The organism is Paenibacillus sp. 01T442, from assembly GCF_056398345.1.
The window spans coordinates 1-49,622 of the sequence record NZ_JBFTPF010000048.1 but is presented as its reverse complement, the minus strand read 5'-3'; the positions used below and the strand labels follow the sequence as shown (position 1 = coordinate 49,622).

General features: G+C 45.2%; 42 protein-coding genes and 1 pseudogene. 13 read left to right on the top strand and 30 right to left on the bottom strand.

Translation table 11 applies throughout. From position 1 onward, the window contains the following. Positions 1-186 precede the first annotated feature (186 nt). Together AC1DLM_RS25785 and AC1DLM_RS25780 are read left to right on the top strand one after the other, a co-directional pair. Complete coding sequence (locus tag AC1DLM_RS25785) at positions 187-1,080, top strand: LysR family transcriptional regulator (protein ID WP_477571573.1); 894 nt, start codon at positions 187-189, stop codon at positions 1,078-1,080. A 32-nt stretch (positions 1,081-1,112) separates the two neighbouring features. After that, positions 1,113-1,424, top strand: coding sequence for a DUF5658 family protein (locus tag AC1DLM_RS25780; protein WP_171628754.1), 312 nt, complete (start codon positions 1,113-1,115; stop codon positions 1,422-1,424). On the opposite strand, the gene AC1DLM_RS25775 is transcribed toward AC1DLM_RS25780, so the two are convergent. The 17 genes and pseudogenes from AC1DLM_RS25775 to AC1DLM_RS25695 all read right to left on the bottom strand — a co-directional run bounded on the left by AC1DLM_RS25775 (position 1,406) and on the right by AC1DLM_RS25695 (position 21,487). Beyond that, on the bottom strand, positions 1,406-2,665 hold the full coding sequence (locus AC1DLM_RS25775; RefSeq protein WP_441986706.1) for a methyl-accepting chemotaxis protein: 1,260 nt from the start codon (positions 2,663-2,665) through the stop codon (positions 1,406-1,408). The genes AC1DLM_RS25780 and AC1DLM_RS25775 overlap by 19 nt on opposite strands. Positions 2,666-2,698: 33 nt before the next feature. Then, a complete protein-coding gene (locus AC1DLM_RS25770; protein WP_477571572.1) occupies positions 2,699-3,478 on the bottom strand; it encodes a prepilin peptidase in 780 nt (259 codons plus the stop codon). 1,283 nt (positions 3,479-4,761) lie between these two features. Continuing rightward, positions 4,762-5,112: pseudogene (locus tag AC1DLM_RS25765) on the bottom strand (response regulator); the annotation flags it as partial. 35 nt (positions 5,113-5,147) lie between these two features. Further along, entirely contained in the window at positions 5,148-7,037 is a 1,890-nt protein-coding gene (locus AC1DLM_RS25760) for a hypothetical protein (RefSeq protein ID WP_477571571.1), read from the bottom strand. A 26-nt stretch (positions 7,038-7,063) separates the two neighbouring features. Next, complete coding sequence (locus AC1DLM_RS25755) at positions 7,064-7,603, bottom strand: prepilin-type N-terminal cleavage/methylation domain-containing protein (RefSeq protein WP_477571570.1); 540 nt, start codon at positions 7,601-7,603, stop codon at positions 7,064-7,066. Between the two features lie 6 nt (positions 7,604-7,609). Next, positions 7,610-8,140: a type IV pilus modification PilV family protein gene (locus tag AC1DLM_RS25750; RefSeq protein ID WP_477571569.1), complete on the bottom strand. Its 531-nt coding sequence runs from the start codon at positions 8,138-8,140 to the stop codon at positions 7,610-7,612. A 36-nt stretch (positions 8,141-8,176) separates the two neighbouring features. Continuing rightward, positions 8,177-10,567 carry a vWA domain-containing protein gene (locus AC1DLM_RS25745; protein WP_477571568.1) on the bottom strand — a complete coding sequence of 797 codons (2,391 nt, stop codon included), beginning with the start codon at positions 10,565-10,567 and terminating at the stop codon, positions 8,177-8,179. Between the two features lie 16 nt (positions 10,568-10,583). Then, positions 10,584-11,783: an S-layer homology domain-containing protein gene (locus AC1DLM_RS25740; RefSeq protein WP_477571567.1), complete on the bottom strand. Its 1,200-nt coding sequence runs from the start codon at positions 11,781-11,783 to the stop codon at positions 10,584-10,586. After that, entirely contained in the window at positions 11,784-12,854 is a 1,071-nt protein-coding gene (locus tag AC1DLM_RS25735; RefSeq protein WP_477571566.1) for a type IV pilus twitching motility protein PilT, read from the bottom strand. A gap of 28 nt (positions 12,855-12,882) precedes the next feature. Next, on the bottom strand, positions 12,883-13,590 hold the full coding sequence (locus AC1DLM_RS25730) for a hypothetical protein (protein ID WP_441986714.1): 708 nt from the start codon (positions 13,588-13,590) through the stop codon (positions 12,883-12,885). An 8-nt stretch (positions 13,591-13,598) separates the two neighbouring features. Continuing rightward, a complete protein-coding gene (locus tag AC1DLM_RS25725) occupies positions 13,599-14,210 on the bottom strand; it encodes a PilN domain-containing protein (protein WP_477571565.1) in 612 nt (203 codons plus the stop codon). Positions 14,211-14,215: 5 nt separating this feature from the next. Next, complete coding sequence (gene pilM / locus AC1DLM_RS25720) at positions 14,216-15,214, bottom strand: type IV pilus biogenesis protein PilM (protein WP_477571564.1); 999 nt, start codon at positions 15,212-15,214, stop codon at positions 14,216-14,218. 72 nt (positions 15,215-15,286) lie between these two features. Further along, on the bottom strand, positions 15,287-15,925 hold the full coding sequence (locus tag AC1DLM_RS25715; RefSeq protein WP_477571563.1) for a prepilin-type N-terminal cleavage/methylation domain-containing protein: 639 nt from the start codon (positions 15,923-15,925) through the stop codon (positions 15,287-15,289). A gap of 35 nt (positions 15,926-15,960) precedes the next feature. Then, the gene (locus tag AC1DLM_RS25710) at positions 15,961-17,172 is read right to left on the bottom strand and encodes a type II secretion system F family protein (protein ID WP_477571562.1); all 1,212 of its coding nucleotides are present in this window, start codon (positions 17,170-17,172) and stop codon (positions 15,961-15,963) included. Between the two features lie 40 nt (positions 17,173-17,212). After that, a complete protein-coding gene (locus AC1DLM_RS25705) occupies positions 17,213-18,943 on the bottom strand; it encodes a GspE/PulE family protein (RefSeq protein ID WP_477571561.1) in 1,731 nt (576 codons plus the stop codon). 61 nt (positions 18,944-19,004) lie between these two features. Next, on the bottom strand, positions 19,005-19,994 hold the full coding sequence (locus AC1DLM_RS25700) for a VanW family protein (protein ID WP_477571560.1): 990 nt from the start codon (positions 19,992-19,994) through the stop codon (positions 19,005-19,007). A gap of 647 nt (positions 19,995-20,641) precedes the next feature. Further along, on the bottom strand, positions 20,642-21,487 hold the full coding sequence (locus tag AC1DLM_RS25695; protein ID WP_477571559.1) for a helix-turn-helix transcriptional regulator: 846 nt from the start codon (positions 21,485-21,487) through the stop codon (positions 20,642-20,644). A gap of 566 nt (positions 21,488-22,053) precedes the next feature. Here AC1DLM_RS25695 and AC1DLM_RS25690 point away from each other — a divergent pair. Next, a complete protein-coding gene (locus AC1DLM_RS25690) occupies positions 22,054-22,545 on the top strand; it encodes a cysteine dioxygenase (RefSeq protein WP_441986722.1) in 492 nt (163 codons plus the stop codon). 69 nt (positions 22,546-22,614) lie between these two features. Here the strand turns inward: AC1DLM_RS25690 and AC1DLM_RS25685 are convergent, their stop codons facing one another. From AC1DLM_RS25685 to AC1DLM_RS25675, 3 genes are all read right to left on the bottom strand, one after another. Continuing rightward, a complete protein-coding gene (locus AC1DLM_RS25685; protein WP_477571558.1) occupies positions 22,615-23,997 on the bottom strand; it encodes a glycine--tRNA ligase in 1,383 nt (460 codons plus the stop codon). Between the two features lie 533 nt (positions 23,998-24,530). Beyond that, on the bottom strand, positions 24,531-25,328 hold the full coding sequence (locus AC1DLM_RS25680; RefSeq protein ID WP_477571557.1) for a carbon-nitrogen family hydrolase: 798 nt from the start codon (positions 25,326-25,328) through the stop codon (positions 24,531-24,533). 102 nt (positions 25,329-25,430) lie between these two features. After that, the gene (locus AC1DLM_RS25675; RefSeq protein WP_477571556.1) at positions 25,431-25,961 is read right to left on the bottom strand and encodes a DUF1572 family protein; all 531 of its coding nucleotides are present in this window, start codon (positions 25,959-25,961) and stop codon (positions 25,431-25,433) included. Positions 25,962-26,116: 155 nt separating this feature from the next. Here AC1DLM_RS25675 and AC1DLM_RS25670 point away from each other — a divergent pair, with 155 nt between their 5' ends. From AC1DLM_RS25670 to mtnB, 8 genes are all read left to right on the top strand, one after another. Continuing rightward, the gene (locus AC1DLM_RS25670; RefSeq protein ID WP_477571555.1) at positions 26,117-27,316 is read left to right on the top strand and encodes an aminotransferase class I/II-fold pyridoxal phosphate-dependent enzyme; all 1,200 of its coding nucleotides are present in this window, start codon (positions 26,117-26,119) and stop codon (positions 27,314-27,316) included. 385 nt (positions 27,317-27,701) lie between these two features. Then, a complete protein-coding gene (proB, locus tag AC1DLM_RS25665) occupies positions 27,702-28,802 on the top strand; it encodes a glutamate 5-kinase (RefSeq protein WP_477571554.1) in 1,101 nt (366 codons plus the stop codon). Beyond that, complete coding sequence (locus AC1DLM_RS25660; RefSeq protein ID WP_477571553.1) at positions 28,799-30,502, top strand: proline--tRNA ligase; 1,704 nt, start codon at positions 28,799-28,801, stop codon at positions 30,500-30,502. Before proB ends, AC1DLM_RS25660 begins: the two co-directional genes overlap by 4 nt. 11 nt (positions 30,503-30,513) lie before the next feature. After that, positions 30,514-31,761 (top strand): glutamate-5-semialdehyde dehydrogenase, encoded by a 1,248-nt coding sequence (locus AC1DLM_RS25655; protein ID WP_477571552.1) that lies wholly within the window; start codon positions 30,514-30,516, stop codon positions 31,759-31,761. Positions 31,762-31,783: 22 nt separating this feature from the next. After that, on the top strand, positions 31,784-32,653 hold the full coding sequence (gene proC / locus AC1DLM_RS25650; protein WP_477571551.1) for a pyrroline-5-carboxylate reductase: 870 nt from the start codon (positions 31,784-31,786) through the stop codon (positions 32,651-32,653). 65 nt (positions 32,654-32,718) lie between these two features. After that, positions 32,719-33,987, top strand: a complete 1,269-nt coding sequence (locus AC1DLM_RS25645; protein WP_477571550.1) for a 2,3-diketo-5-methylthiopentyl-1-phosphate enolase — start codon at positions 32,719-32,721, stop codon at positions 33,985-33,987. Further along, the gene (locus AC1DLM_RS25640) at positions 33,984-34,646 is read left to right on the top strand and encodes a 2-hydroxy-3-keto-5-methylthiopentenyl-1-phosphate phosphatase (RefSeq protein WP_477571549.1); all 663 of its coding nucleotides are present in this window, start codon (positions 33,984-33,986) and stop codon (positions 34,644-34,646) included. Before AC1DLM_RS25645 ends, AC1DLM_RS25640 begins: the two co-directional genes overlap by 4 nt. Next, positions 34,643-35,278, top strand: a complete 636-nt coding sequence (mtnB, locus tag AC1DLM_RS25635; protein ID WP_477571548.1) for a methylthioribulose 1-phosphate dehydratase — start codon at positions 34,643-34,645, stop codon at positions 35,276-35,278. Before AC1DLM_RS25640 ends, mtnB begins: the two co-directional genes overlap by 4 nt. Before the next feature lie 1,072 nt (positions 35,279-36,350). On the opposite strand, the gene AC1DLM_RS25630 is transcribed toward mtnB, so the two are convergent. From AC1DLM_RS25630 to AC1DLM_RS25595, 8 genes are all read right to left on the bottom strand, one after another. Further along, the gene (locus tag AC1DLM_RS25630; protein WP_477571547.1) at positions 36,351-37,037 is read right to left on the bottom strand and encodes a DnaD domain-containing protein; all 687 of its coding nucleotides are present in this window, start codon (positions 37,035-37,037) and stop codon (positions 36,351-36,353) included. A gap of 38 nt (positions 37,038-37,075) precedes the next feature. Then, the gene (asnS, locus tag AC1DLM_RS25625) at positions 37,076-38,365 is read right to left on the bottom strand and encodes an asparagine--tRNA ligase (RefSeq protein ID WP_477571546.1); all 1,290 of its coding nucleotides are present in this window, start codon (positions 38,363-38,365) and stop codon (positions 37,076-37,078) included. Between the two features lie 72 nt (positions 38,366-38,437). Continuing rightward, entirely contained in the window at positions 38,438-39,646 is a 1,209-nt protein-coding gene (locus AC1DLM_RS25620; RefSeq protein WP_477571545.1) for an acetate kinase, read from the bottom strand. Further along, positions 39,643-40,515 carry a 3-hydroxyacyl-CoA dehydrogenase family protein gene (locus AC1DLM_RS25615; protein WP_441986737.1) on the bottom strand — a complete coding sequence of 291 codons (873 nt, stop codon included), beginning with the start codon at positions 40,513-40,515 and terminating at the stop codon, positions 39,643-39,645. Before AC1DLM_RS25615 ends, AC1DLM_RS25620 begins: the two co-directional genes overlap by 4 nt. 108 nt (positions 40,516-40,623) lie before the next feature. After that, on the bottom strand, positions 40,624-42,129 hold the full coding sequence (locus tag AC1DLM_RS25610) for an AAA family ATPase (RefSeq protein WP_441986738.1): 1,506 nt from the start codon (positions 42,127-42,129) through the stop codon (positions 40,624-40,626). Further along, the gene (locus AC1DLM_RS25605) at positions 42,122-42,658 is read right to left on the bottom strand and encodes a hypothetical protein (protein WP_441986739.1); all 537 of its coding nucleotides are present in this window, start codon (positions 42,656-42,658) and stop codon (positions 42,122-42,124) included. Before AC1DLM_RS25605 ends, AC1DLM_RS25610 begins: the two co-directional genes overlap by 8 nt. A 158-nt stretch (positions 42,659-42,816) precedes the next feature. Continuing rightward, positions 42,817-43,305 carry a cell wall elongation regulator TseB-like domain-containing protein gene (locus AC1DLM_RS25600; RefSeq protein WP_477571544.1) on the bottom strand — a complete coding sequence of 163 codons (489 nt, stop codon included), beginning with the start codon at positions 43,303-43,305 and terminating at the stop codon, positions 42,817-42,819. Between the two features lie 43 nt (positions 43,306-43,348). Beyond that, positions 43,349-44,644 (bottom strand): amidohydrolase, encoded by a 1,296-nt coding sequence (locus AC1DLM_RS25595; protein ID WP_477571543.1) that lies wholly within the window; start codon positions 44,642-44,644, stop codon positions 43,349-43,351. 258 nt (positions 44,645-44,902) lie between these two features. On the opposite strand from AC1DLM_RS25595, the gene AC1DLM_RS25590 reads away from it, so the two are divergent. Next, positions 44,903-45,529 (top strand): DUF47 domain-containing protein, encoded by a 627-nt coding sequence (locus tag AC1DLM_RS25590; protein WP_441986742.1) that lies wholly within the window; start codon positions 44,903-44,905, stop codon positions 45,527-45,529. 61 nt (positions 45,530-45,590) lie between these two features. Continuing rightward, entirely contained in the window at positions 45,591-46,592 is a 1,002-nt protein-coding gene (locus AC1DLM_RS25585; RefSeq protein WP_441986743.1) for an inorganic phosphate transporter, read from the top strand. 53 nt (positions 46,593-46,645) lie between these two features. Here the strand turns inward: AC1DLM_RS25585 and AC1DLM_RS25580 are convergent, their stop codons facing one another. Together AC1DLM_RS25580 and AC1DLM_RS25575 are read right to left on the bottom strand one after the other, a co-directional pair. Further along, the gene (locus tag AC1DLM_RS25580) at positions 46,646-47,266 is read right to left on the bottom strand and encodes a redox-sensing transcriptional repressor Rex (RefSeq protein WP_477571542.1); all 621 of its coding nucleotides are present in this window, start codon (positions 47,264-47,266) and stop codon (positions 46,646-46,648) included. Positions 47,267-47,270: 4 nt separating this feature from the next. Beyond that, the coding region (locus tag AC1DLM_RS25575) for a helicase C-terminal domain-containing protein (RefSeq protein ID WP_477571541.1) at positions 47,271-49,622 on the bottom strand (2,352 nt) is incomplete at its 5' end.

The following is a 49,622-nucleotide window of genomic DNA, read 5'->3' as shown; positions in this document are numbered from 1 at the left end:
CATGTATAGAAGTACTGTTCGCAAATAGTGTTGTGTAACCAAAATTAACCATAAAGGGTAATGAAACTGGATGAAACCAGTCGTCATTGCCCTTTATGGTTATTTATTCCTATGTCCAGCTTGTTTCGCCCCACAAAGCTTGATATGATAACCTTCAAGACATCTATAAAGGAGACACTTCTTCGCATGGAATTACGTCAATTACAGTATGCCATCCAGATCGCCATAGAACGGAATTTCTCACGTGCAGCGGAGAAGTTGCATATAGCCCAACCTTCACTCAGCCAACAATTGTCAAAACTAGAGAAGGAACTCGGCGTCCTTTTATTTCAACGTAGCACGAATTCAGTTGAGTTGACCCACGCAGGTTCTCTGTTTGTGGAGAAGTCACAGAAGATTCTCGATATGATCGAAGGGCTCAAAAAAGAAATGGAAGACATTTCTCAAATGAAGAAAGGCCGCCTAGTCATCGGCAGTATGCCAATTACAGGATCAACGATTTTACCATACGTGGTACCTGTCTTTCAGGCAGCTTATCCGGATATTGAGATTTCACTCGTCGAGGAGACTTCTTCCAACCTAGAGACCTTAACCGTAAATGGTCAAACCGATATTTCTCTTCTATCCTTGCCATTACGTGAAGAATCTCTCGTCTACGAGACGTTACTAGATGAAGAAATCATCCTAGCCGTTCCGCCGCTGCATCCATTAGCATCCAGCAAAGAGCCAATTCGAATTTCGCAATTGGAAAAGGAAGCATTCATCGCCTTGAAAAAAGGACAAGGCTTCCGAAAGCTGACCCTCGATCTATGCCAGGAAGCTGGCTTCACTCCAAATATTGTTTTTGAATCGAGTAATATGGAAACCGTGCAATCGCTTGTTGCTGCTGGCATGGGGATCGCTTTCGTACCCTACTTGATTTCCAAAAGAAGCTCTCATGAGCTTTCTCCCGTAAACGTCATCTTAGAGGGTAGACCCACACGCAAGCTTGTTATTGCTTATCGCAAAGGTCGCTATATATCCAAAGCTGCTGAAGCATTTATCTCCACAATGAAAGAGGTTATGCAAACGATTCGTTAGCATAACCTCCAATGTCAAAAGGAGTGGTCCCTTTGAGTCGTAATTTAATTATTTTCCTGTGTATTGCTAGTTTAATGGATGCGGGATTAACAGATATGGGTCTCCGGTTACAATTGATTGGCGAAGCCAATCCGATTATGGCTTTCCTGTATGAACATAGCTACATTGCCTTCTATGGCATTAAAATCATACTCCCCCTTTCTCTCTTCTTTATTGCAGCAAAAGTAGGTAAACGACTGCTCATCAACAATCTGTTCCGCCTCTCTACCGTTATTTATTTAGGTATTCTCCTCTTGCATGCTTACTGGATCTCAACTTCATTCTCTCAAAGCTTGAATATCTGAATCGTGCGCTGCAATTGGGTTACCATACGAAGCATTTGTTCGGACTGAATAACAACAGCTTTAACGGAACGCGTTTGTTGTACCATCGAAGTAGATACCTGCTCTGTACCTGCTGCCGATTGCTGGGTAATCGCTGAGATATTTTCCATGGTGCCCGTAATGAACTGGGCTGCATTCAACATCTTCTGACTTTCTCCCGTAAACTCACTCATACGCTGCGTAATGAATTGAATACTTTCAACCATCTCACCGAATATTTTTTCCGTAGCTTCAATGGACTCTGTCTGCCTGCGAGCAATCTCCTCATTGATCTGAATATTTTTCTGGGCCATTTTAATACTATTCTCAATGTTATGTACCATATGGAATACGCTCTTGGCCGATTTGGATGACTCTTCAGCTAATTTACGAACTTCTTGAGCAACAACAGAGAACCCTCTCCCGTGCTCGCCTGCACGCGCTGCTTCAATGGAAGCATTCAAGGACAGCAAATTCGTTTGTTCAGCAATTTCGGAAATTGTGCGTGTAATGGAAGAAATTCCAGCCGCTTCTTTTACTAGATCATCAATCGTCCCCGATACATTACTTGTCGCAAGTACGATATGAGAAACACTCTCGGATTGACTTTCTACCGCTCTCATTCCTTTTTTCACAAGATCAAGCGTTTGCCCGCAACGATTATTCATTTCATGTGTAGAATCCACATAATCCGTGATTTTGGTTTCGATTTCTTTTACGACGGAAAAGCTCTTGAACACACCAGATGAAATCTCATTTGCTCCCTCCGCAAGTGAAGTGACCGAGCCTGTTGCTTCCACGATCATCGTGTTAATACCTTCGTTTTTATGGTAAATATCACGACTTGAGTCTGCGACATGCTTCGAAATCGAAGCCGTTTCATTCAGCAGTTCCTTCAATTTCACGATCATGGCATTAAAGGAGCGCCCCATATCGCCTAGCGCATCCTTGGAGGAAGCATCCACGGTTTGTGTGAAGTCTCCTTTGGCAATATTCATCGCGACACGAGTAACGTTATCAATTGGCTCTGTTAACGCCTTTTCCAAGAAACGCACATAAGGAAAGCTGAACACCATGAGAATGAGTGACGAAGATAGTGCAAAAATGATGGATACATCTGACGTTAACATAAGAATGAGGATAATAATTGTGTAGAAGGCAACAACAGTGTAATAACCGAGCTGAAGCTTAGCACGAAACGATTGAGCTAGAAACCAGTTCATAGGAGTCCGACCTCTCTTTTACAAAATGTAGTTTTACTGCCATACGATGAGGTCCAAGTACCATGTCATCAATGGGTMTCCGAAACAAAAACAGATGAAACCAGAGGCAGCGATGAAAGGACCATAGGGAATTGGTGAACGCCGATCCAGTTTACCTGAGGCGATGAGAGCCACACCGATGACGCTGCCGAGCAGCGCCGACAGAAAAATGCATAACAGCACGAGCTTGATTCCCATGACGAGTCCTACTAAAGCCATCAATCGAATATCTCCAAAGCCCATAGCCGGCTTCCCCATCCAAGTTGCAGCAAGAGACACCGCGAGCAGCGTGCCCCCTCCAATTACGAATCCCAACGCATAGTGCCAAATTGGCAGTGGATGAACGAACAATCGCAATCCCGTAAATAGCAGCATGGCTGGATAAATGATTTTGTTGGGCAAGAGCATGTAGGCTAGATCACTCACTGTCAGGATGAGAAGCACAGATACTAGTGGATAAGCAACCCACAGTTCATTTATGCTGACTAGGAAGGGAAGAGAGGCAAATAAAACACCTCCTGCTAACTCTCCAACGATATACACAGGGGATATTGATGATCCACATGTGTGACATTTCCCTCTTCGGATAAACCATCCMAAGATCGGAATTAAATCAATCGCGTTAAGCTGGCGCCCACAACTTCCACAGCTAGATCGAGGGGCAACGACGGATATACCTTTCGGTACCCGAAGCCCAACGACATTAAAGAATGAACCGAACAATGCACCYACTATGAACAATAGAATTGTGTAACTCCATGATTCCCACCCCATTGCCTTACCCCCTCTAGATGTCTCACCTTAGCAATATTTATTTAGAAATCTGCTTTTTTTGCATATTCACGATTGCTCACGGGTGCAGTCCCTAATTGAACCTGTAGCCAAGCAGCTAATTGATTAAAACTCTCAATGGTTACAGTTATGGATTGCTTTTGCCCGCTTGCCGTTGTCATATCAATCTCAATCTTATTCTCTGCTTCTGTACATACAACCAAGTATTGTGACATCTCGCCATTCAAATCCTCGCTCCAGTTACACATAACACTGCTTGTGAAATTTTTCATTGGTCCATTCCCCCTGAATAAATTAATGATCTTTCCGCCACTCACAGCTTTAAAGCCAACTTTATTCACGTCAACCGCTTCTTGCGACTTAGAAGACATGCTTACKGGAACTTCTTCTTTGAATACTGGAACTTCTTTGGCTGGATCTTTCACTTCATAGGTGGATTCTAAAGATTCCATCTCCAGAGTGAGCTCATTGAGGTCATCAATGCTAAGTTCAATTGAGCTCGAATCTGTAATTTCATCAATCGCATCGACTGATTCCTCAGTGTTCGAGTAGTTCTGCGTTGTTGAAGAGTCCTCGTACGCAATAACGCTTACTTCATCCTGTTGCATTTGCTGTTGCATTTGCTGTTGCATTTGCTCCAGTTGCCATTCCTGCTCCAAGTCACCTTGCATCACTGCAGCCAGTCTCTCCATTTCCAGGAGACGATCCTCTTCCTCCGTTGACTGTGAATGCTCAGACGTCTCATCCATGTGAATGTGATCCGAGGTTTCCATAGCAACCTTAGACTCCTCCACCTCGGCAAATGCGAGCAGAACTTCCAGCGCATTGACAACCTGAGCAGGTTTGGCTGCAACTTTCTTTTCCTCCGTGACGTAATTCTTCTGAGATTCTGGTTCCGGTTCCGATACAGGCTCTGGTTCACCATTACTTTGTTGGAGTTCAACGACTTCAGGAATCTGCTCTTCCTCATGAATCAGCTTACTTACGATCTCTTGGTTGGATTGGTTGGACTCGCTAATCGACGAGATTTCACTCAAGATCTCCTCATCTTGCTTCGTAAGATGCAGCTCCTTCGGCTCTGCATATCCTCGATCAACGGCATGTAAACTTTCTGCTGGGGCGGTAGCACCTTCGGCTAACTTAGCCTGTAATTCCATTTCCTCAATGACAACCGTCGCCTCTACTACATCGATTTCTACGGCGGCAGCTTCCGTGCGCTGCATGTCTTGCGGTATGAGATGGCCTATTACACGGGGAACACCATATTTTCGAACAATTTCATTCACGCGATTTGGTTTAAAAGGTTTCATCACATAGCCGTTTGCCCCAGCTTTCAATGCATCTGAGATGAGATCCTGCTGACTCATAGCCGAACAAATGAGAACGACAGCAGATGGATTGAGTTTACGAATTTCCTTCATCGCTTCAATTCCGTCCATTTCGGGCATCGTAATGTCCATCAGAACAATATCAGGCTGAAGTTCCTCATACTTTTGTACAGCCTGTCTGCCATTCTCTGCTTCTCCGATCACCTCATGACCGTATTGCTTCAAAATATCAGTCAACATTTTCCGCATAAATTTCGTATCGTCAACGACTAGGATTTGGAATGACATTGAAGGTACCTCCTTCCAGAATGGTTAATCTGTAGTTACTTGGTGTATTTGACGTTTTTCACAAACACGTTAAAATTGTCTGTCGTTGGGATGCCGTCTGGCGGTTTATCATAGAGATTATCATCATAGAAAATCTGTAGCCTTGATGGTTTGGAATTGTCCAATTGCACTTCAGGTACTTCTCTAGTCCATGGTGGACTCCCTTGATACTTGGAAACGGAGCTGCCAGCTGTAGTCAGTTCACCTCTCACTGCATTGAGTTCTACACCTCCTGCGCCACCATGTATACCGCCAGTCAGCCTCATTTTCGAAATAACCCCATATAAACGAATTCCTTGCTTCGTGTAGAAGAAGGCGCGAACATTCTCATCATCGGTGTTTGTGCTATTACCCAGCACGATCTCCCCTGAGGCGACAACAATAAGCGGTGTTAATGAAGGGTCTGGGTTTTCCTCCCTGTTTTTATTAATAGAGGTCATCTGCTTTAACTCTACGTTACCCTGTACATACACGGTACCTTGCAGCCATACATTCCCAATGATCTTCAGATCACCTTTGATATACATCGTGCCATTTGGAAAACGAAATCCATTATTCAGTGTCACGTTGCCATCAATGGCTAAGAATTTTCCTGGTTCCACAGAAAGTTCGCCTCGGAGATCTGCCGCTACTAAATTAGGATCCGGTGACTTCACATAAAGGGAACCATTCTTCAGTTTGAGTTTCGATGCGTCGTTCGCCATGGTAAGCACACCATTATTAATGAACAGGTCAGCCTCGTTAGTGGCTGATGCTTCATTAAAAACATTCACCTCACCATCAACAGTTACCCATTGATCGTTGTACAGCTTACTACTCGTCAAATTTTGAAACAATGGCGGCAATTCAATTATTGCTGGATCCGGGGCTGAATACCCGCCTAAAGCAGCTAACTTGGCTGTTAAATCGGTCTGTATTTTACTAGTGACATACCCCTCTACATCTACTTCAACGTCCGCATCCAGCGTTGGATCTTCTAATGGAAAATATTGCGGTCTAAAATAATCGGGTTGCACAAATTCACTTGTTTGCGTGAGCGGCGGGAATTCAGTCAATCCATCCGACCGGGTAAAATTAAATTTCCCTGGCGCTATTGTATCGCTGTCTCCGTCGACTCGAATGAAACCGCGAATCTCAGGTCGTCCTGTTTGAATCCCATATTTGCTTCGATTCGCACCGCTAGTCGTACCTRTGAATAAAGCCTCATCCCGTACATACAAATGGTCGGCTACAAAAATGTCTCCTTTGATCGAAGGTGTTCCATTTAGTACCAAATCACCGCTTGATGAGACCGGATATCGAAACACAGGGTTAATCGTACTCACATAAACGGTCATCTCTTTCGTTACAATAGTAGCGGGAGTGCCCCCCATCATACCTCGAGAAGTTATCGTGAATTTGCGAACGTATGGAGCATCAGGGATTGCCAAAGGCTTTTTCGTCGGTGATTCTGGATTCGTGGGCTCTGCAAGAACAATATCGACTTGATATGTCCCTTTCTTCGCTTCAACGATAACCCCATTCTTGTCATTTGAATTCTGAGAATCTCCTACATGCTTATCAATAAATGGAAGCATCAACAAGAGTTGATTCTCTACATTGCGAACTCGATTCCGATAGTTCGTTCCGCCAATCGTTTCACCATTCGCGACGGCTCTTCGAATTTGGGCAAGTGTATCGTCCAGCCCTTTCTGTGCAATCGCCTCCGCTTGAACACTTGACTCTGTCGTGGCTGCTTGAATTGCACCTCCACGAAGTACGCTCATAAGGATAAGACCCATCATTGTCATTAAAACAACGGCAAGTAAAGCGATGACTAGTGCTGATCCATCCTCATTATGCATCCTCTGTTGGAGGCCGTTGCTGTCTTTATTCATAGCGTTCAATACATGCCTCCTCCAACCCGTTACTTTTAATCATTACGGAATAGTGGGATTTGCGAATCAATGACCAGTTTCGGGTTGTCTGCTAACTTAAACTGATCCGCATTAATTCTGGCATACTCAAGCGTAACTTGAACACGGTCATGATTTTGACTCGCTTCACTTAAGCTGCCCTCTCGAATTGTAAAATTGCTTCCTAATTGGAAAACACGTTTAACAATATTCGTTCCAGCTTCCCTAATTTCGATTTTCCCACCGCCGGCTGGATTCGGTAAGACTTCCATTTCATAGAGATCAATATAAATGTTCGGGTCATCATTCTTTTTCGCATAACGAATGATCTTCTTATCCGTCCCTTCGTCTTGAACGTAGATCGCTTCTTTCAGCTCCGAAATAATCTGGCTGTATAACCCGTCTCCTTGATTACGCATCTGGGTTTCCATCGTGACTCGTTTATACATCGACACGCCCATTAGCATAAAAGAGTACAGGATGGAGGCTACCATGCCGAAGATCAGCAAGGCAGCCAGAAGCTCAATTAAGGTCATCCCTTTCTCATTGCGCTGCATGAGGCGCTACCACCTTTTGATAAGATACGTATCGAGTGTCGTTGATGATTTCGCTGAAGGTGCATCGAGAGAATCTTCGTTTGACCAATATACAGTAACGAGCATTTGAGCCAAATACTCATCTGAATCATTACGAAACGGATCCGCAGCCTCCCAGCGAGCGTAGCTCTTCTCAAGTTCAACCAAGTACCGATACGTTGTACCATTGATCTCCGTTGAGGCCAATCTGCCTTTCATTAACTCCGATCCATTACTCGATAAGTCACCAGAAAATTTGGGACTGCTTGTCAGCTGCGACACAATGGCGTCTTTATAGCCATTTTTGAAGTAATCGCGCAGCTCAGCTGCTTTTAATCGAGCTAAATTGGCTCCGATTATTTTGCGGCTTTCTTGCGCGGATTTATCAACAGCTGAGGTGAAATACCCCATCAACGTGACGCTGATAATCGACATAATCGTCACAGCAATCAAGATTTCCACGAGTGACATACCGTCTTCATTAGGCCCCACTTGCTTCAAGCGTTCATTGCGGCGCACCGTAAGTCCTCCTCACTACCTCACCGATTTGCCAGTCTAGTTGTTGTTTTGCTCGGTATCGAATTTAACGATCAGTGGCTGCTGAACCATTTCGACATTCGAACTGTCGACTAGTTTTAAGAAGACATAATATGTTCCGGATGTCGTGTTCGTTTTGGTTGTCACCGTTAATCGCTTCGATGCCAATGGTTTCCATTCATTTGCTTCCGGCGTCGCTGATGACTGTTTAATCACGTAATACATATTTTTCAACGTGAAGCCATGCTCGATATGACTACCGAATGTACGATCAGATACAGGATACTTCTCGTCCACCACAGCAACACTTACTGGTTTATCTGAAATATCACCAGCATTATAATTCATGCCTTTAAGCGTAGCCGCCAAACCTGGATTAACCACAAAATATTCAGGTGCTTCAACTGTTGTAGTTGTGCCTCCCATTGAAGTGGCTTCAAAGTAAATTTGATGCCAGCCTTGCCGTTTCTCAGCCGTATCGAAACCTGCCACATCGCTCAATCGAAACGCATAGGTATTGCCATTCTTCGTCATTTTCGATGAGCTAGAAGAAATAGAAAGTGATTTGTTGTCGAACCATACTCTTACGTTCGTTACAGGACTTAAATTATCGGTTGCCGTAATATAAATGATGCCATCGGCAGCGACATCTGTCGGATTTTTGATATCTTTACTCCAGCTAATCATTGGCCCAGTGCTATCTAAGGAAACATTTCCGGTTGCGACTGCTCCACCAATGGGAATTGAAGCGTTGCCGCTAATTGCATTCGTAAAGGCACGCGTCTGAAAATTCACGCCATTGCCATCAGGAATGACTACACCGCTCGATGTTTGTGATTGCCAATTGCCGTTATCAATGGCAATCTGATAACCTGCAATATAGGCACCTTGGAAGTCATCGTTAGCAAACACAGTTGAGCTTGGCAGCAGTGTGCTTGAACCAGACACAGCACGAAGCGCTCCTGGACCCATATGCCAACCATTTTCAGTAATCGCCTTCCCTTTCCCATCAATGAGTTCATAAGTCGCTGGTGCAGTTGGCTTCAAATCAAATTGGTCAGTTGTTCCATCTTTGTAACTAATTCGAACAATCGAATGATCAGGATCTATGAAGCGAATATCCGTAATTGCTAGATTTTTATTCTTAATCGTCCATTGTTTTTGTTTATCACTAGCACGTAAACGTTGTAACTCTCCCGCGCTATTTCCGATATACACATTCCCATATTTATCCACTACACGAACACTTACAGATAGCTGTGTACCAAAATTAATGTTGAATTGTCTATTCGCATTACAAGCATCGCGGTAAGTTACTTTAGCATCTTGGAGTGGATAGTCTCCAGCAGCCGTATCTGGGATTAATTTAATCGCCAAATCGATCTTGTCTTGTTCCAGGCTAAAAGGAAAATTAATGTCTCCAACTTTGATGATTACTTCATGTGTCACCGAGTCTAGAGTTACATTCGAAGCATTCTCGCCTGGCGCCAAGATGAATCCAGCTGGTATCGGTTGTTGTAGCTGTACATTTTTGAGCTGAGCGGGCGCTTCGATTGTTTTAGCAATGTTATCAAATATCGCGGAAAGTTGGCTCGCAGAGCTCGCTTCATAAGCCATTCCGCCCGTCTTTGTTGCAATATATTGCAACAATTCTAGATCAATTTCATCAGAGCCAGCTGTTGCCAACGCAATCGTAAACACTTTAATACCAAGTCCTGCTAGCACATCAGCATCTGCTTTTGCAGCATTCGCAGCACTTGTTTCGCCGCTTTTCTGCTTATTGCCATCGTTCTCATCGGTCCATACCGTAGCTTTACCGTCCGTTAGTAAAATAATTTGTTTAACAGGCTTCGTTCCACTCGCCGTTAGCATCGTCTTCGCTTTCGCAAGACCATCGTCAATATTGGTAGAACCATTAGCGTCTAATTTATTAATTTCGGTTTGAACTTTCGCATAATCCGTTGTCAAATCAAGTACTTTGGACGCCCCAGAACTAAATTTAATGAGTCCTAGACGGTCACCCATATTTACTGTTTTAAACTTATTAGTTAACGTAGCAGAGGCACTTTTTAAAATATCCAAACGAATTGGGGTTCTGCTATCACTTTTGATCATATGGTAATCCATACTTCCAGATACGTCAGCTACAAATGCAATATCAACCGCATCTCGCGTTTGTGTTACCGTATGTGTGCCACTTGGGTCTAGCGTGTAATTAATAGTAACCAATTGATTGCGTTCAACACTTGTAACGGGTACATTTCCCACTCCGCTAATCGCTAAGCAACCATTGTCTACTTCCGCCCCATAAACGGTATTCGTTCCAACGAAGCCAGGGAGCATACTTGTGAGCAACATCCCCGTCAATAAGATCGCACTTTTCTTTTTCGCTTTTTGATACCAATGCATAGTTACGAACTCCTTTCTACACCAAATGAATGATTCTCGAAATGACTTTGAAAGCTTCAGCGCGAGTGAGTGACCCTTGTGGTCTGAACGAACCATCTTCATAACCGCCAACAATACCTGCATATATCACATTTTGAAGAGATGCTTTATTTCCGTCAGTTAAGCTTGCGATATCTGTGAATTCACCAGTGCCAGATCCACCCTTAACGGCATACTTTTGCAAAATCCGATCAACGAGACCAACCATTTCAATGCGCGTAATGGGTAAATCCGGAGAAAAATTCAAATCTACGGGTTTCAAATCCAGCAAACCCATAGCCTGGGCAGAAGCAACCATGCTGGTTGACCAATGTTTTCCCATATCCTCGTAACCTTTGACAGGTGTTTGGACAGGTTCAATCCCTAATGCTTTAACAACAAGTGTTACAAACTCTGCTTTCGAGAGCGTACGATTCGGACGAATTGTGTGATCCTCATACCCATCGATAATCGATTTCTGCATAAGATCAAGGATGTCATCCTTCGCCCAATGGGTTAGTGCGTCACTCGGAACTGCGCTTACGGCCGTTTGTTTCCATGTACGCAGCGTTGGTACAGCATCTGGCATGTCAGGTAATTTCTTAACTGAGCCCAGTGATGGTGCAACGGCGCGATCAGGATCCTGAAAAACGATACCATATACGTTGATTAAACCATTCGATGATACCTTTGCGCTGCCATCTCGAGCTGTCTCTGCATCTGTTGGAATGTTCGCCCAAGGCACTTTGCCAAGGTATGCTTTGACACGATAGGACTCTTGGGATGCGCTTTCAAAGTACGAACGTGTCGTCTCTTCGACGTCAGTGGCATGGAAATCCAGTTTACCTGACACATCTACACCGATTTCATCCCAAAACACGAGCAAATCATTGTAATCTCGTGCGATTGCTCCCGTCCATATTTTCACATGTGCGCCAGAAGCATCTACGCTTGTAACAACTGCATAAGGTTCTTTGGAAATAATCATACCGACCTGCCAACCTGCTGGTGAAAGCTTCATGTTCTCGTATTGTTGACTGCGTGCTTCATTATCGAGTCCTTTTAATATGGCGAATGGATTGCTCGATTGGACACTGACTGTTGAATTAACTGCAGCTTCACTTGCGAGAACGGCTGTTGGTGACAGAATGGATACGACAAGAAGAGCAGTAATGAGTGCATGTTTATTAGTTTTCATTTAATCTTCTCCTAAGGTCATTTCATATTCTTTGATCGCATCTCGGTGGATAATGCCTTCTTCCACTAATTGCTTCAAGCTGGATACCATCGTTTGCATACCGATTTGTCGATTCGTTTGAATGACCGATTTGATTTGATAAATCTTTTCTTGCCGAATTAAGTTGGCTACAGCGGGTGTATTAATTAATATTTCCAGCGCCATGGCCCTTCCTCGTCCATCCATACGCGGTACTAAACGTTGGGATAAGACACTGATGAGTACGGATGCTAGCTGTACGCGTATTTGTCTTTGTTGCTCTGTTGGAAAAACATCGATAATCCGATCGACGGTTTGAGGAGCATCCGGGGTATGAAGAGTCGCCAGGACAAGGTGACCTGTTTCCGCTGCCGTAATAGCTGTCTTAATTGTTTCCAAATCCCGCATCTCACCAACTAGAATGACATCGGGATCTTGACGTAGAGCAGCACGCAAACCATTGGAGAACGTTAAAGTATCAATACCAATTTCACGTTGTGCCACCAAACAATTTTTACTTGGATGAATATACTCGATCGGATCTTCCAACGTAATAATATGTTTCTTCTGAGTTTCATTAATGAAATCGATGATAGAAGCAAGCGTCGTTGACTTGCCGCTGCCTGTAGGACCTGTTACTAGAACCAGACCTTGGTGCTTGTGTGCAAATTCCTGAACCAAATCAGGCAAATTTAAGCTAAAAAGGGAGGGCACTGTCGTCGACAAGACACGAAACACCATGTTAATATGTCGTTTTTGCTTAAATACATTGCCCCGATAACGAGAAAGACCTGGCAGCTCGAACGAAAAGTCAACTTCCCCCTTTTTAGACAATGTTTCATATTGTTCCTTCGTTAAAATTTCTTTCGCCATTCGATGTGTATCCTCAGGAGAAAGAACGGAATCAACCACCTTCATCAACTTCCCATGTAGCCGCATAAGTGGTTCTGTCGTTGCATTAATGTGCAAGTCAGAAGCCTTCGATTCGTAAGAAACACGCAGCAGATCTTTCAGTGATAAGGTGTCAGACGTCGTTGGTGAAATCATACTCATCGTATTTCCTCCCTTATACATGGTTTTATTAATAGACTGGATTCGTCTTTCCAGCAGGCTTCGTATAAGGAACCTGAAGCGGATTCTTGAAAAACTTCTGTAACCCTGGTGCATAATAGGAAACCACGGAAACATTGACCGTTATTTCTCTTTTCAAAGCATTCAGCTTCACGGGCGCTCCGCCCTTAACCGCAAACGTCAACTTGTCAATCTGCATCAAGCGATTGGTCGTTTGCAGTTCATCTAGAAAACGATGGATCTGCGCGTAATCTCCTTTAGCTGTTGTGTTGAGTTTGATCGGAATGGCAAGGGATGGCATCGGTGGAGCCACCTGTGTAACGGTTGTACTTTCTTTCGCAGGGGCTGGTGAGCTCGTTGGAGCTTTACTCACAACATCGGACGCCTTGCCAATTTCAAAGTTGTAACTGGCCAGTGACATCTTCGTAATGACCTCTAACATCCGAATCTCACGTATGAGCCCTTCTACATCCGGTTCTTCAGGCACGTGAATACGTGTTTGTGAGAGGCTTACTTGTTCCGCAGCACCAATTGCACCACCGCCGGCTGATCGTTTATTCAAGTCGTCTAGTTCTTGTTTTTTCTGTATAAGAAGTCTCTCTTTGGAGAGCTTTTCACTTTGAAGTGGTGAAATGAAATTGATATACACCATCACAAGCGCCAACGCGAGGATGAACGCCACGATGATTTGATTCCTTTTACTGCTGAGCATGCTCATACGTTCGATCAACCTTTCTTGTTGGGCTCGGACTTGTATTGAAGCTCGAAAGTCGCTTGAATGACAGGCAATGGCGGTTCAGCAACAACCGGTGCATTTTTATCTTCTTGTGCCGCTATCACTTTGTTCATCCCACTGGTAGAAATTAAGGTAAACGAGCTGGAAGCTTTCGTCGCTTGCATGAATGTAATGATATCTTCGCTTGTAGCAAAATTCCCTGTCACCTTAACCTTATTACCATCTCCGAAGGAGAGAGCCGTAAGATTTGAGGAAAGTGGCATTAGAGCAGAAAGCTTATCGAGCACATCTGTCGCTACGGGCTTGCTTGCGAGGAGTTGTTTCGGTAAAGCAACGAAATCAGCAACCGCCCCAGCCGAAGGCGAGCTTGCAATCTTCGTTTGACTTTCTTTAATTTGAAGGTTCACTTGCTCCAATGCCTTATTCGTGTTCTTAATTTCTGACTTTGCGCTCGTATACATCCATCCCATTCCACCGACCACCACCACGATCGCAGTTAGAAACACATAGCGGAGAATGGGACTAGTTCTTGCTTCTTCTTCGTGCCGCATTTGCAGCAAGTTAATTTCGATGGATTGTAGCTTCTGTACGCCTGCACTCATCGTCCTTAAGCTCCTTTCATCGCCAGTCCAACTGGAACCGCGTAGGCTTGACATGTTGTGTCTTCATCTTTCAGAATGGCAGGCAATGGAAACGATGTAATCTCACCTGTGAAAGCACTCTCTAAATGTTCTGGAAGTGCCGTGATCCACTCATGATCGCCTACCAAATAAACGAGCTCGACATGCTTCTGATCGTTGGAAACCGTGTATTGGAAATAATTCAAAACACGACCAAGCTCCATAGATAGATTGCGCGCATAAGCTGCAAGCTGATCGGTGCCTGTATCTAGGAAGAAACTCGTATTAATCTGAATCGATCGAAAAAATACAGGGATGCCATCTACGAATATGCTAACATCCGCATGATCTGGCTCGACATGCAGCAGCATGAATCGTTCCTTCATCGCGGAGCCAGTTAATTTGGTATGACGTACCAACATACGATGAAGAGCTAGTGGTGCCAAATCAACAGCTACTGGCACTAACCCTGATTGCTTGACGACGTGTGCATAGCTTTCAACCACCTCGCCGGGTGTCGCAAAGATGAGAACTTCCTCTTGTGCCGAAGACTTGGTAGACTTCACTACACCTTCCGAAGAAGCAGCCGCTTCATCTTTCGGGGCTCCGAGTCGAACAAAATCAAACACCGGATTTTTGAAAGGCAATTGCTGTCCGCCATGTAATTCAACGTCGATCATATTACGTAAAGCTTTATCTTTTAAGGCCGAAAAAACGGATTTACGGAGTACCACATTGGATAGTGGCACCGTCACATTGATATGTGCACCTTGTAACCCAATTTGCTTGACTAGGGTTGAAATGCGCGCAATGACCGAATCTTCGTCCACGAATTTTCCGTGTTTAATACTGCCTCTATCCAGCGCAATGGAATGACGCTGTGTCAGGGTAACCTGTCCATTCACGTTCATGATTTCAACCAACTTCGCTTCTGTATCCGAAATTTGCATGCCGTATGTATACTTGCTCGTTTTCTTTGCGAACATTGCGGTAACTCCTCTCGGTTATGCTTGACTTGAAATTGGCGCGCCGCCCGAAGACGGCGCGCGCTTGTTTAATTACTCTCGAACGTCTGTTGTGGCTGTACCGAATTTCAATGCATCAATATCTACTTCTTTAACGGACGTGATGTGTGATACCCCACCAGTACCTGCCTTCACAAGTGAAACCGTATACGTGTAGTTTCCAGTCGTCGTATCTTGTGAAACAACAACCTTGGAAAGATCTTTATCATATCCGTTTGGTTTGTCAGATGGATTTTTGGGAACAGTTTCCAAGAATCCACCTTTTTCCAACTTATCTAAGGACCAACCAGCAGCGTCTGTAGCTTCAGCAGGGCTTAAACCTTGACCTGTAATCATTAATCGCGTTGCATCAATGACCATATGGGCATTCGATTTATGTGCGCTTACGCGTGCATTCTTAATAATTCCTCCAACAGATGGAATCGCAATCGCAGCAATAATCGCAATGATAACGATAACCGCTAGCAACTCAATCAAAGTCAAACCTTTTTGGTTTTTGTTTAACTCTTTCAAAGAAAATTTCGAAAACTTCGGTAAACGGAAATTCATCTTTTTGCTGTTCATTGTCAATTCGTTCATTGCATTCCCACCTCTAGGTTTATTTTGGTTATGTACCTGATCTTGCCAATCTTGACTTACGTTATGTTGTAATGCTTGTAAAGACTGCGACATGTTTGTCTATCACCTCCCTTCAAGTTAGTAAGAAATTAGTTAAGGAAATTATCGTACATTTTGAACATCGGACTCATGATCGCTGCTACAATTACACCAACTATGCTGGAAACAAAGAGCAGCATGAGGGGTTCAATCACCGCCTTTAATCGATCTACACTCTGATCAACGTCCGCTTCGAAGAAATCAGCAATCTTGGCTAGCATATTATCGACTTGCCCTGTCTCCTCCCCAATGATTAGCATTTGCACTACCATTTTGGGGAAAATACCACTTTTCTGAATCGGTTCCGATAGCATTTTACCTTGCTGCAAGCTGTCTTTAGCATCTCGGAGCACCTTGGCAATCACCCGATTACCAACTACTTTCGCGGTTACATCCAGGGCCTGTAAGACAGGCACTGCACTCACGAACAGAGAGGACATCGTACGCGTCATTCGAGCAACTGCAGCTTTTTTGAGAATAATACCAAAGACTGGAATCTTAAACTTGATCGTATCGATCCAGTACTTTCCTTCTTCACTCGAAGCAAAGCTCCGATACAAGATAATCACACCTACCAACCCTGCCAAGAACATCCACCAATAATGCACGATGGCATCACTGGAGTTCATGACAAATTTTGTGATAAGTGGTAATTCGGATCCTTGCTCTAGAAACATATCTGCGAAAGTTGGGACAATTTTCAGAAGTAGGAAAATAACGACACCAATGGCGATTATCAAAACTACGATTGGGTAAGTCATCGCTGACTTAACCTTTTGAACCGTTTTGTGTTCTTTCTCGTAATGATCCGCCATTCGTTCCAGAACCTCGTCCAAATTACCGCCGGTTTCACCGGAAGCCATCATATTGACAAACATATCGGGAAATACTTTCGGATGTTCGCCCATCCCTTTCGATAAGGGGTGCCCGCTTCTGATTTGCTCCGAGATATCACCTAATGYCGCTTTCAAATATTTGGAGGTGGATTGATCTTCCAGAATCGAAACAGCTTGATCAATTTGAATCCCGGCTCGGATCAATGTAGCGAATTGCCGACAGAAGATGACGAAGTCCTCTAGCTTGACTGCCCTACCGATATGAATCTCCAGATCCATCGTTGTCTTCCGCTGCTCTTGGATGCTCCGAATGGTTATCCCGCGTCCTCGCAACTCCGTAATCGCCAGTTGTTTGTTCTGTGCTTTCACCATCCCTTTCAGCTTCTTACCGCTTTCATTGACGGCTTCATACGTAAAGTTCGCCAAGTTATTGTTCACCCCCATTCATAGCTTCTTCATTTCACTGCTATTCGTCTGCCACGGCTTTCAACACTTCTTCAATTGTGGTATGACCTTGGCGAATCTTGAGCAAGCCATCGTAGAGCATATTTTTAAAACCATTCTTCATCAAATGCTGCTCCAACTCGCTAACTGGTCGATTCTGCACGATTAGGCTGCGCAGCGGTTCATCGACAACTAGCAGTTCATGTACGGCGATACGACCTCTGTAACCTGTTTTATTGCATGTTCCACAGCCCTTGCCCCTCGTTACCATAATCGGCTTATCCATGGCTCTCGGCGAAGTCATAGGTACTACAACCCCTGTTCCAGTCCCCGCCAGTTGTTGTTCAGTTCCGTTTAGCAGCCCATGCGTTTCTAGCAGCTTCATTTCATCCTCTCTGGCAGGTACCTGGGCTGCACATTCACGACATACGCGCCGCACTAGGCGCTGAGCTACGATACAGGAGAGCKAGGAAGCGATGAGATAGGAATCAATTCCCATATCGACAAGTCGGCTAATCGTACTGACGGCACTGTTCGTATGAATGGTGCTTAACACCAAGTGCCCCGTTAGGGAAGCACGTACCGCAATTTCTGCAGTCTCCGCATCCCGGACCTCCCCGACCATAACAATGTTCGGATCTTKCCTGAGAATGGATCGTAAGCCAGAAGCGAAAGTTAGACCAATCTGCGAGTTAACCTGTACTTGCGTTACACCATTCATTCGATACTCGACGGGATCCTCAACCGTAATGATTTTGACATCATCACCATTTAATTGACCCAATGCTGAATAGAGTGTTGATGTTTTCCCGCTTCCCGTAGGTCCTGAGATCAGCATGATCCCATTGGGCTTCTGAATCATTTTGTCGAATTTCACCAAATTCGCGTCACTGAGCCCCAATTCGGCAATTTTTTTAACACCTGCCGATTGATCTAAGATCCGAAGAACGATACTTTCACCATGAACTGTCGGTAATGTCGAAACCCGTATATCAATTCGGCGGTTATCCACCTGCATCTGGATTCGACCATCTTGCGGTAGTCGTCTTTCCGCGATGTTCAACTTTGCAATGATTTTCAATCTTGCGGTCAAAACTCCCTGCATATGCTTCGGCAGCGCTTTCTCCGTTCGAAGCACACCATCGATTCGGTACTTCACGATCAGCTGTTTCTCTTGAGGATCAACATGAATGTCGGACGCCCTCTGCTGCACAGCGGATTGAATGATTTGATTGACMAGCTTTACGATCGGTGATCCTTGATCATTCGCTTCGGATTCCTCATCTTTGATCTCGATTTTATCTAAGTCGACCATCAATTCATCGACAGATTCTTTCATGCCATAATTTTTTGTGATGGCTTGCTCGACTTCAGAACGAATGGCTATGACTGGCTGCACACTCATGTTCGTCGCCATTCGAATTTCTTCAATGGCTCCATAGTTCAACGGATCAACCATGGCAACTTTGATTTTGCCATTCTTACGTTCAATCGGGATCACACAGTGCTTACGAGCAAGCGTTTCTGGGATAAGCTGAACGGTTTGCATATCGAGTTGTGTCTCAAACATGTTAACAACCGGAAACCCTAACTGAAATTCGAGAACTTCAACCAGTTGTCTTTCTGTGATCAACCCTTTATCGATAAGAATCTCACCGATTTTCTTCCTCGTGTGCACCTGCTGCTTCAGCCCTTGTTCAAGCTGATCCTCTGTGATGAGTCCGTTCATTACAAATAATTCACCTATGCGCATTGGGGGGTCCTCCCTTCTGTTAATAGAGTACGTGACGGATCTGTGCAACCTAACAAGTGATTTAAGGTGATTTCAGCTCTTCCGCTGTTGGCGCCTTCGCAATGACAATGGGATGCGGTGCGTAGTAATCTTTATATTTCAACTCGTTCTTGCCATCATTCTTCACATCAGCGAATACCTTGACTAGAAGTCCTGATTGACCTTCACTACGTTTATCACCTTGACCAGCCAGTGTAAAATCCGTGAGTACAATACTCTCTGGTGCGAATACTTCTTTACTAACCGTAATTTTCGGAGCTTTCCAATCMGTTTTCGGTTTCCCATTGAACGTAACAACAGGTGTTTCCCCGTTGTATATCACGCCAACTGTTATGGGTACGCCGATTGAATTATAGAAGGTTAAATCTTTCAGCTCGCTTTGAAAATTAACATCGAATCCAGCAGCTGCATAAGCGGGATTATCTTGATGCGGATAACGTTCACCTACTTGCATGCCAGCACGCAGTGCAGCTTCATACAATAAGGATGCCACATGCGATAACTCATCTGCCTTCTTCTCAGGCATTTTGCCTTTGCTGATCTCGGTCAACCAAGCCTGGAAGGAAAATAGCTTCCCTGACTCAATCTTGATCAGTCCCACCTGCTCTAGCCATGATTTCTCATTCGCATTTACAGCAACAATACTCTGCGCTTGCGAAATGACTTGCAGACCCGATGTTGACGTCTTGTCTGGTGAAGTTGTTGCTGCTGTACTTATAGGTGTACTAGCAGGTACAGCTGTTGGCGATGCCGTGGCCGTAGTTGTTGGCGTTGATACCGGATTAACCGATGGCTTCGCACTTTCTTTGTCCACGCCAGCTGCAAGCGCTGTTTCTTTCGTTGAAGCATGATCCGTGTTTTTCCAGAACATCAAACTTTCCAGTTTGTGTTCAGAATTCCACTCAATGAACCCTGCCGCCGATAATCCATATACACTTCCAGAACCGACGACGCCTAGAAGAAGAATCCATTTAATAGGCTGCAGGATCAAGGCCCTTCTTCTTTGTCTCATAGCCAACCGTCCCTCAAAGCTCGACATTTTCCCTCCCGTTTCGGTGGGATGCCTCAAATATAGACGGTAATTTCTGTAGAGCAAATCATACATATTTATTAATTCAAATGACCTAATGCATGAACTATAATTCTTAAGCCACGTTAGCCATTCAGACGCTATTTTGTAGGGAATTCAATCTAGTTGGGGGCAGGAGCAGGGGGCTGAAGTCGGGATTTTGCTAATGAGGTCGTACTTAGGAAGCGGTTTCATATAGTTCTTTCGATGCGCCCATTGGCCTTGTAAAATTAACAACTTCTATATATCACTTGCATATATATCTGATCGAACGCGCTTTTTCAGCAAATTCCTTAAAAAATGGGTCTTCATCGTATATGTAAATTCTAACCATGCCAAAGCATGTAAGGGATTTCCATGGTATTCACTCGTAGAAAACCCGAACTTCTCGGGCCGCTGCTTGTTTTTCACTACAAATCTTTCTATTAATTCAAGTCCTATGGACGTTGAACATATAAAAAAAGCCCCAATCCCCACATACATCGTGAAAGATCGAAGCTTTTTTCTACAATTTGAACCATTTCTCAGCTTAATACGTCAATATGTATAAAGATTATGTAATGCATATGTATGTCTTCTTGGTGTAAACYCTAAATAGCGCCAAGAACACTAAGTATCAATGATGCTTTGGAATTGACTTTCAACTTGCGATTGATTTTCGTTACATAGACACGCACCGTATTTTCACTGATCCCCAAGACTTTGCCGATTTGCTTATAATCGTAATCAAGCAACCAATACGTCGCGACTTCCTTTTCACGCAGCGTTAGCTTGAAAGCTTTCAATCGTTCTTCCAGCATTTCCTCAACGAACCATGTTTTACTTTGCAATTCGGTCTTTCTGAGCTCATATTCAAGCAGAAGAGCAATCGATTTGATACATGGATACATAAAAKGTGCTGAAATATACTGAAAKGCAGTCAAAACTAAGTAGCCGATGATCTGACTATCCGCTGTTTGAATCGGAACGCACATTGTCACCCAGTTGTGCATCGTATCCAGATAGTGATCCTCACCGCTTATCCAAACTGGACGCTGTAGATCAATAGCTGCCGAAACCGCATTGGTCCCCGCACTAGACAGCGATAACGAAGATCCAATCCCGATGTTGTTCAAATTCGCGGCTTGCAAGATGGATCGTTCATCCCCATTAATCGTTAAGATGACTCCATGATTATCCGTGACCATCAGTAAATTAGGAAAGTAGAAGGTGTTCGTCTTCAGATGTGCTTGCCGAAGGATGACATCCATGAGTCCTTGGTTTTTAGCTAGTAGCCGTTCCATCATCTTTCCTTGCACGCGAAACCTCACGCGCGTCGAATCTCTTTGAACGCCATTAAGAAATGATTTCTCATGTAGCTTGGCTATCTCCGCTTGTGAGATGCCGACTCTCTCTGTAAATTCATGCATTTGCGTCTCTTCAGCTAAACCTTTCATCAATCCCACTCCCTTTCCCTATGTAACCCCGAAATGAACTAGCATCCATGCTGTGAGTAGAATTGAATTATTTGTCGTATTCCGTCGCCCCTATCTTCACAACCTTTACAAATTTATGTATTTTTCGCGCATGTGTCACTAACTATAAGGCTCAAATCGAATGCTTGAAATAGTGCAAAGGTAGTAATTCTAGTAAGATAGTATACTTGCACTACAAAAAGACAGCGTTCACAGGTTTTCCATCATGATTAAGGATTCTTGGCATGTGCCGTTCGTAGGATATATACGAAAAAAGTGTCCTGTTTTAAAAGGATCCCTGATAATCGCTACTAAATCTGCTAACCGCTTCAACTATTTTCTACTATTCCGCCCGAATTAGTCGATTATTCGACTATCTCCACTCATCTTTCTTCCACTAGAATTAATCAATTCTAATATCCACTCAAAAAATTGTTCGAATATCCCCTAACCTTTTCGAAACTGAAGGCATATTATATAAAAAAAACTTATCCATTCACCAAATAATGTTGATAAAGAGATAAGAATGCCTAGGAGGCGAGATGCCAATGACGCTCATTAGAGCAATTGAACAGACATTCTGTAAGTTGCATGCACCAACACTGGAACAATTAAAAGAGGCACTACAATCGATAGAGAGACATCTACTCTTCGTTCCAGAATTCAAAACCGAGCCCTCTCAACTACCCTATGGCAGAAATGTGGTGTTTAGCTCACCCGAACTGGAAGTTATCGTCATTCACATTCCGGCTTCCCGCTCTACAGCCATCCATAATCATGGCTTGTCCATTGGCGCGGCTTATTTAGTCTCAGGATCCTTAGTGAATTCAACCTTCTCATTAGATACAGAAGGCTATCCTATTGCTCAAAAGGATGACTTCATCCAAGCAGGGGAATATTTCACTGCGCCTGCAGATCAAATTCACCAGTTAAGCAATCCATTTCATGAACCGGCTATTTCACTCCATGTGTATACACCGCCGCTGCGTGAAGTTCGACGTTACTTACCTTACAGCGAAGTTTTAGATTATGTTATCTAGAAGACAAAAACCCCTTGCAAGCCTACGTCATTTTGACGAGCTTACAAGGGGTTTTCAATTCATTACCAATTAGAATTGTAGGGCATTTTCGATAAAGGCTTTCAATTCAGAAATCGGCATACGTGTTTGTTCCATCGTATCACGATCACGAACCGTCACTTGACCATCTGTTTCGGACTCGAAATCATATGTGATACAGAAAGGTGTTCCGATCTCATCGTGACGACGGTAACGTTTACCGATCGAACCTGTATCATCATAATCCACCATGAAATGCTTCGCTAGATCAGCAAATACAGCCTGAGCACCTTCATTCAATTTCTTGGAAAGTGGGAAAATCGCTGCTTTCATTGGAGCCAAAGCTGGGTGGAAGTGAAGCACTGTACGGCTGTCATCACCTTCAAGCTTTTGCTCTTCAAACGCATCAATCAGAAGCGCCAACGTAACACGGTCTGCTCCAAGAGAAGGCTCGATACAATAAGGAACATAACGCTCATTCGTTTCTGGCTCGATGTAGTTGAAATCTTCACCGGAATGCGCCATGTGCTGCTTCAAATCGAAGTCTGTACGATCCGCGATACCCCAAAGTTCGCCCCAACCGAACGGGAATTTGTACTCAATATCCGTTGTCGCGTTACTATAGTGAGACAACTCATCTTCGTTATGATCACGAAGACGAAGATTATCGGCTTTTGCACCTAGGGAAAGCAACCAGTTATGGCAGAAGCTTCTCCAGTACTCGAACCATTTCATGTCTTCACCTGGTTTGCAGAAGAACTCAAGCTCCATTTGTTCGAATTCACGCGTACGGAACGTAAAGTTACCTGGCGTGATTTCGTTACGGAAGCTTTTACCGATTTGACCGATACCAAATGGCAGTTTCTTACGCATCGTACGTTGTGCGTTTTTGAAGTTAACGAAGATCCCTTGTGCTGTTTCCGGACGAAGGTATACAACGTTGGAGCTTGCTTCTGTTACGCCTTGGAACGTTTTGAACATCAGGTTGAATTGACGAATATCTGTGAAATCTTTGCTTCCGCAATCTGGACACACGATGTTGTGTTCCACGATCAGTTTCATCATGTCATCGAACGTCATGCCATCAACGATGATTTCGATATCCTTCTCAGCCAGCTTGTTTTCGATCAATTTATCCGCACGGTGACGGGCTTTACAGCTTTTGCAATCGATCATTGGATCGTTGAAGTTACCAACGTGACCGGATGCCACCCATGCTTGCGGGTTCATCAAGATCGCTGCGTCTAATCCTACGTTATAAGGGGATTCTTGAATGAATTTTTTCCACCATGCGCGTTTAATGTTGTTTTTCAACTCAACACCAAGCGGGCCGTAATCCCACGTATTTGCCAAACCGCCATAAATTTCTGAACCTGGGAATACGAAACCTCTGTGCTTCGCCAATGCGACGACTTGCTCCATTGTTACACTCATTGTTCAATCGCTCCTTAAGCTTCTTCTATGTGGGTCTTCGCCCGATGACAACACCGTTTGGATATGAGCAAACATCAAAAAAGCTCAACATCCAAAGGCATCAAATAATGCCTAGGGACGAGAGCTTTAGCACCCGCGGTTCCACCCTAGTTGATATACCTGATACAAGCATATATCCCCTTTATCTTATAGGCTCCGGATAGCCGTTTCCTTGACCTTCATTCTGGGCTTTCACCATCCCCAGCTCGCTGAACATGAAGTCCGTCAAGTACTATTCATCCTTCACAGCCATAATTGATCATTCAATTGGTCTTAGTTTACAGAATATCGCAGCAAAAATCAATCTCCCAATATAATAAGAGTTCTAATAGTTGAGTTTTCAGCGCCGAGAAGGTTGTGAGAACCTGAAGAAGGAGGAGCGGAGTGTAGGCAAAACCTACATGAGCACCGGATTTCAAAGGTTAACACAAGATTCGATGTCGAAATACTACCTGGTTTGCTTCGCGATCAAAAGACGACTTTAAGAACATCCTTTAATATAAATGGGGCCGGCGATCTTCAAAAACGGGGATCTTACCTCGAACGCGGACAACTTCTTCTAAATCGATTGTCGCACGCAAGATCGCTTCACTTTCATCACCTTCAACCAAAACCTCGCCCCAAGGGTCGATGACCATCGAATGTCCAAAGAAATTGGTCGTACCGCTCGTCCCAACGCGATTGCAAGAAACGACGTACATTTGATTCTCAATCGCTCGCGCCATAAGCAATGTACGCCAGTGGTGCAGGCGCGGATGCGGCCATTCTGCAGGCACGAACAAAATACGTGCTCCATCTAACGCTAATTTACGTGACAGCTCCGGAAAACGAATATCATAACAAATCATCGCCCCAGCAGGCACACCTTCTAGCTCAAACAAGCCTAGTTGCTCTCCACTGTGCAAAAATTTCTCCTCATCCATAAGACGGAACAGATGAATTTTGGAATACTCTGCGATTTCGTTACCTTCGCGATCCCATGCATATATCGTGTTGAGCACACGATCTTCTTTTTTATCCGCAATCGATCCACCAATAATGTTCACTTGATGAGTCCGCGCAAAATTGCTCAAGAACATTTTCGTTCTCTCACCATTTACATCGGCCAGCTCATGAATTTCCGTTAAAGCATAGCCTGTATTCCACATTTCGGGAAAAATAAGGACATCAGGTTTCTGTGCCGCTTCAACGGCTTCCAAAAGCAACTTCTCTAAATGAGCAAAGTTCGCATTCGGATTTCCGATTGTAATATCCATTTGAATTAGAGCAACATTAAGTAATTGTGAAGACATAGCGAAATACTCCTTCCAGGAACAAGAAAAATGCGTATGTGTACATACTAGTCGAAATATGCGTTTAACTCAACATTCACTTGCCATGCAAATCGGACTATACTACATCGTAGGTTTAAAAAGCTTAGACTGACCTCTTGCGATGCTGAGCGTCTGCCAATCCTGGGAAGACCAATGCTTGCACAACAAAACAATTTGCCCAACATGATACCCATAATGCGAAACTTGACGCTGAATAGCCTGTAAGACAGTATGACTCTCACCTCGAATAAGCACCTGTGAAAGCACATTCTCGGAAGTTAATGAGCCGAGGGTTGTAAACAACACTTGCCAGCCATCTTCCCAAAGTGCTAGTAATTGTTCTCGGGAAAGTCGATCCCCTTCAAACTCAGCATCGCGATCTCGCCATTCTTTTTCTCCATCCGTGGTTAAAAAATCGGTCCAACGGGACAACATATTGCCATGCATATGCTTGATGATCACTTCTAGGGAATTCGACCCTTCATCTATAGTCTGATAAAAGAAGACCTCATTTGTCTGGGCAAATGATTTATCGCCCAATTTCTTCATACTTTGAAAAGCACGTATCGATTCCTGCAGAAAAACATCCGCTACATGAGCTTGATTTGTCATCGTCATTCATCTCCTTCGCCGATCTATGGTTCCATCATATGTCAATGTCAAAATGAAGTACAATCGATTATCTTCATCGACTATGAAAAAAAGATTAATCATGTTACATTTAGGGTATAGTTTAAAATCCCGACCTCCGGAGTGTGAATTAAATCGTGACAAACGTATCTTCAACAACTTCTCGATTTGCCATACAACCAGCTGAAAGAATGAAGGGTCTGCCTACACAATTCTTCGCAACGCTCGTTGGTAAAGCAAATGCACAAATCGCCGCTGGCCATGATGTCATAAATTTAGGCCAAGGGAATCCTGACCGTCCTACGCCTCCGCATATTGTGACTTCCATTCAGGAAGCTTCTGCGAATCCGTTGTATCATAAATATCCGCCATTCAGCGGTTTTCCATTTCTGAAACAGGCGATTGCACAGCGTTATAAAGAGGATCACAACGTGGATTTAGATCCCGATAGCGAAGTTGCGATCTTGTTCGGCGGCAAAACAGGTCTCATCGAAATTGCCCAATGTTTATTGAATCCTGGCGATGTCTGCCTAGTTCCTGATCCTGGCTATCCTGATTATTGGTCAGGTGTCGCACTAGCCCATGCCGAAATGGCATTCATGCCGTTGCGTGAGGAAAATAACTTCCTGCCTGACTATTCGCAGTTAAAACAGTCTGACTTGGACCGCGCGAAGCTGATGTTCATTAATTATCCAAATAACCCAACGGGTGCAACAGCTCCTGCTTCTTTTTATGAGGAAACAGTTGCCTTCGCTGAGAAAAATGGTGTCGTTGTTGCCAGTGATTTCGCCTATGGGGCTATTGGATTTGATGGTCAGAAGCCGATCTCATTCCTGCAAACTCCTGGAGCCAAGGAAGTAGGCATTGAGTTCTATACCTTGTCCAAAACATACAATATGGCCGGCTGGCGTRTTGGCTTTGCCCTCGGTAACAAAGAAGTCATTCGCCTTATTAACTTGATGCAAGATCACTATTATTGTTCTTTGTTTGGCGGTATCCAAGCGGCGGCGGCTACAGCTTTAACGTCCTCACAAGACTGTGTCACAGAACTGCGTGATGTGTACGAAAGTCGTAGGAACGCGTTGTATACGGCACTTGCCAGCATCGGCTGGAACGCTAAACCATCGCAAGGATCCTTCTTCTCATGGCTGCCAGTACCGAAAGGTCATTCCTCACAGAGTCTTGCCGATTTACTACTGGAAGAAGCTAAAGTTGTCGTAGCACCAGGCGTTGGTTTCGGAACGCACGGTGAGGGCTACGTCCGACTGGGCCTTCTTTCTTCGGAAGCACGGTTGGAAGAAGCTGTGCAGCGGATTGGGAAATTAAATCTTTTTTAACACCTAAGTATCCAAAGGTCTTTGATGGCAAGCCATTTATACCTTTACAAAGACTCGACTACCATGCTATTCTAGATAAAATAAAAATTCCAAACAGCAACGTTATGATGGGAATAGTACGAATCGTGCCGCACGTAACCAGGGAGTAAGCTCCACMCGACTGAGAGAGCTTGCCGTGAACCGAATCCGAACCCGCCCCTGAACCGTCAACGATGAGTTGAACAGAACCCTACTGTTATACAGGGAATCTAGAGTTGAGTGCTTTCTATTTGATATGCGCTAATCTAAGGTGGTACCGCGGAAGCAACAGACTTTCGTCCTTATGTTTTAAGGACGGGAGTCTTTTTTGTATCTACATAGTTGGAAATCGAAGGATGGGATGAACATGACTCAGCGAATCGTTGTCAAAATCGGCAGCTCCTCATTAACCTCAGATACGGGTGGCTTGAATCCGGATAAAATACGTTTTTTTGCGGCTGAACTCGCACAATTGCAGCGCAGCGGCAGCCAAGTGCTGCTCGTGACCTCAGGCGCAGTAGCCGCAGGCTTCACCTCCCTTGGCTACCKCACACGGCCCAAGGTGCTGCACGAGAAGCAGGCCGCCGCAGCCGTCGGCCAAGCGCTCTTAATGCAGGCGTACCATGAAGCATTTGCCTCCCACAGCGTAAGCGTGGCGCAAATTCTACTGACTCGGTACGACTTCTCCAACCGCAAGCGCGTGCAGAACGCGATGATGACGATTGACGAGCTCCTGCAGCGCGGCGTCGTCCCGATTATTAACGAGAACGACACCGTCTCGGTAGATGAATTGAAATTCGGCGACAATGATACGTTGTCGGCATTGGTAGGCAATTTGGTCAAAGCGAACAAATTGATCATCATTACCGATATGGACGGCCTATACACGGACGATCCTCGCAAGAACGCGAACGCACAGCGTATCGATCGCGTAGACGCCATCAGCGATGAGCTGTTCAGCTTCGCTGGAGGCTCTGGGAGCGCGGTCGGCACCGGCGGCATGCGCTCCAAGGTCGAGGCCGCCCGCATCGCAATGCGCGGGGGCGTGCCGGTCTTCATCGGGCGCGTGCTGGAGGAGGGTGATCTGAACCTTGCCGTTGGCGGAACGGGCAAGGGAACGTATTTTGACACGGCGCTGAACAATCTGCCGGTCAAGAAGCAGTGGGTCGGCTTCCACTCGCTGCCCCAAGGGCAAATCATCGTTGATCAAGGGGCGAAAGCTGCCTTGATCAACGGTGGGAAGAGCCTGCTCCCCGCTGGCATCACGGCAGCGGTTGGCGACTTCCACCCCGGCGACGTCGTCGAGGTGATTTGCAGTGAAGGCGCGCTGCTGGGCCGCGGCGTCGTCAATTATGCGGCTTGGCAAGTGCAAGCCGCAGCAGGCCTATCGACCGACGAAGTCCAGAAGCGTGTCGAAGTGTCGCGCATCGAAGTCATCCACCGCGATGAATGGGTGCCTTTGACATGAGACAACAACGATTACTAAACCCAACATTACGAGATGTACCGGGAGATGCCGAGGCAGCCAGTCACCGACTCATGCTGCGAGCAGGACTCATTCGACAGTTATCCAGCGGTATTTATTCCTACTTACCCTTGGGTCTTAAGGCCCTTCAACATATTCAAACGATCGTACGTGAAGAAATGGACCGCGCTGGTGCACAAGAAATGCTCATGCCTGCCCTCCATCCTGCCGAATTATGGAAAGCCTCAGGTCGTTGGGATGTCTACGGTGCTGAATTAATGCGGCTTGAAGACCGCAATGGTCGTGAGTTTGCTTTAGGCGCTACACATGAAGAAGTCATTACAACACTCGTTAAAGATGAGATTCATTCTTATAAAAAGTTACCTGTCACGCTATATCAAATCCAAACGAAATATCGCGATGAGCGCAGACCTCGCTTCGGCCTGCTGCGTGGCCGTGAATTCCTTATGAAGGATGCGTACTCCTTTGATCGCTCCGCAAGCGGACTTGACGCCAGTTATCAAGCGATGTTCGATGCTTATGTTAACATTTTCACACGATGCGGTTTACAATTCCGAGCAGTTGAAGCCGATTCCGGCGCGATTGGCGGTACGGATACGCATGAATTCATGGCCTTGGCAGATGTGGGTGAGGATACGATTGTACATTGTCCATCCTGTCAGTATGCGGCTAATTTGGAGAAAGCCACTGGCGTAATTTCCAACGAAGGTACCTCATCTACCGGCGAGCCACATGCACAACCAACGAAAATACACACACCTGGCGTAACGAGCATCAAACAATTAAGCCAATTCCTTGCCATTGAACCGCAGCAAATTATCAAATCCGTTGCCATCCAAGCGGAAGGCGAGCCTGTGATCGTGCTCATCCGTGGAGATCTCGAAATCAATGAKATCAAGCTGAAGCAGGTTCTCGGTGTAGCTGAAATCACGATGCTATCCGAAGCTGAAATCAAAGCGCTTGGTTCGATAGCCGGGTTTATTGGGCCGCTTGGTCTATCATCCGTCAAATTACTTGCAGACACATCGATTCAAGGCTTAAATAACGCCGTTGTTGGCGCCAATGAAGCAGACTATCATCTTCAGCACGTAGATGTGCAGCGTGATCTTGGTGCATTAACCTATGCTGATGTTCGCAATGTGGGCCAAGGAGAAAGCTGTATGCATTGCGGGCATGAACTCGCTTTTGCCAAAGGCATTGAAGTTGGGCACGTATTCAAGCTTGGTACCAAATATAGTGAATCCCTCGGAGCTACGTTCAGCGATGAAAATGGCGTCTCCGAGCCAATGATCATGGGCTGTTATGGTATCGGCGTCTCTCGTGTTCTAGCTGCTGTTATTGAACAGCACCAGGATGAGCGAGGCATCATTTGGCCGACTGCTATCGCGCCTTACTCGATTCATTTATTAACCGTTCAGGTGAAGGATGAAGCCCAAATGACATTATCMGAGGAGATCTATCACGCCTTAACTAGCGCAGGTTATTCGGTCCTGTGGGATGATCGTGAGGAACGCCCTGGCGTGAAATTCAACGATGCTGATTTGCTCGGATTCCCATTACGATTAACCGTTGGTAAGAAAACGAGTGAGCGAATTATCGAATGCAAAGAACGCCGTCAAGGCGAGGTCTATGAACTGAACGTGGAACAATTGTTAACGCATTGCCAATCCTTATTTAACTAGGAGGTCTACCCATGAGTGAAGTGATTACAAAATCTAAGCTTGCTAAGCAAGCTGCCCAAGCAATGGGCAATCTTACAACTGAGCAAAAAAATGCAGCCTTGCTGCTAATGGCAGACGCGTTAATTACGGAGCAACAAGCGATCATTGAAGCTAACAGCAAGGATTTGCAGCGTGGGAAAGAGCTAGGCACTAGCGCATCTCTACTAGACCGATTGGCGTTAAACGAAACGCGCATTGCGGCGATGGCCGAAGGTCTTCGTCAAATCGCTGAGCTTCCTGATCCAATCGGAGATACGCTTGAATCATTTGATCGCCCTAATGGTCTGCGCATTCGCAAAATCCGTGTACCCCTCGGCGTTATCGGCATTATTTATGAAGCTAGACCGAATGTCACCGTAGATGCGGCAGGTCTTTGTCTCAAAACAGGCAACGCTGTTGTGCTCCGTGGCGGATCTTCAGCCCTATTTTCGAATGAGAAAATTGTGGAGGTACTGCATACAGCTTTAGAGCGTTCTGACCTTCCGGCAGATGCCTTGCAATTAATCCTAAGCGCAGATCGCAGCTCCGTCGATGAAATGCTGAAGCTGAATGGCCTCATTGACGTGCTAATTCCGCGTGGTGGACACTCGCTTATTCAAAATGTTGTCAATAACGCGTCCGTCCCAGTCATTGAAACAGGTGCAGGGGTGTGTCATACTTTTATAGATCAAAGTGCACAGCTCGATATGGCGATTCGAATCGGGATTAATGCGAAGGCACAACGTCCTTCTGTTTGTAATAGTATGGAGACTTTGCTTGTACACGAAGCCATTGCGGATAAGCATTTAGCTGCGATTGCCGATGCCTTCCAAGGCGTTCATGTTGAGCTGCGTGGTGACGAGCGTTCAAGAGCTTTGGTACCAAGTATGCTGGTAGCTGAACAAGCCGATTGGGGTACGGAGTACGGGGATTATATTTTATCCATCAAAGTTGTTAAAGATCTAGATGAAGCGCTAGCTCACATTCGTGCTTACGGTACGATGCACTCCGAATGTATTGTGACGGAAGATGCTGCTAATGCTGAGAAATTCCTGCAAGAAGTAGATGCTGCTGCTGTTTATCATAATGCTTCGACACGTTTCACGGATGGATTTGAGTTTGGCTTTGGCGCGGAGATTGGTATCTCCACTCAGAAGCTTCATTCACGTGGCCCAATGGGTCTGCCTGCTTTGACCTCGACCAAATACCGTGTCTATGGAACCGGACAAATACGCGAATAAACCTTAAGAGGAGGAACAACGGATGTCAATCCTGTTATCGCAAGCTAAAATTGCTTTTGTAGGCGCAGGCTCMATGGCTGAAGCCATCGTCCGCGGACTCATTCAGACGAAAGTCGCGAATCCGCAAAACGTTTATATGATGAATCGCTCCAATCAGGATCGCTTGGCGTTTTTATGCTCCGAATATGGCGTTCAAGCCACTTCAGATCAAGCGACGAAAAACACAATTATTCAAGAAGCCGACGTTGTTGTTCTCTGTATGAAGCCTAAAGATGTGGAAGCTTCATTTGCAGAGCTTGGGCCGCTTCTGAGCGAGCGTCAGCTGTTAATTTCCGTCATTGCAGGCCTTTCCATCGAGAAATCGGAAAGACTATTGCAAACCAATGCGCCAATTGTGCGTACAATGCCAAATACTTCCTCCACCATCGGATTAGGCGCAACAGGAATGAGCTTCTCGTCTAAGGTTAATGATACATTCAAGCAGTTTGCCATCCAAATGTTTGAAGCGGTTGGGACTGTTACGATTGTAGAAGAAGATAAGCTTGAAATCCTTACTGGCATTTCCGGAAGTGGCCCTGCCTACGTGTACTATCTCATGGAAGCGATGATTAAAGCGGGCATCGAAGGCGGCTTAACCGCAGAAGATGCGAATCAATTAACGCTCCAAACGGTGCTCGGCGCTGCACACATGGTACAAAATACGATGGAGCACCCTGCGGAATTACGCCGCAAAGTGACATCCCCTAACGGAGCTACGCATGCTGCTATWCAAGCTTTGGATCGCTATCAGTTCGATGAAGCTATCCATCAAGCTGTGTTGCATTGCGCCGCTCGTACGAAGGAAATGGGCGAACAAATTGCCGCTACCAGCACTGTTGGCAAATCAGTTTAAGCCGTTTCTGTGAAACAAGTGGAACATAAGTGAAGTGATTCTAGTGAAGCAGGTGAAAGTTCGTTATGAGTTCATATTGTTTAGCAACGTATCGGAGTTTCGATGAGAAAGCCGATTTTCATAAAAAAGCAACAAGCATCGCAGTTGGTCTCACCGTTGGTAGCTGGACGGAACTGCCTGAGGCTCAGAAAGCTTCTATGGAGAAGCATTTGGGTAAAGTCGTTTCCGTTGAAGTCCACGAGCCTTCTGCAGGAGAACCCGCTTCCAACCGCTATGCGGACATCACCATCGCATACCCCGATGTCAACTATAGTCGGGATATCCCCGCGTTGTTAGTGACTGTTTTCGGCAAGCTGTCTATGGATGGCAAAATCAAACTGATCGACCTTGCCTTCTCTGCTGATTTCCTGGCTGGGTTCCMCGGCCCGAAATTCGGGATGCAAGGCGTTCGTAATCTTCTAGGCGTGCATGATCGTCCGCTTCTGATGAGCATCTTCAAATCCGTTGTCGGGTATGAATTGCCAGCCTTGCGTGAGCAGTTCTACTTACAAGCGGCTGGTGGCGTCGATCTCATCAAGGATGACGAGATTTTATTCGAAAATCCGTTAACGCCCATGGAGAAACGCATTGCGATTTGTCTTGAAGCAGCTGAACAAGCCACGAAGGAAACGGGTCAAAAGCTGCTCTATGCGGTTAATTTGACAGGATCAACATCCAAACTAGCTTCCCAAGCCAAAAAAGCCATCGCAGCTGGTGCCAATGCGTTGCTTTTCAATGTGTTGGCATACGGTTTCGATGTTCTGCATGAATTAAGCTCGGATCCCGACATTAACATTCCAATCATGGCACATCCTGCCTTGGCTGGAGCAACCTATCCGTCGCCACACTACGGTATCTCGCCTTCTGTTCTACTAGGCAAATTAATGCGTCTTGCTGGTGCTGATTTGGTATTATTCCCTTCCCCATACGGCTCCGTTGTGATGCCAAAGGAAGAGAATTTGGCCATTAAGCATGTGCTGTTAACGCAGGATTTACGTAAAGATTATACGTATCAAGCACCGACTGATGTACAATTAACATTAGCACCAAGCTTCCCGGTTCCTTCCGCGGGTATTCATCCTGGTCTAGTTCCGCTCATTTTGCGTGATTTCGGACAGGATGTTATCGTGAACGCCGGAGGCGGCATCCACGGTCACCCGATGGGAACGATTGCTGGGGGACAAGCTTTCCGCCAAGCGATTGATGCGACTTTACAAGGCACAACATTACGCGAGTACGCCTTAACACATCCAGAGCTACAATCTGCTATTGACACATGGGGGATTAGAGAATGAGCAAGGAACGCATTATCTTTTGTGACTTTGACGGTACAATCACCGTTAACGATAACATTGTAGCGATTATGAAGCACTTCAATCCTGAAGGTTGGGAAGCCATCGTCGAGCAGATTGTTACACAGCAAATATCCATTCGTGAAGGTGTTGGYGGGATGTTCGATCTGCTGCCTACCTCGCGTAAGGATGAGATTGTCGATTATGCGATCAACAATGCTAGAATCCGGGATGGTTTTGAAGAATTTGTCTCCTACTGTAAGGAGCAAGGGATTACACTTTTGATCACAAGCGGAGGCATTGATTTCTTTATTTATCCCTTGCTTCGTGCGTTTGCGATTCCAGAGAATCATATTTATTGCAATGCCAGCTCATTCGAAGGGGAAACCATCGAGATTCTATGGCCGAATCCATGTGATGCCCATTGTCAAACCGACTGCGGGATGTGCAAAACAAGCATTATTCGTTCCTACGATCCCGAGCGCTATGAGCGGATTATTATCGGAGACAGCATCACCGATTTTGAAGGTGCTAAGCTAGTGGATACGATTTTTGCCAGATCTCATCTCATTGAGCGTTGTGATCAACTTGGCTATGCGTACCACCCTTTCGAAACGTTCTTCGATATCATTAAGCAATTGGAGGCTGAACCCGTCAAATGAGTATTTTACTAGAAGAAAAACAGCGTGCCTTCGCTGAGTTACGAGACATCAAAGCAAATCTAGCAGCGCGTGGATGGTTTCCTGCGACTAGCGGCAACTTATCCATTYGTGTTGGCGGCTTTGAGCCGAGTGCTTTCACCTTCGCAATCACGTCTAGCGGTAGAGATAAATCCGTCCAAACGCCTGAGGATTTCCTTCTCGTCAATGAGAAAGGTTTGCCGACGGAAGCTACTAGCCTTAAACCATCTGCGGAAACCTTGATCCATAGTGAGATTTATCGCTTAACAGGCGCTGGCGCCATTTTCCACGTGCACACGATCTTCAATAACTTAGCTTCCGAGCTGTATGGAGAACGTGGTAGCATTCCAGTTGATGGCGTTGAGTTGATCAAAGCGTTCAACATTTGGGATGAGGAAGCACAGATCGAGATTCCGATTCTGCCCAACTATGCAGAAATCCCGCGTATCGCAGAACTAGTCGAAGGCGCGATTGTACCTCGTATTCCAGGCATCGTACTTCGCAAACATGGCATCTACGCTTGGGGCGCCAATGCCTTTGAAGCGAAACGTCACCTCGAAGCATTCGAATTCTTGTTCGAATATGTGTACCGTTTGCATTTGCTGAAAAAGTAATCTAATCCACGTGTAGCCGCGGTGCGGACTTTCTAGTTTGCAGTTACGGAACGTGGTTCTGCTATTTTCTTGAAAAGACCCTATTACTTAAAGTTGTGGAACGTCAGTCCGCTATTTCTTTAATTTCAGCGCATTTCTTGCGTTTGTGGCGAAATAGAGGAACCTGGTTTCGCAACTTTTTTATTTGGCTATTTTTATGCAAATAGCGTCCTCTCGTTCCATATCTTTATGGCGGGAAAGCGGAGTTGAAGTTTGTGGGTCGGAGGCAATGTTATCAGGTTAGATAATATGGTGGCATTTCGGCAGATGAGCTATTGATAGCGTAGGCGGGATACTGTGGACTTGGGGTAGCTAATGGTTGTTGTAGGCGTGGAGACAAAGTAGCTTAACGGCAGGGTTGTCGTAGCTATGCGGTTTTTGAGCATGTTTGCACTTGGCTGGGTGCTGGTAGCCAGGGCTCTTCAGGAGAGCTGTGAGACAACGCGTAGTTTTATAGTGATCGCACACACTCTCACTCTCACTCTCACTCTCACTCTCACTCTCACTCTCACTCTCACTCTCACTCTCACTCTCACCTCTCCACTTCCTCTTCCCTATCTCAAAAATGCAAAAATACAACCTTTTCTACTTATTTAGGATCGAAATTAGTAAATGCGTGCAAATAGGCAACCTTTTTAAGGTCTTCCAGGCAAATCTCCTGAAATCACTCCCATTTGATGCCTATTTGCATCAATTTCCAATAAATGTGGGCAGAACCCATTTGTAAAATGCTCTTTTGCATTTTTGACAGGCTAGGTGACTTGCTACGTTACTCCACTTTTCCCCATTTTCATCTCTTTATCGTTATACTCACCAATAACTAGCATAACACTCATAACTCCACATTACAGTCAGTCCTCATTACACAATAATCATAATGGGGGGGGAGAATTGCGGGGCTGGGCGCGGGGTTAGCACCATACGTCGGTGACACAACGCGCGCCCAGGATTCGCGCGCGTTGGCAAATACACAGAGAAGCAGCAAAAAAACGCCCATTTCCTCTCCCTTTCGGAGTGAAAAATGGGCGTTTCCTTATCGCGACTGTCGAAACCGCTGCGAGTATTCCTTGGCCTGATCTACTGTCGAGACGCGATTGCGACTCCAATCCAGTAAAATCCGATCAATATACCGGAAATGGACTTTCCMAGCAAACACAGCTTCCTTCAAAGCTGTCATGATCAACTCTTCTTTGTACATGTCTTTGTCCAGCCAATTGCTGATCGTTTCCAGCTCCATTGGCGTTAGCGGTCTAGCGAATTCATTTTCGATCGTTGTATAAATGTTCTTCACGCGCTCATCGCTAGGTGCATGCGTAATCGCCGCCAAATCTGCTAACTCTTGCAGTTGCTGCTCTGCCACGCGTTTTGCTAATTTCTTATAAAGCGGCGTCAGATTATACTGCTCGCTGCGAAACCCTGTTGTTTCGTGCGTTTCCTCATCGATTGTGATAAATTGCTCACGAATCAGCTTCTGCACACTAGCAATAACGACATCTGGTGACGCCGACATCCGCTCCTGGATTTCATCCAGCGTCGGGAATGTGTTCCTATCCTTTTCAACAAAAGATATGAAATGAATCAGTGTCATGACGTCAACTTCACTCAAAAGCAGTGCGCGATAATGCTTGAGCAATAAACTCGGTACCGCGACACTCCCCTCCAGGAAGCTATTCATTAGGATCGCTTCGACCTTCATCTGTGTATTCGATTGCGTACTCATACGTCTTTCCCCTTTCTCCCCATGGACAATGCCACTATTTAAGGGTATAGACGGTATAACAAACGTGGGAATGGAATGGTTTCACGCACATGATCCAAACCGCAAATCCAAGCAACCGTGCGCTCTAAGCCTAAACCGAAACCGGAATGCGGCACCGTTCCATATTTGCGAAGATCCAAATACCATTGATACGCCTCTTGAGAAAGCTCGTGCTCCTTGAAGCGCTGTTCCATCAATTCAGGGTCATCAATCCGTTGACTTCCCCCAATAATTTCTCCATAGCCCTCTGGCGCGATCATATCGGCACACAGCACGACTTCCGGACGGTTTGGATCTGGTTTCATATAGAAAGCCTTAATCTCCGTTGGCCAGTGGGTGATAAACACCGGTGTTTCGTACTGAGCTGCAATCGCTGTTTCATGCGGAGCTCCGAAATCTTCGCCCCATTCGAATTCATGCCCATTCTTTTGCAAATAGTCAACAGCCTCATCGTACGTGATACGTGGGAAGCTGCCTTTTATTTTCTCCAGCTTCGATGTATCCCGCTCCAACGTTTCAAGTTCAGCCTGGCAATTGGCCAAGACCGTCTGCACGATATGAGATACGAATTGCTCCTGCACCTCAAGGTTCTCTAGGTGATCCACGAACGCCATCTCCGGCTCGATCATCCAGAACTCGATGAGATGTCTCCGTGTCTTGGATTTCTCTGCACGGAAGGTAGGACCGAAGGAATAAACGCGGCCTAGTGCCATCGCAGCTGCTTCCATGTATAACTGTCCGCTTTGCGTCAAGAAGGCATCTTCATCGAAATATTTTGTGTGAAACAAGTTCGTCGTGCCTTCGCAAGAGGATGGTGTCAAAATTGGCGGATCCACCAAATGAAACCCTCTATCATTGAAGAACGCTTGAACCGCTTTGATAATTTCTGCGCGAATCACAAGTACCGCACGCTGACGCGGGCTACGAATCCACAAGTGACGATTGTCCATTAGGAAATCAACGCCATGTTCCTTCGGTGTAATCGGATATTCTTCGGTGATTTGAATGATTTCTACGCCAGTCACGTCGAGTTCGAAACCGCTTTTGGAGCGAGTGTCTTCTTTTACATTTCCCGTTATGTATAAGGAGCTCTCTTGGGTTAGCTTAGAAGCTGCCTCCCACACCTCTTCACTCACTTCGCTTTTAACAACAACACCTTGTATATATCCCGAACCGTCACGAAGCTGCAAAAACTGAATTTTACCACTTGAGCGTTTCTTGTTAAGCCAACAGCCGATAGTAACGGACTCGCCGACATGATGTTTCACTTCACCTATTGTACTTTTCATTTACATTTCCTTCCTCTCTACTTACTGAGATTCCATTCTATTGTACACTATTTCATGATTTCAACGAAACCATCAACGGGGCAACGATTGCACGAGTTCGTATGTATCTTGGGCGATGACCCATTCCTCATTGGTCGGAACCACCAGAACTTCAACCCGTGAACCAAGCTTCGTAATTCGCTTTTCTATCCCTCTACCATGCAGGTTCGCTTCTTCATCAAAATCAACCCCAAGGAAGCTCAAGCCCTCGCATACCGCTTTACGCAGCGGCGCGGAATTCTMGCCTACGCCTGCGGTAAACATGATCGCATCGACGCCATTCATCGCCGCGGCGTAAGCCCCGATATATTTGCGCAGCCGATACGCATACATTTCAAAAGCCAAGGTAGCGTTCTTATCGCCCGCTTCCACAGCTTCCATGATCTCGCGCATGTCGCTGGAGATCCCTGAAATCGCCTGCAGGCCGCTATGCTTATTCAGCATGGAGCTCACCTCGCCGATCGTCAAATCCTCCTTGCCCATCACATAGGGCACGATGGCCGGATCCAGATCGCCGCTGCGCGTGCCCATCATCAGACCTTCGAGCGGGGTCATTCCCATGCTCGTGTCAACTGACTGGCCGCCCCATACAGCGGCGCAGGAAGCGCCATTACCTATGTGACAGGTAATGAGCTTCAACTGCTCCAGCGGGCGTCCTAGGAAGGCAGCGGCACGCTCGCTCACGTACTTGTGCGACGTACCGTGGAAACCATAGCGGCGCACCTTGTGCTTCCGGTAGAGTGCCATCGGCACCGGATACAGGTAGGCTCTCGCCGGCATCGTCTGATGGAAGGCAGTGTCGAAGACGACAGCCTGCGGCACGCCAGGCATGTTCACTTCCACCGCCGAGATGCCAAGCATATGCGCCGGGTTGTGCAGCGGCGCCAAATCGAAGAGACGCCGAATCTCCTTCTTCACCTCGTCCGTGACGAGGACGGAGCTCTTGAAGGATTCGCCGCCGTGGACGACACGGTGGCCAACAGCATCAATCTGTGAGATGGCGGTCAACACGCCATGCTCCGGATGGACAAGTACATCCAGCACTCTGCGGATGGCTGTTGTATGCTCTAGAATTTCATCCACCTTGTGAAATTCGGGTTTGCCCGCTGGTTCGTGCAAAAGGATAGCGGTATCCATCCCAATGCGTTCTACTCTACCCTTGGCCAGTACAGTTGCATTTTCCATATCATACAATTGATATTTCACTGATGAACTGCCAGCATTTATAACCAGAATATTCATAGTCGGTCACCATCCTTGTCGTAACGGAAGAAACCTTCTCCCGTCTTCGCGCCAAGATGCCCTGCACGTACCATTTGTTTCAGCAAATACGAAGGCCGGTATTTGATATCGCCATATTCACGGAACATGCCCTCTAGCGCAGCCAATACGGCATCCAGCCCGAACCGATCACACATCTCCAATGGACCATGCTTGAAATCATAGCCGATACGCATGGCTTGATCGATATCTTCCGCAGAGGCGACACCTTCGGATAAAGTATGCAGCGCCTCGTTAATCAATGTACAGATCAATCTCGTCGTTATGTAGCCAGGCGATTCATTGACTTTGATACTCTTTTTGGTGAGTACATCGTCAACAAACTGACGTGTAAGATTATAAGTCTCGTCCGACGTTTTCATCGCCCGTACGATTTCAACAAGATTCACTTTGGCAACCGGATGTAGAAAATGCAAACCAATAACACGCTCTGGATGCGTCGTGATGGCTGCAATCTCCGTAACACTTAATGTAGAAGTATTCGTTGCTAGTATGATTTGAGGCGAGCATATTTGATTGAGCTGGAAAAAGACATGCTTTTTCGCATTCAAATCCTCTGAAATCGTTTCAATGACAAGCTCGCAGGAAGCCATGTCCTGAATCGAGTTAGCTCTTTTAATTTTCGAAAGGATGGATTTCTTCTCCGCTTCCGTCAAAGCCCAACGCTCAATTTGCTTATCTAAACTGACCATTATAAGCTCAAACGCTCGGTCTAGCTTTTCTGTTGTTTTCTCAGCAAGAATGACATCAAGACCACGCGCGGCCAGCATTTCGGAAATACCCTGCCCCATCGTCCCTCCGCCAATGACACCTATCGTTCTAAACATCATAGCTTGTTTCTCCTTCTTCCGGACTTCTGCCTTCCTCTATAATTATATGTATCTTGCATACGTGTAGTAAAGCCAAGAACCGTTGACCTAATTGGCCAACGGTCATTATTATGCACTTTGTGACACAGAAGCGTCAAATAATGTACGAAAAGTATCACCTGAGAGTACTTCTTCCTTCATCAGAATAGCGAAAGAGTGCTCAAACACACTACGTTGCTCATCTAACATTTTCTTCGTACGCAGCATTAACGCATCCAGGATGGCAGCATTTTCTTTCATCAACTGTTCCTTCGTCACCATCTCACGATCAATAATACCTAAGCTGGTAAGTCCGGCATCCATCATGTTACGAACCATGGAAAGCGATTGTTCGAAATCGTTGCGAGACCCCGTACTGCGACCTCCGTAAATCATTTCTTCCGCAGCCGCTCCACCAAGGGCAATCATGATCTGATCTTCGATATAATTTTTCGTATATAAATAATGATCTTGCGGCGGATTATGTCGTACATACCCAAGCGCTTTACCACGCGGACTCACTGTGACCTGGGAAACAGATCCCGGACGAACAAGCTCTGCAATAATAGCATGGCCTAATTCATGATAAGCCACACGTTCTTTCTCATCATTCGCTGTTTCTTTATCTGTTCGTTCACCCATCATTACCTTATCAATCGCCGATGCCAAATGAGTCTGCTCAATCGCTGGGCTATCCTCACGCATCGCATAAATAGCAGCTTCATTCAGCACACCTTCGAGCTGCGCACCTGAGAAACCAAAGGTTTGATCAGCCGTTTGCTCCAACGTAACACCTTCAGCTAACGGTTTATTTTTTGCATGGATATGCAGAATAGCTAAGCGACCTTTTTTATCTGGCAGATCAACCTCGATATGCCGGTCAAAACGCCCAGGCCGCAGCAAAGCACTATCGAGCATTTCCTTCCGATTCGTCGCTGCAATGATAAGAATTCGTGGCGCTTCATTCGTATGAATACCATCCATTTCGGTTAACAGCTGATTCAATGTTTGGTCATACTCRCGCTGTTGTCCGCCTTCTCTTTTACCACCTATCACATCGATCTCATCAATAAAAATAATGGCATTATCCTTGCCCTCTTTAATAGCACGAGCCCTGGCATCTTTAAATAAATCACGTACTCGGCTTGCACCGACACCTACATACATCTCGACAAACTCACTACCTGAAGCAGCCATATAAACGGAGTTGGTGTAATGTGCAGATGCTTTCGCCATCAATGTTTTACCCGTCCCTGGAGGACCTGTTAGCAACAAACCTTTTAGAGGACGAATACCCAGCTTCTTAATTTCCTCATGCTTTATCAAGAAATCAAGTGCTTCCATCAATTCTTTCTTCGCCCGATCCTGTCCGCCAATTTCATCAAAGGTAAGGAAAGAAGGCGTGCGATTCTTGCTTTTCCGATCTCCTCCGCCTGCAGCAGCTCCGATACCGCCGCGGGTTTTCATCATATATAGTAACGAACCGCCAAGCACACTCACGAATAAGATGGGTAACACATTCACACCTTGAAAAGCTAAGAACACCAGAAGAACAGGAATAAATCCAATCCCAATTTCTTTATATATTTTACTCATTCGGCCACACTCCAATCTGGGAGATTCTTGGCAGCATGATAAATTTCGTCGCATCACCATCTGTTAATCGAATATAAACATTTTTCTCGTCCATTTCGCTGTCCACGTTCATTGTGGGCACACCATTTGCATACTTCTGTAAAGTTGCTGGTATATCCGCATAGTGCTTCGTTTCCATCGCTTGAGCGACCTCAAATAACGCTTTAGACCACCATTGATCCAGCTTGTCCGAGGATTGATTCTTTATTGTTATATTTACCGTACGCTTCCCGATAATCGATGAGCCTTCCTCTTTAATTAATTCAACAACTTGTCGTAAATTAGCGTCAGGCTTCAAAGTCAACTCAACATCCACTTGATTCGAGGAAAGTTTCATATTTGAATTCGTTACACCCGGTACCGTATTAATTATATGTGATAATGGATTTTCCATCGCAAAGCTTGTATAGGCGAACCAGCCTCCAAAAAGTACTCCAGCCGATATAATCACGCTCAAAATAACAGGTAAAACGCGTAGCTTCATCTTCATAGGTAGGMATCCACCTTTCTGTTAATGATAGTTTTGTATGCCTCGAAAGCAATACGTTAAGTATATCACTACATATACACGATATGCCTTATGTAAACAGTGGAAACACAAGAAAGTCATCATCATCGTCTAAAATACAATAAAAAAACTCAACCTTCTTATTGAAGGCTGAGCCGATACGTATCCAGATAAGTACCATCTTTGAAAGTGTAGTAATCATAGAAATACCGMGTACCTCTATCTTCCTTCGTCTTATAAAATACTTCCCACACATAGTCATTTCCTAATTTGCCTGGTATGGCTCGCTCAATTTCACTGCTCGGCGCCTTTTTMAATACAGCAGCGCGGGCTTGCTCTTCAGTGAAGGCTTCCTCCGCCATTTCCGTATGAACATCTTCCGCTGATACCCAAGCAATTAAACGCTGTCCTAGCTTGTTCTCCCCATAAACAATCTGAAACGGCTCATCACCGTAGAAAAAATCCACTTTTGATGCCTTTGTCATCATACTTCCGACATAGGCTTTTTCAACAGCTACACGTTTCTCATCCCAGTGTTCGTTCTGCACATTCAGGTAGAATCGGCTAAACACGACACCCAGCGTTGCTACAATAAAAACGCCAAGTGTGATCGTTCGCTTCGCATTCATAACTGCCGCGCACCTCCTCAAAACCACTTACTTTGCCGAAGCATTAACCTTTTAGTCGATCAAAACAACTTTCAAATTCACGCTTAATTTTCTCTTCATCTAAAGTAAGACACTCACCTTTACGGACGATCCACTTCCCATCCACGCACACATCAACGACATCTTTCGCACACGCGGAGTACACAATGTGGGAAACGAAGTCTGTCTTCGGAAGAAAATGAGGCTGATCAATATCCAGTCCGATGAAGTCTGCTTTCATGCCAGGCTCAAGTAAACCGACATCCTCCAGCCAAATGGATTCTGCTCCCATCCGAGTTCCAAGCAACAAGGCTTCTTTCGCAGGAATCGCTAATGGATCACCAGTTACTCCTTTATGTATAAGAGCTGCCAATCGCATTTCCTCGAACATGTCCAAATTGTTATTGGATGCCGCTCCGTCTGTACCTAAAGAAACTTTAACGCCAGCACGTAATAATTCTGGAAGACGGGCTACACCGCTCGCAAGCTTGAGATTGCTGCCTGGATTGTGAGACACACGTACATCATATTGTTTGAGAATAGCTATTTCTTCATCGTTCAAATGAACACCATGCGCAACAAGCGTTGGGCGAGTGAACACGCCTAGCTTTTCCAAATGCGCCACAGGTCTAGCGCCATACTGTTCAACATTGGCTTCAACTTCACGGCGTGTTTCCGACATGTGCGTATGTATTGGAAGATTTAGATCATGTGCAGCTTGTACAATACGCTCGATATAATCTRGCGGACATGTGTAAGGGGCATGAGGAGACATCATCGTAGTAATTCTACCATCCGCCTTACCATGCCAGTTCTTTGCAAATTCAGTAGCTTCAATCAGCTTAGCTGTTTGCACATCTGGCGGACACAAACCGATCACACCGCGGGTCAAGACGCCGCGCATCCCCGATTCCTCAACCGCTAAGGCAACTTCATTCATATGGTCATACATATCGACAAATGTCGTTGTGCCGCCTTTGATCATTTCAAGGATCGACAACCGCGTTCCCCATTTGACATCCTGCGAAGTAAATTTCCCTTCCATTGGCCACATTTTTTCCTCTAACCATACTTGCAGTGCTAAGTCGTCACCATAACCGCGGAGCAATGACATCGCAGCATGTCCATGTGTATTCACAAGTCCAGGCATGTACAGCTTATTCGTTCCGTCAATCACTTCATCGTAATTGTCTAACGGTTCAGGTACTTCAGTCCCAATGTATGTAATCTGACTGCCTTCAATAACCATGCAGCCCTTGATCGATGTTTTGTCTTCCTTATTAGAAATAAAAATACCATTTGAAATTAATGTTTTTTTCATAGTAAAAAACCCTCTCTATGCTCATTCTATAAACAACTACTGCTCCATAAACTTTACATCTTCATGCCTCTAAAATCAAGGTAAGCAAAAGCTATTCACTTCATGTTAAGAAATTGTAAATATTCACGGAATTTTCGTTGCGTTTGACCTTATGAGTATGATACTTTATTCATTGTGAGTTTTTTCTACAATTTGGTCAAACTCGATCCACAAATTCGTTMAAAAACTTGTACATATAGTAAAAATTAGGAGGATTCTATGACAACGTTATTCACCAGAAAGAACGAAGTCGATTTCTTGCAACTTCTTATCCGTGCTGCAGAGAACGCCTTGCAAACTGCTCAACTGTTTCGCACTGCCATGATGGGTGATAAGCCACCAATTGAGTATGTAACAGCGATTCATGATCTTGAGCATGCAGGAGACTCGATCACACATGACATTTTCAGAGGTTTGAACAAAGTCTTTATCACTCCTATTGATCGAGAAGATATCATGGTTCTTGCATCCAAGGTTGATGATGTTACCGATGGTATTGAGGCTACGATTGCTCGTTTCGACTATTTAAATGTTTCTCATACGGATACCTACATGAAAGATTTTTCTGGTGTAATCGTAGACTCCTGTCAACATATGCTAGATGCTTTCAAGCTTTTAGCCAAGAAAAAATATATGCAAATTCCAGAACACACTGTGGCTATAAATAAGTTAGAGAATGATGGAGATCGTTTGATGCGCGAAGGAATTCGTCAAATTTTTATCACGCGCAAAGATCCGTACGAAGATTTTAAACTCAAAGAAATTTACGAGCGTCTTGAAGAAACAACCGATGCTTGTGAAGATGTTGCCAACATTCTTGACAGTGTAGTACTTCGCTACTCCTAAGACACAACATGTCTCTGTGTACGAAGAAAGTTTTCCACTTGGAAAACGCTAGGAGGAACTCATGCTAACTTATTTGATCATTATCGTTGCTCTAGCCCTGCTATTCGACTTCATCAATGGATTCCACGATACAGCTAATGCGATTGCTACTTCCATTTCTACGCGAGCATTGAGCCCGCGAGTCGCCATTTTCATGGCTGCTTCACTCAACTTTGTTGGTGCCATGGTTTCATCGGAAGTAGCCAAAACAGTAGGCGGAAGTATTGCCAATCCTGCGAAGATTGAAAATGGGGTTGAAGTCGTGATTGCAGCCTTGCTTGCAGCAATCATCTGGAACTTACTTACATGGTATTTGTCCATCCCATCTTCGTCCTCCCACACATTGCTTGGTGCCTTAGCCGGTGCTGTAATTGCAGGTGCTGGTTTCAATGGCGTTAACTGGAGTGGTTTCACGCAAATTATTATCATTCTCATTTTATCGCCGATTATAGCATTCGTTCTAGGGTATCTCATTATGGTATTGATCAAAAATATCGTGCTGTGGTCAGGGAATACCTCCAGATCTAAGCTAAATCGTGGTTTTCGTACGTTACAAATCCTATCCGCCGGATTACTTTCCTATTCACATGGTGGTAACGATGCTCAGAAAGCGATGGGCATTATCGTATTTGGTCTCGTTGCGGCTGGTGTGCAAGATGATTTGAATGTACCCATCTGGGTTAAAATTGCTGCCGCACTTGCTATGGGACTTGGAACATCGATTGGTGGATGGCGTATTATTAAAACCGTTTCAGGTAAAATTGTTAAAATTGAACCGATTAACGGTTTCGCTGCCGACTTGACGTCTTCAATTGTCATTCAAATCTCAACCTTCATTGGTAAACCATTATCAACGACACATGTTATTTCCTCAGCGATCATCGGGACAGGCAGTGTCTTGCGTTTCCATGAAGTACAATGGGGCACGGTAGGACGAATGTTAATCACTTGGGTTATTACCATTCCAATCTCGATGGTCCTTGCTTACACGCTGTACTTTGCGATATTCCGTTTAATCATGTAATGAGAAACAAAGGCACGACCCGCTGAAACTGCGCGGGTCGTGCCTTTTTCGTTCTAATCGAGATAATAGGCTAAACTTTGAAGCTCGGTCGTAAAATCCGCATAGTGAACGCGCACATCCGGCGGCACCTTGATGATGACTGGAGCAAAGTTCAAGATCGCTTCAATCCCACAAGCAACGAATTCATTCGCTACATTTTGTGCTTCAGCCGCGGGAACGGTAATAATACCGATTCGCACACCAAGCTCAGACATAACCGACTTCATTTTATCCATGGGGAGCACAACCAAGTTATTAATCACTTCGCCTATCTTAGAAGGCATGGCATCGAATAAAGCTACAATTTTCATATCATTACGTAAGTACGTATTATAATTGCAAAGTGCTCTGCCTAAATTTCCTGCGCMAACGAGTGCAACTTGAATATGTCGATCTAATTTAAGAATCTGCCGAATTTTCTCTATCAAATAATTGATATCATAGCCTATTCCTTTTTTGCCAAACTCGCCAAAATAAGCTAAGTCCTTCCGAATTTGAGCAGGATTCAGATCTAACTTCTGACCTAAATCCTGAGAAGACACCGTGGAAACATTGTTCATTTGCAACTCGTTTAGATAGCGTAAATAGATAGGTAATCTGCGGACAACAGCTTCTGAAATTTTTTGTGTTTTCACGTTCTTAAGCTCCTCCCATCCATTGCTCAATCCTCGGCAGCATTTGTTCGCAGGTCATGTGCTCGATCTTCGGACCAGGCAACGAATAGAGGAAGTGCTTGCCATAATACGTTTCAATAACACGTGTATCATAGATAATGACGATCCCTTTGTCTGATGCCCTCCGAACTAATCGACCGAAGCCTTGTTTAAATCGAATAACAGCTTGAGGTACAGAAAATTTCATAAATGGATTCTCATTGCGCTTCTTGATATTCTCACATTTGGCTTCTACAAGCGGGTGATTCGGTGGTTGGAACGGGAGACGAATGATCGCCAGACAACTTAGCGCATCTCCTGGAATATCTACACCTTCCCAGAATGAGCTAGTGCCCAGTAACACGCACATTTTGTTATCTTGGAACATTCGGGTCAACTTACTGCGATTGCCGCTGTCAACACCCTGGCCAAGCACAGTGATGCCATGTGGGCTCAGCTTTTCTTTCATCCCTGCATGTACTAGCTTCAACATCCGATTCGAGGTACATAGAACCAGCATTCGCCCCTTCGTTACCTGAGCCACATCACTCAAAGAGTTGATCAGTGCTTCGATGAACACGGGATCCCCCGCTCCCTTAATCGTTGGGAAATTACGTGGAATGACGACTAATGCTTGCTCACGATAGTTAAATGGAGATGGCAACTGTACTGTTTTCAGCTTACCTGACTCTTCGTCCTCCGGAATGGCTAAACCAAGTTGCTCCGCTGAGTATTGGAACGATTTATTCACTGAAAGCGTTGCAGACGTTAGAATAATGCTGTCTTTCGTTTCAAAGAAATGCTGCTGCAGCAACCCGCTTACATCCGTTGGTACAGAATTCAGCTGTACCGATTTGGCTTTCGCATACGTGCCGGCTTCAATCCAATACACGTACCCTTCGTCTGCCATTTTCATAAAGAAATGCAGCGCATCACGATGGGCATACAACTCTTTCACGGTTCCATTTAGATCGGTGACTAATCCTTGAACACCAAGTCCATCCTGCTGTTCCTTTAGCTCACTCAACAATTTATCCAAAGTTCGCAAAAGCTCATTCGCATTCAGATAAATGTTATCCTCCATAATCAACAGCTCGCGCCAATTTGCAGGCAGTGTCTCCGGTTTCAAACGCAATACATATTGCGAAGTTTCCGATTGCGAAGGATCACTTTTGGAGGAAACCAATTCGTACAGGGCTTCACTTAAACGTTCCCAGTCCTCTTTGATCGAAATAATTTTCGGGAATAGACCATCAATCGTTTGGCTCCATGCCGCTGCTCGCTCTCCCGCCTCATCCGATTTCTGTAATCGGAACCGAAGCATCGGAAGTTGACCGCTGCGATTATCCTTATACAGCCACAATAAGGAATGGTAGAACGCTGATGCATGCAGCTCGATTCCGAGGTGCTTGCTTGCCACTTCTTCAAAGTGATGCGCCTCATCAATTACAAGGTGCTTGTAGGACGGTAGAAGCCGGTTCTCAGCCTTCATATCCGTAAAGAGGAGGGAATGGTTCGTGATGATCACATCTGACGTGTTGGCATCATTACGAGCTCTGTGGTAGAAGCACTTCTTATACCAAGGGCACATGCGGTTTAAACAAGAATCGGTATCACTCGCAACCGAGTACCAGAATTGGGCACCTTTGTTGCCAAAGTGCAGTTCTTCCTCATCCCCATGTTCAGTTTCACTTAGCCAAACGACCATTTGCGCGGCTGTTATTGGGTCTTCTCTGCCATTTTCGTAGTCCCGAGTTGTGAGCTTCGTTTCGAACTTACGAAGGCACAGATAGTGACTTCTTCCTTTGAGGACAGCTGCTTTGAACGGAACAGGAAAAATTTCTTTTAACAAAGGAATATCCCGCTCACGCAGCTGCTCCTGCAAATTTATCGTATGTGTCGAGACGACCACTTTCTTCTCATATTTCAAACCGTAATAGATCGAGGGAATCAAGTATCCCAGTGATTTGCCCGTCCCTGTTCCAGCTTCAATCATCAAATGCTGATCGGCCTCGAGAGACTTCTCCACTTCCAGAATCATTTGATCCTGAGATTCACGATCCTCATACACCTCGAATCGTTGCTGGAGCGCAGATTTCAATCCTTGCTGAAACGCTTGAAAAGAAGCACCTAGCGCTTCAGTGACCTCGAACTCCGTTCGAAGCTCATCTTCATCGCCCCAATCCGTCACATTCAATGTAAATTGACGGAAGTAACGATTCGTATCCATATCCACACTAGTTACTGATTCTTTATATAAACAAATTTCGTCAAGAAACCAGCCCAAATCCGTGTTACCGTTTTCGAAAATTTGGTTCAACCGCTGTACCGTTAAGAG

What these genes read in the sequence shown, in the direction of transcription:
- AC1DLM_RS25775 (WP_441986706.1), bottom strand. Translation starts at nt 2,665, where the DNA reads ATGAACTGGTTTCTAGCTCAATCGTTTCGTGCTAAGCTTCAGCTCGGT.
- AC1DLM_RS25730 (WP_441986714.1), bottom strand. Translation starts at nt 13,590, where the DNA reads ATGAGCATGCTCAGCAGTAAAAGGAATCAAATCATCGTGGCGTTCATC.
- AC1DLM_RS25585 (WP_441986743.1), top strand. Translation starts at nt 45,591, where the DNA reads ATGCTAACTTATTTGATCATTATCGTTGCTCTAGCCCTGCTATTCGAC.
- AC1DLM_RS25605 (WP_441986739.1), bottom strand. Translation starts at nt 42,658, where the DNA reads ATGAAGATGAAGCTACGCGTTTTACCTGTTATTTTGAGCGTGATTATA.
- AC1DLM_RS25590 (WP_441986742.1), top strand. Translation starts at nt 44,903, where the DNA reads ATGACAACGTTATTCACCAGAAAGAACGAAGTCGATTTCTTGCAACTT.
- AC1DLM_RS25690 (WP_441986722.1), top strand. Translation starts at nt 22,054, where the DNA reads ATGACGCTCATTAGAGCAATTGAACAGACATTCTGTAAGTTGCATGCA.
- AC1DLM_RS25735 (WP_477571566.1), bottom strand. Translation starts at nt 12,854, where the DNA reads ATGAGTATGATTTCACCAACGACGTCTGACACCTTATCACTGAAAGAT.
- AC1DLM_RS25725 (WP_477571565.1), bottom strand. Translation starts at nt 14,210, where the DNA reads ATGAGTGCAGGCGTACAGAAGCTACAATCCATCGAAATTAACTTGCTG.
- AC1DLM_RS25685 (WP_477571558.1), bottom strand. Translation starts at nt 23,997, where the DNA reads ATGAGTGTAACAATGGAGCAAGTCGTCGCATTGGCGAAGCACAGAGGT.
- AC1DLM_RS25785 (WP_477571573.1), top strand. Translation starts at nt 187, where the DNA reads ATGGAATTACGTCAATTACAGTATGCCATCCAGATCGCCATAGAACGG.
- AC1DLM_RS25755 (WP_477571570.1), bottom strand. Translation starts at nt 7,603, where the DNA reads ATGCAGCGCAATGAGAAAGGGATGACCTTAATTGAGCTTCTGGCTGCC.
- AC1DLM_RS25680 (WP_477571557.1), bottom strand. Translation starts at nt 25,328, where the DNA reads ATGTCTTCACAATTACTTAATGTTGCTCTAATTCAAATGGATATTACA.
- pilM (WP_477571564.1), bottom strand. Translation starts at nt 15,214, where the DNA reads ATGTTCGCAAAGAAAACGAGCAAGTATACATACGGCATGCAAATTTCG.
- AC1DLM_RS25745 (WP_477571568.1), bottom strand. Translation starts at nt 10,567, where the DNA reads ATGCATTGGTATCAAAAAGCGAAAAAGAAAAGTGCGATCTTATTGACG.
- AC1DLM_RS25715 (WP_477571563.1), bottom strand. Translation starts at nt 15,925, where the DNA reads ATGTCGCAGTCTTTACAAGCATTACAACATAACGTAAGTCAAGATTGG.
- AC1DLM_RS25655 (WP_477571552.1), top strand. Translation starts at nt 30,514, where the DNA reads ATGAGTGAAGTGATTACAAAATCTAAGCTTGCTAAGCAAGCTGCCCAA.
- asnS (WP_477571546.1), bottom strand. Translation starts at nt 38,365, where the DNA reads ATGAAAAGTACAATAGGTGAAGTGAAACATCATGTCGGCGAGTCCGTT.
- AC1DLM_RS25675 (WP_477571556.1), bottom strand. Translation starts at nt 25,961, where the DNA reads ATGACAAATCAAGCTCATGTAGCGGATGTTTTTCTGCAGGAATCGATA.
- AC1DLM_RS25615 (WP_441986737.1), bottom strand. Translation starts at nt 40,515, where the DNA reads ATGATGTTTAGAACGATAGGTGTCATTGGCGGAGGGACGATGGGGCAG.
- AC1DLM_RS25740 (WP_477571567.1), bottom strand. Translation starts at nt 11,783, where the DNA reads ATGAAAACTAATAAACATGCACTCATTACTGCTCTTCTTGTCGTATCC.